54 protein-coding genes (2 of these 54 running past the window's edge) are annotated in these 56,016 nt (G+C 61.3%); 28 read left to right on the forward strand and 26 right to left on the reverse strand.

What is annotated here, in order from left to right; genetic code table 11:
- From eutC to exaC, 4 genes are all read right to left on the reverse strand, one after another.
- Positions 1–53, reverse strand: the 5' end (the start) of a protein-coding gene (gene eutC / locus NPS56_RS09775) for an ethanolamine ammonia-lyase subunit EutC (protein ID WP_274074600.1). The gene continues 772 nt to the left of window position 1, outside the view; 53 of the gene's 825 nt are visible here — the first part of the coding sequence; the start codon lies at positions 51–53; its stop codon lies beyond the left edge, outside the window.
- 5 nt (positions 54–58) lie between these two features.
- Entirely contained in the window at positions 59–1,453 is a 1,395-nt protein-coding gene (locus NPS56_RS09780) for an ethanolamine ammonia-lyase subunit EutB (RefSeq protein WP_274074438.1), read from the reverse strand.
- A 185-nt stretch (positions 1,454–1,638) separates the two neighbouring features.
- Positions 1,639–3,009, reverse strand: a complete 1,371-nt coding sequence (gene eat / locus NPS56_RS09785) for an ethanolamine permease (RefSeq protein ID WP_274074439.1) — start codon at positions 3,007–3,009, stop codon at positions 1,639–1,641.
- A 211-nt stretch (positions 3,010–3,220) separates the two neighbouring features.
- Positions 3,221–4,741, reverse strand: a complete 1,521-nt coding sequence (gene exaC, locus NPS56_RS09790) for an acetaldehyde dehydrogenase ExaC (RefSeq protein ID WP_274074440.1) — start codon at positions 4,739–4,741, stop codon at positions 3,221–3,223.
- Between the two features lie 301 nt (positions 4,742–5,042).
- On the opposite strand from exaC, the gene NPS56_RS09795 reads away from it, so the two are divergent.
- Positions 5,043–6,965, forward strand: coding sequence for a sigma-54-dependent Fis family transcriptional regulator (locus tag NPS56_RS09795; protein ID WP_274074441.1), 1,923 nt, complete (start codon positions 5,043–5,045; stop codon positions 6,963–6,965).
- A 36-nt stretch (positions 6,966–7,001) separates the two neighbouring features.
- Here NPS56_RS09795 and NPS56_RS09800 read toward each other — a convergent pair whose 3' ends face one another.
- The gene (locus NPS56_RS09800; protein WP_274074442.1) at positions 7,002–8,126 is read right to left on the reverse strand and encodes a J domain-containing protein; all 1,125 of its coding nucleotides are present in this window, start codon (positions 8,124–8,126) and stop codon (positions 7,002–7,004) included.
- Positions 8,127–8,320: 194 nt separating this feature from the next.
- Between NPS56_RS09800 and mpl the strand changes: the two genes are divergently transcribed.
- From mpl to NPS56_RS09815, 3 genes are read left to right on the forward strand one after another with little or no spacing between them, the layout of a single operon-like run.
- Complete coding sequence (mpl, locus tag NPS56_RS09805) at positions 8,321–9,670, forward strand: UDP-N-acetylmuramate:L-alanyl-gamma-D-glutamyl-meso-diaminopimelate ligase (protein ID WP_274074443.1); 1,350 nt, start codon at positions 8,321–8,323, stop codon at positions 9,668–9,670.
- Positions 9,667–10,299: a flavin prenyltransferase UbiX gene (gene ubiX / locus NPS56_RS09810; RefSeq protein ID WP_274074444.1), complete on the forward strand. Its 633-nt coding sequence runs from the start codon at positions 9,667–9,669 to the stop codon at positions 10,297–10,299. Before mpl ends, ubiX begins: the two co-directional genes overlap by 4 nt.
- Complete coding sequence (locus NPS56_RS09815) at positions 10,292–10,576, forward strand: YceK/YidQ family lipoprotein (RefSeq protein ID WP_274074445.1); 285 nt, start codon at positions 10,292–10,294, stop codon at positions 10,574–10,576. The genes ubiX and NPS56_RS09815 overlap by 8 nt, the downstream gene beginning before the upstream one ends.
- Positions 10,577–10,661: 85 nt before the next feature.
- On the opposite strand, the gene NPS56_RS09820 is transcribed toward NPS56_RS09815, so the two are convergent.
- The 3 genes from NPS56_RS09820 to NPS56_RS09830 all read right to left on the reverse strand — a co-directional run bounded on the left by NPS56_RS09820 (position 10,662) and on the right by NPS56_RS09830 (position 13,618).
- Positions 10,662–11,303 carry an oxidoreductase gene (locus tag NPS56_RS09820; protein ID WP_274074446.1) on the reverse strand — a complete coding sequence of 214 codons (642 nt, stop codon included), beginning with the start codon at positions 11,301–11,303 and terminating at the stop codon, positions 10,662–10,664.
- Positions 11,304–11,330: 27 nt separating this feature from the next.
- A complete protein-coding gene (locus tag NPS56_RS09825) occupies positions 11,331–13,049 on the reverse strand; it encodes a C13 family peptidase (protein ID WP_274074447.1) in 1,719 nt (572 codons plus the stop codon).
- Positions 13,050–13,162: 113 nt separating this feature from the next.
- Positions 13,163–13,618 (reverse strand): MaoC family dehydratase, encoded by a 456-nt coding sequence (locus tag NPS56_RS09830; protein WP_274074448.1) that lies wholly within the window; start codon positions 13,616–13,618, stop codon positions 13,163–13,165.
- A gap of 194 nt (positions 13,619–13,812) precedes the next feature.
- Here NPS56_RS09830 and NPS56_RS09835 point away from each other — a divergent pair, with 194 nt between their 5' ends.
- From NPS56_RS09835 to NPS56_RS09845, 3 genes are read left to right on the forward strand one after another with little or no spacing between them, the layout of a single operon-like run.
- Positions 13,813–14,175, forward strand: coding sequence for a CidA/LrgA family protein (locus NPS56_RS09835; RefSeq protein WP_274074449.1), 363 nt, complete (start codon positions 13,813–13,815; stop codon positions 14,173–14,175).
- The gene (locus tag NPS56_RS09840) at positions 14,172–14,888 is read left to right on the forward strand and encodes an LrgB family protein (protein ID WP_008065952.1); all 717 of its coding nucleotides are present in this window, start codon (positions 14,172–14,174) and stop codon (positions 14,886–14,888) included. The genes NPS56_RS09835 and NPS56_RS09840 overlap by 4 nt, the downstream gene beginning before the upstream one ends.
- Before the next feature lie 11 nt (positions 14,889–14,899).
- Positions 14,900–15,490, forward strand: a complete 591-nt coding sequence (locus NPS56_RS09845; RefSeq protein WP_274074450.1) for an LON peptidase substrate-binding domain-containing protein — start codon at positions 14,900–14,902, stop codon at positions 15,488–15,490.
- A gap of 9 nt (positions 15,491–15,499) precedes the next feature.
- Here the strand turns inward: NPS56_RS09845 and NPS56_RS09850 are convergent, their stop codons facing one another.
- Both NPS56_RS09850 and NPS56_RS09855 read right to left on the reverse strand, forming a co-directional pair.
- Positions 15,500–16,816, reverse strand: coding sequence for a bifunctional DedA family/phosphatase PAP2 family protein (locus NPS56_RS09850; protein WP_274074451.1), 1,317 nt, complete (start codon positions 16,814–16,816; stop codon positions 15,500–15,502).
- 175 nt (positions 16,817–16,991) lie between these two features.
- Complete coding sequence (locus tag NPS56_RS09855; protein WP_274074452.1) at positions 16,992–17,690, reverse strand: DNA-3-methyladenine glycosylase; 699 nt, start codon at positions 17,688–17,690, stop codon at positions 16,992–16,994.
- Positions 17,691–17,879: 189 nt separating this feature from the next.
- On the opposite strand from NPS56_RS09855, the gene NPS56_RS09860 reads away from it, so the two are divergent.
- The 13 genes from NPS56_RS09860 to NPS56_RS09920 all read left to right on the forward strand — a co-directional run bounded on the left by NPS56_RS09860 (position 17,880) and on the right by NPS56_RS09920 (position 30,468).
- The gene (locus NPS56_RS09860) at positions 17,880–19,151 is read left to right on the forward strand and encodes a glutamate-5-semialdehyde dehydrogenase (protein ID WP_274074453.1); all 1,272 of its coding nucleotides are present in this window, start codon (positions 17,880–17,882) and stop codon (positions 19,149–19,151) included.
- A 1-nt stretch (position 19,152) separates the two neighbouring features.
- On the forward strand, positions 19,153–19,842 hold the full coding sequence (nadD, locus tag NPS56_RS09865) for a nicotinate-nucleotide adenylyltransferase (RefSeq protein ID WP_274074454.1): 690 nt from the start codon (positions 19,153–19,155) through the stop codon (positions 19,840–19,842).
- A 73-nt stretch (positions 19,843–19,915) separates the two neighbouring features.
- Positions 19,916–20,410, forward strand: coding sequence for a ribosome silencing factor (gene rsfS, locus NPS56_RS09870; protein WP_008065972.1), 495 nt, complete (start codon positions 19,916–19,918; stop codon positions 20,408–20,410).
- A 9-nt stretch (positions 20,411–20,419) separates the two neighbouring features.
- Complete coding sequence (gene rlmH, locus NPS56_RS09875) at positions 20,420–20,887, forward strand: 23S rRNA (pseudouridine(1915)-N(3))-methyltransferase RlmH (RefSeq protein WP_007937439.1); 468 nt, start codon at positions 20,420–20,422, stop codon at positions 20,885–20,887.
- 10 nt (positions 20,888–20,897) lie between these two features.
- Positions 20,898–22,793, forward strand: a complete 1,896-nt coding sequence (gene mrdA / locus NPS56_RS09880; protein ID WP_274074455.1) for a penicillin-binding protein 2 — start codon at positions 20,898–20,900, stop codon at positions 22,791–22,793.
- Between the two features lie 31 nt (positions 22,794–22,824).
- Positions 22,825–23,928 carry a rod shape-determining protein RodA gene (gene rodA, locus NPS56_RS09885; RefSeq protein WP_274074601.1) on the forward strand — a complete coding sequence of 368 codons (1,104 nt, stop codon included), beginning with the start codon at positions 22,825–22,827 and terminating at the stop codon, positions 23,926–23,928.
- Positions 23,929–23,945: 17 nt separating this feature from the next.
- Positions 23,946–24,956 (forward strand): lytic murein transglycosylase B, encoded by a 1,011-nt coding sequence (mltB, locus tag NPS56_RS09890; RefSeq protein ID WP_274074456.1) that lies wholly within the window; start codon positions 23,946–23,948, stop codon positions 24,954–24,956.
- A complete protein-coding gene (locus tag NPS56_RS09895; RefSeq protein WP_274074457.1) occupies positions 24,956–25,963 on the forward strand; it encodes a septal ring lytic transglycosylase RlpA family protein in 1,008 nt (335 codons plus the stop codon). Before mltB ends, NPS56_RS09895 begins: the two co-directional genes overlap by 1 nt.
- A 196-nt stretch (positions 25,964–26,159) precedes the next feature.
- The gene (locus tag NPS56_RS09900) at positions 26,160–27,317 is read left to right on the forward strand and encodes a D-alanyl-D-alanine carboxypeptidase family protein (protein WP_274074458.1); all 1,158 of its coding nucleotides are present in this window, start codon (positions 26,160–26,162) and stop codon (positions 27,315–27,317) included.
- 85 nt (positions 27,318–27,402) lie between these two features.
- Positions 27,403–27,678 carry a DUF493 domain-containing protein gene (locus tag NPS56_RS09905; RefSeq protein WP_003215438.1) on the forward strand — a complete coding sequence of 92 codons (276 nt, stop codon included), beginning with the start codon at positions 27,403–27,405 and terminating at the stop codon, positions 27,676–27,678.
- The gene (gene lipB / locus NPS56_RS09910) at positions 27,678–28,325 is read left to right on the forward strand and encodes a lipoyl(octanoyl) transferase LipB (protein ID WP_274074459.1); all 648 of its coding nucleotides are present in this window, start codon (positions 27,678–27,680) and stop codon (positions 28,323–28,325) included. Before NPS56_RS09905 ends, lipB begins: the two co-directional genes overlap by 1 nt.
- A gap of 1 nt (position 28,326) precedes the next feature.
- Positions 28,327–29,349, forward strand: a complete 1,023-nt coding sequence (gene lipA / locus NPS56_RS09915) for a lipoyl synthase (protein ID WP_406591207.1) — start codon at positions 28,327–28,329, stop codon at positions 29,347–29,349.
- 171 nt (positions 29,350–29,520) lie between these two features.
- Positions 29,521–30,468, forward strand: coding sequence for a S66 peptidase family protein (locus NPS56_RS09920; protein WP_274074460.1), 948 nt, complete (start codon positions 29,521–29,523; stop codon positions 30,466–30,468).
- A gap of 147 nt (positions 30,469–30,615) precedes the next feature.
- Here NPS56_RS09920 and NPS56_RS09925 read toward each other — a convergent pair whose 3' ends face one another.
- The 5 genes from NPS56_RS09925 to leuS all read right to left on the reverse strand — a co-directional run bounded on the left by NPS56_RS09925 (position 30,616) and on the right by leuS (position 36,654).
- Positions 30,616–31,938 carry a lytic murein transglycosylase gene (locus NPS56_RS09925; protein WP_274074461.1) on the reverse strand — a complete coding sequence of 441 codons (1,323 nt, stop codon included), beginning with the start codon at positions 31,936–31,938 and terminating at the stop codon, positions 30,616–30,618.
- Between the two features lie 62 nt (positions 31,939–32,000).
- The gene (gene arfA / locus NPS56_RS09930; protein ID WP_056855798.1) at positions 32,001–32,165 is read right to left on the reverse strand and encodes an alternative ribosome rescue factor ArfA; all 165 of its coding nucleotides are present in this window, start codon (positions 32,163–32,165) and stop codon (positions 32,001–32,003) included.
- A gap of 111 nt (positions 32,166–32,276) precedes the next feature.
- Positions 32,277–33,314 (reverse strand): DNA polymerase III subunit delta, encoded by a 1,038-nt coding sequence (gene holA, locus NPS56_RS09935; protein WP_274074462.1) that lies wholly within the window; start codon positions 33,312–33,314, stop codon positions 32,277–32,279.
- 39 nt (positions 33,315–33,353) lie between these two features.
- Entirely contained in the window at positions 33,354–33,959 is a 606-nt protein-coding gene (gene lptE / locus NPS56_RS09940; RefSeq protein ID WP_274074463.1) for an LPS assembly lipoprotein LptE, read from the reverse strand.
- Between the two features lie 88 nt (positions 33,960–34,047).
- A complete protein-coding gene (leuS, locus tag NPS56_RS09945; RefSeq protein ID WP_274074464.1) occupies positions 34,048–36,654 on the reverse strand; it encodes a leucine--tRNA ligase in 2,607 nt (868 codons plus the stop codon).
- A 280-nt stretch (positions 36,655–36,934) separates the two neighbouring features.
- On the opposite strand from leuS, the gene NPS56_RS09950 reads away from it, so the two are divergent.
- Positions 36,935–37,255 carry a hypothetical protein gene (locus tag NPS56_RS09950; protein WP_274074465.1) on the forward strand — a complete coding sequence of 107 codons (321 nt, stop codon included), beginning with the start codon at positions 36,935–36,937 and terminating at the stop codon, positions 37,253–37,255.
- 105 nt (positions 37,256–37,360) lie between these two features.
- Positions 37,361–38,122 carry a YdcF family protein gene (locus tag NPS56_RS09955; protein WP_274074466.1) on the forward strand — a complete coding sequence of 254 codons (762 nt, stop codon included), beginning with the start codon at positions 37,361–37,363 and terminating at the stop codon, positions 38,120–38,122.
- A 99-nt stretch (positions 38,123–38,221) separates the two neighbouring features.
- On the opposite strand, the gene lnt is transcribed toward NPS56_RS09955, so the two are convergent.
- The 5 genes from lnt to miaB all read right to left on the reverse strand — a co-directional run bounded on the left by lnt (position 38,222) and on the right by miaB (position 43,643).
- Entirely contained in the window at positions 38,222–39,745 is a 1,524-nt protein-coding gene (gene lnt, locus NPS56_RS09960; protein WP_274074467.1) for an apolipoprotein N-acyltransferase, read from the reverse strand.
- A gap of 15 nt (positions 39,746–39,760) precedes the next feature.
- The gene (locus NPS56_RS09965) at positions 39,761–40,600 is read right to left on the reverse strand and encodes an HlyC/CorC family transporter (protein WP_046815833.1); all 840 of its coding nucleotides are present in this window, start codon (positions 40,598–40,600) and stop codon (positions 39,761–39,763) included.
- A gap of 5 nt (positions 40,601–40,605) precedes the next feature.
- The gene (gene ybeY / locus NPS56_RS09970; RefSeq protein WP_274074468.1) at positions 40,606–41,100 is read right to left on the reverse strand and encodes an rRNA maturation RNase YbeY; all 495 of its coding nucleotides are present in this window, start codon (positions 41,098–41,100) and stop codon (positions 40,606–40,608) included.
- Positions 41,093–42,100 carry a PhoH family protein gene (locus tag NPS56_RS09975; RefSeq protein WP_274074469.1) on the reverse strand — a complete coding sequence of 336 codons (1,008 nt, stop codon included), beginning with the start codon at positions 42,098–42,100 and terminating at the stop codon, positions 41,093–41,095. The genes ybeY and NPS56_RS09975 overlap by 8 nt, the downstream gene beginning before the upstream one ends.
- Positions 42,101–42,314: 214 nt before the next feature.
- The gene (gene miaB, locus NPS56_RS09980; RefSeq protein ID WP_274074603.1) at positions 42,315–43,643 is read right to left on the reverse strand and encodes a tRNA (N6-isopentenyl adenosine(37)-C2)-methylthiotransferase MiaB; all 1,329 of its coding nucleotides are present in this window, start codon (positions 43,641–43,643) and stop codon (positions 42,315–42,317) included.
- 132 nt (positions 43,644–43,775) lie between these two features.
- On the opposite strand from miaB, the gene NPS56_RS09985 reads away from it, so the two are divergent.
- Positions 43,776–44,105: a DUF1820 family protein gene (locus NPS56_RS09985; RefSeq protein WP_008066015.1), complete on the forward strand. Its 330-nt coding sequence runs from the start codon at positions 43,776–43,778 to the stop codon at positions 44,103–44,105.
- 120 nt (positions 44,106–44,225) lie between these two features.
- Here the strand turns inward: NPS56_RS09985 and NPS56_RS09990 are convergent, their stop codons facing one another.
- The 4 genes from NPS56_RS09990 to NPS56_RS10005 all read right to left on the reverse strand — a co-directional run bounded on the left by NPS56_RS09990 (position 44,226) and on the right by NPS56_RS10005 (position 47,745).
- Positions 44,226–44,780, reverse strand: a complete 555-nt coding sequence (locus NPS56_RS09990) for a tetratricopeptide repeat protein (RefSeq protein WP_274074470.1) — start codon at positions 44,778–44,780, stop codon at positions 44,226–44,228.
- Between the two features lie 225 nt (positions 44,781–45,005).
- Complete coding sequence (gene hemL / locus NPS56_RS09995) at positions 45,006–46,289, reverse strand: glutamate-1-semialdehyde 2,1-aminomutase (protein ID WP_008066019.1); 1,284 nt, start codon at positions 46,287–46,289, stop codon at positions 45,006–45,008.
- Positions 46,290–46,305: 16 nt separating this feature from the next.
- Positions 46,306–46,929: a thiamine phosphate synthase gene (thiE, locus tag NPS56_RS10000; RefSeq protein ID WP_274074471.1), complete on the reverse strand. Its 624-nt coding sequence runs from the start codon at positions 46,927–46,929 to the stop codon at positions 46,306–46,308.
- Positions 46,930–46,947: 18 nt separating this feature from the next.
- On the reverse strand, positions 46,948–47,745 hold the full coding sequence (locus NPS56_RS10005) for a hydroxymethylpyrimidine/phosphomethylpyrimidine kinase (RefSeq protein WP_046815827.1): 798 nt from the start codon (positions 47,743–47,745) through the stop codon (positions 46,948–46,950).
- A 304-nt stretch (positions 47,746–48,049) separates the two neighbouring features.
- Between NPS56_RS10005 and NPS56_RS10010 the strand changes: the two genes are divergently transcribed.
- The 4 genes from NPS56_RS10010 (at position 48,050) to NPS56_RS10025 (ending at position 54,512) form a co-directional block, all read left to right on the forward strand.
- Positions 48,050–50,434, forward strand: a complete 2,385-nt coding sequence (locus tag NPS56_RS10010) for a hybrid sensor histidine kinase/response regulator (RefSeq protein WP_274074472.1) — start codon at positions 48,050–48,052, stop codon at positions 50,432–50,434.
- A gap of 74 nt (positions 50,435–50,508) precedes the next feature.
- The gene (locus tag NPS56_RS10015) at positions 50,509–52,158 is read left to right on the forward strand and encodes an acyl-CoA dehydrogenase family protein (protein WP_274074473.1); all 1,650 of its coding nucleotides are present in this window, start codon (positions 50,509–50,511) and stop codon (positions 52,156–52,158) included.
- A 149-nt stretch (positions 52,159–52,307) separates the two neighbouring features.
- Positions 52,308–53,807: an AMP nucleosidase gene (gene amn, locus NPS56_RS10020; protein WP_274074474.1), complete on the forward strand. Its 1,500-nt coding sequence runs from the start codon at positions 52,308–52,310 to the stop codon at positions 53,805–53,807.
- A 69-nt stretch (positions 53,808–53,876) separates the two neighbouring features.
- Complete coding sequence (locus tag NPS56_RS10025; protein ID WP_274074475.1) at positions 53,877–54,512, forward strand: pseudouridine synthase; 636 nt, start codon at positions 53,877–53,879, stop codon at positions 54,510–54,512.
- On the opposite strand, the gene NPS56_RS10030 is transcribed toward NPS56_RS10025, so the two are convergent.
- Entirely contained in the window at positions 54,507–54,716 is a 210-nt protein-coding gene (locus tag NPS56_RS10030) for a DUF2788 domain-containing protein (protein ID WP_046815823.1), read from the reverse strand. The genes NPS56_RS10025 and NPS56_RS10030 overlap by 6 nt on opposite strands.
- A gap of 197 nt (positions 54,717–54,913) precedes the next feature.
- Positions 54,914–55,393: an Lrp/AsnC family transcriptional regulator gene (locus NPS56_RS10035; protein WP_007894448.1), complete on the reverse strand. Its 480-nt coding sequence runs from the start codon at positions 55,391–55,393 to the stop codon at positions 54,914–54,916.
- Positions 55,394–55,828: 435 nt separating this feature from the next.
- Here NPS56_RS10035 and NPS56_RS10040 point away from each other — a divergent pair, with 435 nt between their 5' ends.
- Positions 55,829–56,016, forward strand: partial view of a DUF6515 family protein gene (locus NPS56_RS10040; protein WP_274074476.1) — the 5' end (the start) only. It continues 748 nt past the right edge of the window; only the first 188 of its 936 coding nucleotides appear in the window; its start codon is at positions 55,829–55,831; its stop codon lies beyond the right edge, outside the window.

Here is a 56,016-nt window from a genome sequence, read left to right on the forward strand (position 1 = left end):
AGGCGTCGCAGCTCCAGCCACGGGTTGTGCGGATCGAAGGGTGGTTTTTCCATATCACTCATCCCAATTGCGCCAGGGCCTGGCGGAAGGCCGGCGGCAGACTGTTACCGAAGAGGACCTTGCCGTCCGCCTGGGTGAAGATGCCCATTTTCGCCAGCCATTGCTCGAACTCCGGGGCAGGCTTGAGCCCCAGCGTCTGACGGGCGTAAAGCGCATCGTGGAACGACGTGGTCTGGTAATTGAGCATGATGTCGTCTGAGCCAGGGATACCCATGATGAAATTGATCCCGGCCACTCCGAGCAGGGTCAACAGGGTGTCCATGTCATCCTGGTCCGCCTCGGCGTGGTTGGTGTAGCAGATGTCGCAGCCCATCGGCACCCCCAGCAGTTTGCCGCAGAAGTGGTCTTCGAGGCCGGCGCGGATGATCTGTTTGCCGTTGTAGAGATATTCGGGGCCGATGAATCCGACAACGGTGTTCACCAGGAACGGATTGAAATGGCGGGCCACCGCGTAGGCCCTGGTTTCGCAGGTCTGCTGGTCGATGCCGTGATGGGCATTGGCCGACAGGGCGCTGCCCTGGCCGGTTTCGAAATACATCAGGTTCTTGCCGAGCGTGCCGCGATTTAGGCTCAACCCGGCGTCGTAACCTTCCTTGAGCACATTCAGATTGATGCCGAAGCTGGCGTTGGCCGCCTCGGTGCCGGCAATCGACTGGAACACCAGGTCCAGGGGGACGCCGCGATTGACCGCTTCGATTGAAGTGGTGACGTGGGTCAGCACACAGGCCTGGGTCGGGATTTCGTAGCGCTGGATGATCGCATCGAGCATTTCCAGCATGGCGCAGATCGAGGCGATGCTGTCGGTGGCCGGGTTGATGCCGATCATGGCATCGCCGTTACCGTGCAGCAGGCCATCGAGAATGCTCGCAGCGATGCCGGCCGGTTCATCAGTGGGGTGATTGGGTTGCAGGCGGGTGGACAGGCGGCCGCGCAGACCGAGGGTGCCGCGGAACTGCGTGACCACGCGGATTTTCTGCGCGACCAGGATCAGGTCCTGTACGCGCATGATCTTCGAGACAGCCGCGACCATTTCCGGGGTCAGGCCGGGGGCGAGGGCGCGCAGGACCTGTTCGTCGGCGGCGTCGCTGAGCAGCCAGTCGCGAAAACCGCCGACGGTGAGATGGCTGACCACCGCAAAAGCCTGTTTATGGTGGGTGTCGATGATCAGCCGGGTGACTTCATCGGCTTCGTAGGGAATCAGCACTTCCTGCACGAAGTGGCTCAGCGGGATGTCGGCCAGCGCCATCTGCGCAGCCACGCGCTCGCCGTCGTTGAGGGCGGCGATGCCGGCCAGATAGTCCCCGGAGCGCGCCGGGGTGGCCTTGGCCATCACTTCCTTGAGGTTTTCGAAGCGGTAGGTCTGGGCGCCGACGGAATGGGCAAATACGGCCATGGGCGGTGTCCTCCAAATAACTCAAATTCATTTCCGACCCTTTGTAGGAGCTGTCGGGTGCAACGAGGCTGCGATCTTTTGATCTTGCTTTTAAAGATCGCAGCCTCGTTGCACTCGACAGCTCCTACAGGGGGGTGTGCACGTCCATAGGGCGTTGCCGGGCAACGGGCCCGGCGCCGGTGCAACTAGATACCTTCGAGCATAGCGTCCGCCGGTGCTTCGGAACGTTGCCGCGCGGTCAGTTGGAAATACAGGTAGCCGGCGGCCATGAAGCCGAGGAAGACCACGCCGATCAAGGTGTTGAACCACGCCATCGCCACCAGGCACACCAGCGCCAGGAACAGCGCGATCCCCGGTACGATCGGATAGCCCGGCGCGCGGAAGGTGCGCTCCAGGTTCGGCTCGGTTTTACGCAGCTTGAACAGGCTCAGCATACTGATGATGTACATCACGATGGCACCGAATACCGACATGGTGATCATGGCCGCCGTCAGCGACATGCCTTGCAGGTTGACCAGGCCATCGCTGTAGATGGCCGCAATGCCGATCACCCCACCGGCCAGGATCGCCCGATGCGGGGTCTGGAAGCGCGAGAGCTTGGCCAGGCTGCGCGGCAGGTAACCGGCGCGGGCCAGGGCGAAGAACTGGCGCGAGTAGCCGAGAATGATCCCGTGGAAACTCGCCACCAGGCCAAACAGGCCGATCCACACCAGCATGTGCATCCAGGTTGAATTGTTGCCAACCACCGCTTTCATGGCCTGGGGCAGCGGGTCGTTGATGTTGGCCAGCTGGCGCCAGTCGCCGACGCCACCGGCCATCACCATTGTGCCGATGGCCAGGAACACCAGGGTCAGGATGCCGCTGACGTAGGCCCTGGGAATCGTGCGTTTCGGGTCCTTGGCTTCCTCGGCGGCCATGGCTGCGCCTTCGATGGCGAGAAAGAACCAGATGGCGAAGGGAATGGCCGCGAAAATGCCGGGAATGGAAGCAATGGTGAATTCGCTGGAGCCAGACCAGCCATTGAGTACGAAGTTACTGAAACTGAAGCCTGGCGCGACCACGCCCATGAAGACCAGCAGTTCGGCGACTGCCAGCACGGTCACCACCAGTTCGAAGGTGGCGGCGATGCTGACACCGAGGATATTGAGGGTCATGAACACGAAGTAGGCGCCCACCGCGGCGATTTTCGGGTCCAGTTCCGGGTATTGCACGTTGAGATAGGCGCCGATGGCCATGGCGATGGCCGGCGGCGCGAATACGAATTCGATCAGGGTGGCGATGCCGGCGATCAATCCGCCTTTTTCACCGAAGGCCCGTCGACTATAGGCAAACGGCCCGCCGGCATGGGGAATGGCCGTGGTCAATTCGGTAAAACTGAAGATGAAGCAGGTATACATCGTTGCCACCATCAATGCGGTGACGAGGAACCCCAGGGTCCCGGCGGTGCCCCAGCCATAACTCCAGCCGAAGTATTCGCCGGAGATCACCAGGCCAACGGCAATGCCCCATAGATGCAGGGTGCCGAGTGTGGGTTTGAGCTGTGTGGAAGAAGTCATAAGTCCTCGCTGTTTTTTTTTGATCTTGTTGGACTTGCGTGTGTTGCGTTTGGGTGTGATACGGGCAGGCAAAGCCCGTGCCAGAGCGGCCAGGCCTTGAGTGTTATGTCAATGAGGGCGCCTTCGCCGGCAAGCCGGCTCCTACAGGTGCGGTGTGATCCCTGTAGGAGCTGGCTTGCCAGCGAAAGCCGTTACACGGTGTCGCGCCAGGTTAGAAGAAGCCCAGCGGATTGATGTCGTAGCTCACCAGCAGGTTTTTGGTCTGCTGATAGTGGTCGAGCATCATCTTGTGGGTTTCACGGCCGACGCCGGACTTCTTGTACCCGCCGAACGCGGCGTGCGCCGGGTACAGGTGGTAGCAGTTGGTCCAGACACGACCGGCCTTGATGGCGCGGCCCATGCGGTAGGCACGGTTGATGTCGCGGGTCCAGAGGCCGGCACCGAGGCCGAACTCGGTGTCGTTGGCGATGGCCAGGGCTTCGGCTTCGTCCTTGAAGGTGGTGATGCTCACCACCGGGCCGAAGATTTCTTCCTGGAACACGCGCATCTTGTTGGTGCCCTTGAGCAGGGTCGGCTGGATGTAATAACCGGAGGCCAGGTTGCCCTCGAGTTTTTCCACCTTGCCGCCGGTCAGCAGCTCGGCGCCTTCGCCCTTGGCGATTTCCAGGTACGAAAGAATCTTGTCGAACTGCTGCTCGGACGCCTGGGCGCCGACCATGGTGTCGGTGTCCAGCGGGTCGCCACGTTTGATTTGCAGGACTTTCTTCATCACGACGGCCATGAACTCGTCATAGATCGATTCCTGCACCAGTGCGCGGGACGGGCAGGTGCAGACTTCACCCTGGTTGAAGAACGCCAGCACCAGGCCTTCGGCGGCTTTTTCGATGAAGGACGGTTCGGCCTTCATGATGTCTTCGAAGAAGATGTTCGGCGACTTGCCACCCAGCTCCACGGTGGACGGAATGATGTTTTCGGCGGCGCATTTCATGATGTGCGAGCCGACCGGGGTCGATCCGGTGAAAGCGATCTTGGCGATGCGCTTGCTGGTGGCGAGGGCTTCGCCGGCTTCTTTGCCGTAACCCTGGACAATGTTCAGCACGCCCGGTGGCAGCAGGTCGCCGATCAGCTCGACCAGTACGGTGATGCCCAGAGGGGTTTGCTCGGCAGGCTTGAGCACCACGCAGTTACCGGCGGCCAGGGCCGGGGCGAGTTTCCAGGCGGCCATCAGGATCGGGAAGTTCCACGGAATGATCTGCCCGACTACGCCCAGGGGTTCATGGATGTGATAGGCCACGGTGTTGCCGTCGATTTCGGCAGCGCTGCCTTCCTGGGCGCGGATGCAGCCGGCGAAGTAGCGGAAATGGTCGGCAGCCAGCGGGATGTCGGCATTGAGGGTTTCGCGCACGGCCTTGCCGTTGTCCCAGGATTCGGTGATCGCCAGCAGTTCCAGGTTCTGTTCGATGCGGTCGGCGATTTTCAGCAGCACCAGCGAGCGTGCCTGGGCGGACGTGGCGCCCCAGGCATCGGCGGCCGCGTGGGCAGCGTCCAGGGCCTTGTCGATGTCTTCGGCCGTGGAGCGTGGGAATTCGGCAATGGGTTGGCCATTCACTGGCGAGGTATTGGTGAAGTACTGACCTTTGACAGGCGCGACGAACTCGCCGCCGATGTAGTTACCGTATTTGGCTTTGAACGAAACGATAGCGCCTTCAGTACCGGGGTGAGCGTAACGCATGATGTTTTCTCCTTGGTTCTTGTGCTTATAAGGAAGACGCGCGTGTGCGCTTGCTTTAAGCGTAGAGCAAGGGTCGGGCCACTGCCTTGCAGGTCATGTAAATCAAGGCCTTGCGCGGTTTTTGTCGGACGGGCGGAGAGTGCTTGTGACGCTTTCGGTACAGTGCTCGTGACACTTTGTACCGTTTCTGGCACAGGCTGTGACTGGCCGGTCTCGCCAGCATTGCAATGCTGGCCCGGCTGGAGGATGCTCGGCATCACCGCATGCACGGGTCGCCGAGCCCCGGGGAGCATAATAAGAAATGCACGACAACCATTTGAGTCGCCATGCCCAGCAGGTATTGACCGTCGCCCAGGGCAAGGCCCACCTGCAGGGGCCGGGCAGCGACCCGTCCATCGCCCGTTCCTGGCTGCGGTGCCTGGAGGACTATCATCTCGACCCCGCCCTGACCATGGCGCCGACGGTGCTGGAACATGGCCGCGTCCTGGAAAGCCGCGAGCGCTTGCAGCAGGTGCTGCACATCGCCGGTAATGAAATGACCAGCCTTCATCAGCAACTCTCCGGTGCCGGCCACGCTGTGCTGTTGACCGATGCTCGCGGGGTGATCCTCAATTGCGTGACGGCACCGGCCGAACGCAAGATTTTCGAGCGTGCCGGTCTCTGGCTGGGCGCCGACTGGAGCGAGGCCTGTGAAGGCACCAACGGCATCGGCACCTGCCTGGTGGAGCGCCAGTCGCTGACCATTCACCAAGATGAGCATTTCCGCGGGCGACACACCGGCCTGACCTGTTCGGCAAGCCCGGTATTCGATCCGCACGGCGAGCTGTTGGCGGTTCTCGACGTGTCCTCTGCCCGGCACGAGGTCTCGCGGCAAAGTCAGTTTCACACCATGGCCCTGGTCAATCTTTCGGCGAAGATGATCGAGAGCTGCTATTTCCTGCGTTGTTTCGACAATCAATGGCTGCTGCGTTTTCATCTGCAGGCCGAGTCCGTCGGTTTGTTCAGCGAAGGGCTGCTGGCGTTCGACGGTGAAGGGCGGATCTGCGCGGTCAATCAGAGCGCACTGAACCTGCTGGGGCATATCCGTGGCGGCTTGCTGGGCAAGCCGGTGGAGGCGTTTTTCGACTGCTCGCTGGACGAACTGCTCGGCCGCGCGAGCGTCAACGCCAGCGCCAGCTGGCCACTGCGCACCCGTGACGGACGCAACCTGTTCGCCGTGTTGCGCGGGCAGTCGCGTAAAGCGCCGGTAACGCCGGTGCCGCTGGTGCCAGGCCCGGTGGTGGAAGAGCGCTCGCGCCTGTCGGGCATTTGCCTCGGCGATCCAACGTTGCAGGCGGATTTCCGCAAGGCCCTGCGCGTATACGAGCGGGACGTCCCTTTGCTGATCAACGGCGAAACCGGTTCGGGCAAAGAAGCCTTCGCCAAGGCCGTCCACCAGGCCAGCCAGCGAGCGGAAAAAGCCTTCGTCGCCCTCAACTGTGCGGCCATCCCCGAAAGCCTGATCGAGAGTGAGCTGTTCGGCTATCGCGGCGGCAGCTTCACCGGTGCGCGCAAGGAGGGCATGCGCGGCAAGCTGCAGCAGGCCGATGGCGGGACCTTGTTCCTCGACGAAATCGGCGACATGCCGCTGGCCATGCAGACCCGTTTGTTGCGCGTGCTGGAAGATCGGCAAGTGGTGCCAATCGGTGGCGAGCCGGAATCAGTCAACGTGCGGATCATCAGTGCCACGCACCGCAATCTGCTGGAGCGGGTGCAGGACGGCGGTTTTCGCGAGGATCTTTATTATCGGCTCAATGGGCTCGAAGTCGCGTTGCCGGCGTTGCGCGAGCGCAGTGACAAAGCGCAGTTGCTCGACTTCCTGCTGGCCGAAGAGGCGCGCGGGGAAACCGTGCTGATCGACGGGCCGGCGCGCGAGGCGTTGTTGGGATTCGCCTGGCCGGGCAACGTGCGGCAGATGCGCAATGTGTTGCGTACGTTGGCGGCGTTGTGTGACGGCGGACGGATCGGGCTGGAGGATCTGCCGGCGATGATTCGTCAGGCGCAGCCGGTGGTCGTGCCAAAAATTGAAGAGCCTTGCGAACATCCGCTGGAAGATGCCGAGCGGCTGGCGCTGTTGAATGCGCTGGAGCATACGCGCTGGCATATGACGAATACGGCTGAGCTGTTGGGGCTCAGCCGCAATACGCTCTACAGGAAGCTACGCAAGCACGGGATCTCCCGTTAGGGAGTGGGTGTTTGAGTGAACCTGAACAACTGTGGCTCAACGAAAAAATGTATCCGGGAAGTCATCGAATAGAGTTTCATCAAACTCCATGGTCTTCTGATATTGCCGTAGTTGCTTTAGCCATGATTTCAGGACTTTAGGATCCTTGAGCTGTTCATGCAGAACACTTAGCTCTTCGAGGTCAGTGTTCAACATGTCGAGTTGGTGTTGATAGATGTCAGGCAGGTTCTGAACGGATAGCTCATCGAATGGCTCGAGATTGAATTGTTGCCTGAAAGACAGTTCAAGGTTGAGCACTTCCAGTTCCAACTCATCCAGTTGCTCGGTCAGGACCTGGTTGTAGTGCTTGAGTCGATCAGCAGACAGAGTTTCAAGAGTGCTCGCATTGATGTGCTCCATTTCCAACTGCAGTTGCAGCAGTTCGAGCAAGTTCCGTTCGCTATATGCCTGGTTGACGCGCTGCATCAGAGATGTCTTTCGTTTGCGCTCGTCCGGATCGGTTTCCCGGTCGGGGTGCAGGGCACTGGCCAGTTTGCGGTAAACCTCGCGAATAGATTGACTGACTTGGGCAGCCTCTTCTTTCAGGCGCTGCTGGCGTGCGTTTTTTTTACCCGGTTTTTGCTGCTGTGCGGTGTGTTCAGCTTGCTGCTGTTCAAGAATTTTTTGCGCAATGTCTTCAGGGGACTGCAAGTCGACATCATCGTCCAACTCAACACCGAATATGTCTTTCAGGCCGAGTTTGAATAATTCGTCTCCTTCACGCTCATCTGCGTCAAAGTCACCGCCGCTATGCTTGTTGTACAGCGCTTTCAAAGCGGCTTCCTGCTCCTCATTACAGCCGCGATCGATCAATGAGTAAGCTTGGTCAAGGATTTCCTGAACCAAGGTCCGGCGATCGACTTTCGAGAGCTTGATCCGTTCGCTGAGATGATCCAGGGCATGCACAAGCTCAACATTGCATTGATGAAATTGCTCGAGCCGGGGGGCGAACTCGAGATGCCAACGTTCGATATACAGGGGAGTAGCGGATTGCCATTCCTGAAGCACCAGGCGTTGTTTTTCGATCTTCTTGATGAGCCCGTTGAATTTCCGCTGTCCAGCGGAAAGTTTTTTCGTGCCTGAGGCAGGTGCGATGTTGATCTGGGAAGTGTTGTTCTTCACGGACTGCTCCAAGTGAACGTTCAAGGGATGAGCGGCATTATCAAGGTAAATCCAGCCTGGAACAGCGCATTCTGATGCCAAGTGTTTTCGGATGATGCAATAGTGTAGAGGGAAGCAGCATGGGTCAGCTCAAACACAAGGTGCGATTTTCCCCTCCCTAAGCTAACCTGCGGCCATGTTTTACGAGGTCGACTATGCACATTCATATTCTGGGTATCTGCGGCACTTTCATGGGTTCGATGGCGGTCCTGGCCAAAGAGCTCGGCCATCACGTGACCGGCTCCGATGCCAACGTCTACCCGCCGATGAGCACTCAGCTCGAGGCTCAGGGCATTGAGTTGACCCAGGGCTACGACCCGGCGCAACTGGACCCGGCCCCCGATCTGGTGGTCATCGGCAACGCCATGTCGCGCGGCAACCCGGCGGTCGAATACGTGCTGAACAAAGGCCTGCCTTACGTTTCCGGCCCGCAATGGCTGGCCGACCATGTGCTGCAAGGCCGCTGGGTACTGGCGGTCGCCGGTACGCACGGCAAGACCACCACCAGCAGCATGCTCGCCTGGGTGCTGGAGCACGCGGGCATGAGCCCGGGCTTCCTGATCGGCGGTGTACCGCAGAACTTCTCGGTATCGGCGCGCCTGGGTGACACACCGTTTTTCGTGATCGAAGCCGACGAGTACGACAGCGCGTTCTTCGACAAACGCTCCAAGTTCGTTCACTACCGTCCGCGCACGGCGATCCTGAACAACCTGGAGTTCGACCACGCCGATATCTTCCCGGATCTGCCGGCCATCGAGCGACAGTTCCACCATCTGGTGCGAACCATCCCGAGCGAAGGCCTGGTGATTCATCCGACTACCGAACCGGCCTTGCTGCGCGTGATCGAGATGGGTTGCTGGACCCCGGTGCAAACCACCGGTGCCGGCGGGCAGTGGCAGGTCAAGCTGCTCAGTGAGGATGGCTCGAAGTTCGAAGTGATGTTCGAAGGCGTCGCTCAAGGCGTGGTCGATTGGGACATGACCGGCCAGCATAACGTGGCCAATGCATTGGCCACCTTGGCTGCCGCGCGCCATGTTGGCGTGGTTCCGGCCATGGGCATCGCCGCATTGAGCGCCTTCAAAAGCGTGAAGCGACGCATGGAAAAAGTCGCAGAGGTGCGCGGCATCACCATCTACGATGACTTCGCTCACCACCCGACGGCCATCGCCACCACACTCGACGGCCTGCGCAAGCGCATTGGCGATGCGCCGTTGATTGCGATCATCGAACCGCGCTCCAACTCCATGAAGCTGGGCGCGCACCGTGACGGCTTGCCGGAGAGCGTGGTCGATGCCGACCAGGTGATCTGGTATGCACCGGCCAATCTCGGCTGGGATCTGGCCGGCACCGCGGCGCTGTGCACGGTACCGTCGATTGTCAGCGACTCGCTGGAAGGCATCATCGAGCGGGTCAAGAGCCAGGCCCAGCCGGGCACCCACGTGGTGATCATGAGCAACGGCGGCTTCGGCGGCCTGCACGGCAAGCTGGCCGAGGCGCTCAAATGAGTAACGGTCCGGACCGCATCACGCTGGCGATGACGGGCGCTTCCGGCGCCCAGTATGGCTTGCGCCTGCTCGATTGCCTGGTGCGCGAAGAGCGCGAAGTGCACTTCCTGATTTCCAAGGCCGCGCAACTGGTGATGGCCACCGAAACAGACGTCACGCTACCGGCCAAGCCACAGATGATGCAGGCCTTCCTCACCGAATACACCGGTGCTGCCGCTGGGCAGATTCGGGTCTACGGCAAGGAAGACTGGATGTCGCCGGTGGCCTCGGGCTCCGGTGCGCCGGCGGCGATGGTGGTGGTGCCGTGCTCCACCGGGACCCTGTCGGCCATCGCGACGGGAGCGTGCAACAACCTGATCGAACGCGCCGCCGATGTCACGCTCAAGGAGCGCCGGCAGCTGATCCTGGTGCCCCGTGAAGCGCCATATTCGAGCATTCACCTGGAGCACATGCTCAAGTTGTCGAACATGGGCGTGACGATTTTGCCGGCCTCGCCGGGTTTCTACCATCAGCCACAAACCATCGACGACCTGATCGATTTCGTCGTGGCGCGGATCCTCAATCTGCTGAACATTCCCCAGGACATGCTGCCGCGTTGGGGCGAATACCATCTGACCAGCGATGAGTAAGTGGTTGCTGATAGTGCTGGCGTTACAGCTGGCGGGATGTGCGACGGCGCGTACGCTGGATGCGGCCAAGCCAGGCGCGCCAGTGGTGTACTCCGGGACGCGGCTGGATTTGTATGCGCTCAATGGCGGTTGTTGCGCGATGGACCGCTTCGGCGCCGAGGCACCGAGCTATCCGGGTGTTGATCTGCCGGCCAGTGCGCTGTTGGATACGCTGCTGTTACCGTTGTCGTTGCTGACGGTGATCGGCGTGAGTTTCCAGGCAACCGGCGGATTGTAAAAACAAAAGATCGCAGCCTTCGGCAGCTCCTACATTGGGAAGGTGTACACCCTGTAGGAGCTGCCGAAGGCTGCGATCTTTTGATCTATTTGCCCAGCTTCCTCAACTCATCCGACTCGACAATCCGCACCCCATCCTGCTCCTCCAGGGCGAGGCGCCACATCGCGCGGGCCAGCTGACAGGCTTCTATGCCTCGGTACTTGCCGGGAATCAGTTTCGACAAGGGCCCGGCGAACTGCTCGCCCAGGCGTGGCTGGGTGCGTTCGCCCAACAGCAACGAAGGACGGCAGATGGTCAACTGCGGCCAGTCCTGCGCGCGCAAGGCATACTCCATTTCGCCTTTGACCCGGTTGTAGAAAATCGAGGACCTGCGATCGGCGCCCAGGGCGCTGATCACGATCAGGTGTCGTGCACCCATCTCCCGGGCACGCTTGGCGAACGCCACCACCATGTCCAGGTCCACCGCGCGAAACGCCTGCTCAGAGCCGGCCTGTTTGATGGTGGTGCCCAGGCAGCAGTAGGCGATGTCGACGCGGCCGTTCAATTGCGGCAGGAACTCAGTGGGGTCGCCTACCGGGTTCTCCAGGTGCGGATGTTCGGCCAGTGGTCGGCGCGAGGGGGCCAATACTCGCGATATCGTTGGCTCGTTGAGCAAGCGATCGAGTAAGTGTTCACCGGTCAAACCAGTGGCTCCGGCAAGCAACACGTGCTGAGGCGTCAAGTACATAATGTTTCTCCCTTGATACAGTTCAGCTTAGTTGTTCTTTGCATCCTTGCTGTCAATGGAGACACTTTGCAGCGCTTTTCGTGCCTGCTGCTTACGTAACAGTTGCCAATGCGAGAGCACGGTTTTCGGTGCCCAGATCTGCGGTTCGGAGGCTTCGAAATTGTCCGCCAGCTCGCGCTCGGCGACAGTGGCCTTGGCCAGTTTGAAGGCTTGCTCCAGGTCATCGGTCTGGTTCAGCGCCTGGGCGAACAAGGCGTCGCCGAAGTAGGTGAAGTTAGCTTCTTCGGAACAGCCGAAGGACACGCGGTCAGCTCGCGAGGCGGTCATGATCAGGGTGCGTTCGTCCTTCAGGGCGGGGATGAAACCGCCGGAGTAGCAGGACGAGATCACGATGATCTTGTCGCGGTTTTTCAGCGGGGCAAGGACGGCGGCAAGCTCGTCGGCGGGCAGGTCCGCCAGTTCCATGCGCGGCTGGTCGAGCACCAGTTCGTGCTCGCTGGTGCCATGGCTGGTCAGGTAGATGAACACCAGGTCTTCCGGGCCGCTGCGTTCGGCCAGCGTCTGGGCGGCGCGCCGCAGGTTCTCCCGGGTTGCCATCGGCCGGTCGCCGAGGTGGTCGCGATGGTTCACCAGGCGGATCTGGCCATAGGCGCCGAAGCGGCTGGTGAGCATGTTCGCGACATAGTCGGATTCGCGCAGGAACACGCTCTGCTTGCCGTCGCCGCCAAGGGTCAGGGTATAAAGCTCCACGGCCGGGGTCGAGGCTGGAACGTTGCTCAGCGCCTCTTCGAGCAAGCGCCCCTGGGCCAGCAAGCCAAGCTCGAGGGTGTCGGGCAGCAATTTGCCCTCGGCATCGCGCACGCGCTGGCCGTTGATCCAGGTGCCACTGAGCACGGAACCGTCGGTGAGGACCAGGGTGCCGCGCCCGGAGTAAGTGTCGTTGTCGAACTGGCCGGTGTAGAAGCTGCCGTCGGCCAGGTTCAAGCGGCCCTGGCCGGTGAAGCGCCAGTCGCTGAAGTGGCCGATGTAATGGCTGCCGTCGGCGCCGATCAATTCGCCCTTGCCGTTGAGCGAACCTTCCTTGAACTGACCCAGCCAGACGTCGCCGTCGGCGTTTTCATAACGACCCTTGCCGTGCAATTGGTTGTTCTTGAACCCGCCGACATAGATATCGCCTTCGGCACTGTTGAAGGTTCCGTTGCCTTCCAGCTGACCATCGACGAAGTGCCCGGTGAATTGATTGCCGCTGCCGTCGCTGCGTTGGCCATCGCCATTGGGCTTGCCGTGGGCGAACTGGCCCTGATAGGCGCTACCATCTTCGAGCTCCAGGCGGCCGAGCCCCGAATATTGGTCGGCCTTGAACCCGCCCCGGTAAAGCATGCCGTGTTCTTTGAGGGTGCCTTCGCCGTCGCGTCGGCCCAGCTTGAAGCCACCGTCGTAACTGCCACCGTTGGTGGTCAGGGACCCTTGGCCATCGAACAGGCCTTGCTTGAACTGCCCGCGATAGACCTCGCCATTGCTGCCATGCCATTCACCCTGGCCATGCCACTGGCCCTGGTCGAACTCGCCGGCGTACCAGCTGCCGTTCGGGTAGTCGATGCGGCCCTGGCCCTGCAGCAACCCGTTGACCAGCTCCCCGCGATAGCGTCCACCGTCCGGCAGGCGGGCGTCCGCGGGCAATAGCGATTCGCCGTCGCCGCAAGCGGTGAGCATCAGGGTCAAGGCGAGGAGTGCAAGTGGGCGCATAGCGGGTTCCGGGCAATTAGGCGACCGAGTATGCCGCAGCTATGTGTCCTTATACAGCCGGTAGAAAAACAGCCGGTGCGAAACAGCCTGTGCTGCTTCGCATCCCGGAGGGCTTACACGAAGCAGAGCGACAGGGATTCGGCGACGTACGCCGGTTTGTCCATGCCGTCGATTTCCAGTGTGGCGATGGCCTTGAGCAGCCATTGACCGGGTTTTTTCTCGGTGACCTCGGACAGTTCGACCTTGAGGCGCACCTTCGAATCGACCTTGACCGGCTGAATGAAGCGCACGCTGTCCAGACCGTAGTTGACCACCATTTTCAAGCCTTCTGGCATGACGAGGATGTCTTCCATCAGTTTCGGAATCAGCGACAGCGACAGAAAGCCGTGGGCAATGGTGCCGCCAAAGGGCGTTTGCGCGGCCTTGACCGGGTCGACGTGGATGAACTGATAGTCCCCGGTGGCTTCGGCGAACAGGTTGATGCGCTCCTGATCGATGGTGAGCCATTCGGAACGTCCGAGTTCCTTGCCGATATAATCTTTGAGCTCTGCAACGGGTACATAGGGCATTGAGACTCTCCTGGGTTCATCGATTTTATAGTTTTTAGGTGGGGGGATTTGACCTCCCGGATTTACCACTTTAGATCACCATGGCAAAAGGCCGCGGTCAACAGACCATGCTTATGGCGAATGCCGGTCCATAGCGCAAGCGTGCTTATAATGCGCGGGCCGATGCGGGTGACGGATTTTGCGGGAGATCTTTGATGTTGTTACGTGGCCTGACCTGGCTGGTGCTGTTCCAATTGCTCGGCACCGCGATCAACCATTTGTTCTTGCCCTTCCTGCCGGGGCCGATCATCGGCCTGCTGCTGTTGCTGATATTTCTGATCGGTCGTGGCCAGGTCGGTGAGCCGTTGAACCTTGCAGCCAGCAGCCTGCTGCGCTACCTGCCATTGCTGCTGGTGCCGCCGGCCGTGGGGGTGATGGTGTACGCCGCGGACATCGCCGCCGATTTCTGGGCCATTGTCGGCGCGCTGGTGTTGTCATTGTTGCTGTCGATGGCGTTCGCTGGTGTCCTCATGCAACGCATGGTCAAGCGCCATGTTCAACCTGAGGACGGCCAATGATCCTTGACTGGCACGGCGCCTGGACGTCGGTGATTCATCATCCCTTGTTCGGCATCGGCATCACGCTCGGCGCCTATCAACTGGTGCTGGCGGCGTTCGAGAAAACCCGCTGGATCTTTTTGCAGCCTGTGCTGGTCTCCATGTTGCTGGTGATCGGTGTGCTGGTCGGCTGCGGTCTGACCTACGCCGAGTACCGCAAGAGCACCGAGATCCTCAGTATTTTGCTCGGCCCTGCGACGGTCGCGCTGGCCGTGCCGCTTTACCTCAATCTGCGGCGGATCCGACAGTTGTTCTGGCCGATATTTACTACGCTGGTGATAGGCGGTGTGGTCGCCACGTGCATGGGCGTGCTGTTGGGCTGGTGGTTTGGGGCCGAACACATGATCCTGATGACCATGGCGCCGAAATCGGTGACGTCGCCCATCGCCATGCTGGTGGCCGAGCAGATTGGTGGCGTCGCCGCGCTGGCGGCGGTGTTCGTGCTGATCACCGGGGTAATCGGGGCGATCTTCGGCCCGAGCCTGTTGACCCGGCTCGGTGTCCACAGTCCCGAGGCTCGCGGCATGGCCCTGGGCATGACCGCCCATGCGGTCGGCACCGCGGTGGCGATGCAGGAAAGTGACGAATGTGGCGCCTTCGCGGCGCTGGCGATGAGTTTGATGGGCGTGGCCACGGCGGTATTCCTGCCGTTGGCGGTGTCGATGGTGGTGTAAGGAATATGTCTATGAGTCTGCCGCTTTTTCCGCTGAACACGGTGCTGTTTCCGGGTTGCATCCTCGACCTGCAGATTTTCGAGGCGCGTTACCTGGACATGATCGGTCGCTGCATGAAACAGGGCGGCGGCTTCGGCGTGGTGTGCATCCTTGAAGGGAGCGAAGTCGGTATCGCGCCGCAGGGCTTTGCCATGGTCGGTTGTGAAGCGCGCATCACCGATTTTCAGCAGCAGGACAACGGCCTGCTGGGGATACGGGTTGAGGGCGGGCGACGGTTCAACGTGTTGACCACCGAAGTCCAGCGCGACCAGCTGATCCTCGCCGAGGTCGAATGGCTGGAAGACGAGCCTGAGCAGCCGCTGCAGGACGAAGACGCCGATCTGGTGGCCTTGCTCAAGGCCCTGGCCGAACACCCGATGGTCGAAGCGCTGAACATGGGCACCGAGGCCACCGGACAACAGTCGCTGGCCAACCAGCTGGCTTACCTGTTGCCGTTTGCCGAAGTGGACAAGATCGACCTGCTGCAACTTGATGATCCGCAGCAACGGCTGGATGCGATTCAGGCGTTGCTGGATGAGTTGCAGGGGGAGTTGTTTGCCTGACCCTTTTGGCTAATACGCGTAACGCAACATCGTGTGCGGCAAATGCCTCAATACGAAAAATCCGAACAACGCCACCAGCGCAGGCAGCACCAGCCACCAGACTCTGGGCGGCATGGCGTTGAGCGAAGTCCGGCGCTGACACAGCCACAAACTCGCCGCACAAACACACGACGCCAGCATCGCGCCCGCCAGCACATCCGTCGGCCAGTGTGCACCGAGGTAAACGCGGGAGAGGGCGATCGCCAGCGCCGGCAAGCACGCCACCAGCAACCAGGTCAGGCGCATCCGTGGCGGTTGCCCGCGGCCGGCCAGGACGGCGAGGGTCAGGAACAGTGCAAACGCCCCGGATGCGTGGCCGCTGGGCATGCTGTAGCTGGTCAGCGGGTCGCTCAATACCTCCGGGCGCACGCGGCCGAAAAAGTGTTTGGTCAGGGTGTTGCCCAGCGCGGTGCAGAGCAGGGTGGTGGTGGCGAAGATCAGCTGGCGCCATTGCCGGGTTATAAGCAGCAGCACCACCAGCAAGGCGCTGAAAATCAGCATGTTGCGGAATTCGCCAATCAGGGTGAAGACCACGGCCACTTCATCGAGCGTCGGGCTGCGGTGCTCCTGCACCAGGGTCATGACCCCCTGATCGAGGGCGTCCAGGTGCGGATAACCGATAAACAGACCCGCCAGAATCAGCAGGCTCATGCCGGCAATGAACACCGTGGCCTTGCGATGGCGGCGCAGGCTGCTGGTTGCGCTCAGCCCGACCATGATTGCAATGCTGCCGGCCACGATGCCGGCCTCAAGCCAGAAGCCTTCGGGCAGCGGCAATCGAATCGCCGCGCCTGTGGCCCAGCCCGGTAGCAGGTATGCCACCGACCAGCCGGCGCCAGCCAGCAGGCTGACCGCGAAGAAGCGCGGGAAGGGCATGTCGAACATCCCGGCGACCATCGGCAGCATCGGGCGCAGGGGGCCGATGAAGCGTCCGACCAGCAGGCTGGCGATACCGTAGCGCTGGAAATACGCTTCTGCCCCGGCGATCCATTCCGGGTGATGACGCAAGCCCGGCAGGCGCCGGATGTTCTGATGGAAGTGTCGGCCGAGGAAATACGAAACCACGTCGCCGAGCACGCCGGCGAGAAAACCCAGGAGCAAGGTCTCACTCAATGACAGTGCGCCGCTGCCGGCCAGTACCGCAACGGCGAACAGCAATACGGTGCCAGGCACGATCAGGCCGGCAATCGCCAGGCATTCCACAAAGGCCACGATGAATACCGCTGCCGCCAGCCATTGCGGGTTGACCGTCAACCAGCCGGTCACGCTATCGAGCCATGGGCCCATAAAAACAACTCCATCGAATTCAAATGGCCCTTGGCGGGCGAATATCATCTTAAAACGCTACGTGTCCCCTGTAGGAGCGAGCTTGCTCGCGAAAGCGGTGGATCAGCCAGCGTTGATGTCGACTGACCCGGTGCATTCGCGAGCAAGCTCGCTCCCACAATGGATCATTCCATAGTCAGGTCAGCACCAGATAATCGCGACCTTCGACCTGGCCCCGTCGCAGCGGGTTCCGCGTGCAATAGGCGGCATAGGCCGCGTCGACGAAGCGGTACATCAGGTGCTCGTCGCGTCCATGGGGAATGCCCAGGCGGGTGGCCTGGATGATGTGGGCTGGGGTCTGTCCGACATCCTCCACCAGTAAAATTTCATGATCGAAGCGCTTGGCGTCCCATACCGGCACCTTCAAGCCCAGCGACTTGCAGAGCAGTGTCTGCCCCGCGCAGAGCTTTTGCGAGGGGCGAGGGCGGCCTTGGGCGTCGGGGTTGTTCAACAACATCTGCGCAAGGCTCGCCGACCCGCTCAACTCGTCGACCCAGGGGTAGGCGGATTTGATCAGCACGGCATTGCCCGGCCCTTGGGCGCTGAAGTTGAGTGAATCGCCGCCGCGAGCGTAGTACATATAGATATGCCCGCCATCCAGAAACAAAGCCTTACGCTTTTCTGTGTAGCCGAGGGAGGCGTGGCTGCCTTTTTCTGCGCAGTAATAGGCTTCTGTCTCGATGATCCGCGCGCTGAGCCACAGATCGCCGACCCGATGGCGGATGACTTTTCCGAGTAGATCGCGGGCGAGAACTTGCGCGTCGCGGTCGAAAAACGCGTCCGGAAGGCCCTTGGGCAGGCCCTCGGCGGAGGCGCGAACAGTCAGGTTAGTCATGATGAACGGCGTTTATCAGGGCTGAGTGAGTCGTGATGATAACAATTTGCAGCTTAATCCCGGCTGAACGTCGGCAAATTGCCCTCGATTTCGACCATCCGCCCGTCACCGCTGTTAGTCGGCGGACGCGACAGCTATAATCTGCCGCTTTACTCTTTACCAAGACCTTAGCAAAGACCACTCCAGACCATGACTGAGTCCGTTCTTGACTACATGACCCGCCTGGGTCGCGCTGCCCGCGAGGCTTCCCGCGTGATCGGCCGTGCCAGCACCGCGCAGAAAAACCGCGCGCTGCAGGCGGCTGCCAATGCGCTGGATGCAGCCCGCGGCGAATTGACCGCGGCCAATGAGCTGGACCTGGCGGCTGGTCGCGCCAATGGTCTGGAGCCGGCCCTGCTCGAGCGTCTGGCGCTGACCCCGGCGCGTATCGACGGCATGATCGTTGGCCTGCGCCAGGTCGCGGCGTTGCCCGACCCGGTCGGCGCGATCCGCGACATGAGCTATCGCCCGTCGGGTATCCAGGTGGGCAAGATGCGCGTCCCGCTTGGCGTGATCGGGATCATCTACGAGTCACGGCCGAATGTGACCATCGATGCGGCCAGCCTGTGCCTGAAGTCTGGCAACGCGACCATCCTGCGCGGCGGCTCCGAAGCCATTCATTCCAATCGTGCCATCGCCGCCTGCATCCAGCGCGGCCTGGCCGAGGCCGATCTGCCGGCCGCCGTGGTGCAAGTGGTGGAAACCACTGATCGCGCTGCCGTTGGTGCGCTGATCAGCATGCCTGAATACGTCGACGTCATTGTGCCCCGTGGTGGCCGTGGCCTGATCGAGCGCGTCAGTCGGGATGCCCGGGTGCCGGTGATCAAGCACCTGGACGGTATCTGCCACGTTTTCGTGAGCGAGCACGCCGACCTGGCGAAAGCCCAGCGCATCGCGTTCAACGCCAAGACTTACCGCTACGGCATCTGCGGGGCGATGGAGACGCTGCTGGTCGATCAAATCGTTGCCAAAGATTTCCTGCCGGCGATGGCGGCCCAGTTCCGCGAAAAAGGCGTCGAACTGCGCGGCTGCGATCGCACCCGGGCAATCATCGATGCCGTGCCGGCCACGCAAGAGGACTGGAGCACCGAGTACCTGGCACCCATCTTGTCGATCCGCGTGGTCGACGGGCTTGACCAGGCGATCGAGCACATCAACCATTTTGGCTCCCATCACACCGATTCGATTGTCAGCGAACACCAGGGCGACACCCGGCGTTTCGTGACTGAAGTCGATTCTTCGTCGGTGATGATCAACACCCCGACCTGCTTCGCCGATGGCTTCGAATACGGATTGGGTGCCGAGATCGGCATTTCTACTGATAAGCTGCACGCCCGCGGCCCGGTCGGTCTCGAAGGTCTGACCTGCGAGAAGTACATCGTGGTCGGTGATGGCCAGTTGCGCGGACAGGAGCCGGCCTGACTTGGGCGACCTCGACCCGTCAGTCCCGGTCACCGCCAGCGCGCCTGCACCTCGACGCATCGGCGTACTGGGCGGGACCTTCGATCCGGTGCACATCGGCCATTTGCGGGGTGCGCTGGAAGTCGCCGAATCGCTGGCGCTCGATGAACTGCGCCTGACACCCAGTGCCAGGCCGCCCCATCGGGGTACGCCGCAGGTGTCGGCGAAAGACCGTCTGGCGATGGTCGAATGCGCGGTGGCCGGTGTGGCACCGTTGGTGGTGGACGACCGCGAATTGCAGCGGGACAAACCGTCCTACACCATTGATACCCTGGAGTTGATGCGTGCCGAAATGCCCGCCGAGACCCAGGTTTTTCTGCTTTTGGGCTGGGACGCATTTTGCGGCCTGCCCACTTGGCACCGCTGGGAAGAGTTGCTCCAGCATTGCCATATCCTGGTGTTGCAACGCCCGGATGCCGACAGCGAACCGCCGGATGCCTTGCGCAACCTGCTGGCAGCGCGCTCGGTGAGCGACCCGCTGGCCCTCAAGGGGCCGAGCGGACAGATTGCATTCGTCTGGCAGACACCGCTCGCGGTTTCCGCCACCCAGATCCGTCAACTGCTGGCCAGCGGTAAGTCGGTACGTTTCCTGGTGCCCGACGCGGTCCTGGCCTACATCGATGCGCACGGACTTTACCGTGCGTCGAACTGAATAGGAGTGCTTCAAGGCACGTGGCAACAACGTGTACCGAAGCGCCCGAACATACGAGCAAAACGAGTTTTATATGACGAGCAACAACGAAAGCAAAGTTAAACGCAAAGGCACGTTCAAGAGCGCTCCGCTGCCTGAGAAGGTACTGGCTGCCGAACCGCCAAAAGGCGACGAGCTGGTCAAGATCGCCGTAGCCGCCCTGGAAGACGTCAAGGCCCAGGACGTGCTGGTGATCGATGTTCGCGACAAGCAGAGCATCACTGACTACATGATCATCGCCACTGGTACCTCCAACCGCCAGATCGGCGCGATGCTGGACAAGGTTCGCGAAGCCGTCAAAGCCCTGGGCATCAAGCCGCTGGGTGAAGAAGGCAAGGGCGACAGCGACTGGGTGCTGTTGGACATGGACGACGTGATCGTTCACATGATGACCTCCAATGCCCGCCAGTTCTACGACCTGGAGCGCCTGTGGAAAGGTGCCGAGCAGAGCCGTGCCGCTGATGGCAAACACCACAGCCCTGAAGTCGGTCATGAGCATTTCACCAAGCTCAACAAAGACCAGGAATAAGGAACGGCTGTGCGACTGCGACTGATCGCCGTCGGTTCCCGCATGCCCAAGTGGGTGGAAGAAGGCTGGCATGAATATGCCAAGCGTCTTCCGTCCGAATTGGCGCTGGAACTGGTGGAAATACCGCTCAATACCCGTGGCAAGAACGCCGACGTGGCGCGCTTCATCCGTCAGGAAGGCGAAGCCATGCTGGCCAAGGTCGGGCCAAACGAGCGCGTTGTCACCCTCGAAGTCCACGGCAAGCCCTGGAGCACCGAGCAGCTGGCGGTCGAGCTCGATCGCTGGCGGCTGGACTCGCGCACGGTCAACTTCATGGTTGGCGGCCCCGAAGGGCTGGCACCGGAAGTCTGCGCCCGTGCCGATCAGCGCTGGTCGCTATCACCGCTGACGTTGCCGCACCCGCTGGTGCGCATCCTCATCGGCGAGCAGCTGTATCGTGCCTGGACAGTGCTGTCCGGTCACCCTTACCACAAGTAGTTGCGCCCTCATGTCCCAACCGATCCGCATCAAGGACCACGAAAAAGACGCCCGTCTGGTGCGTGGCCGCGTCGTGTTCGGTGCCATTGCAGTGGTGCTGCTCATTGGGGTGCTGATCGCGCGCCTGTATTTCCTGCAGGTCATCCAGTACGAATACCACTCGACCCTGTCGGAAAACAACCGCGTCCATGTGCAGCCGATTCCGCCGACCCGCGGCTTGATTTTCGACCGCAACGGCGTGGTGATTGCTGACAACCGACCCAGCTTCAGCCTGAGCATGACCCGCGAGCGCTCTGGCGATTGGCAGCAAGTGCTCGATGTGATCGTCGAAGTGCTGGAGCTGACGCCCGAGGACCGGGTGATTTTCGAGAAGCGCATGCGCCAGGGGCGACGGCCGTTCGAGCCGGTGCCGATCCTGTTTGAACTGACCGAAGAGCAGATCGCCCGCATTGCCGTTAATCAATTCCGCCTGCCCGGGGTGGAAGTGGTCGCGCAACTGGTCCGTCACTATCCGCAGGGTGCGCACTTTGCCCACTCGGTGGGTTACATGGGGCGGATCAACGAGAAAGAGTTGAAGTCGCTCGATCCGGTCAATTACAGCGGCACCCATCACATCGGCAAAACCGGCATCGAACGTTTCTACGAGCCGGAACTGCACGGCCAGGTGGGTTACGAGGAAGTCGAGACCAACGCCCGCGGACGCGTATTGCGGGTGCTCAAGCGTACCGAACCGATTTCCGGCAAGGACATCGTCCTGAGCATGGATATCAAGTTGCAGGAAGCCGCTGAAGCCGCGCTTGGCGGGCGTCGTGGCGCGGTGGTGGCGCTGGACCCGAAAACCGGCGAGGTGCTGGCGATGGTCAGCCAGCCGAGCTTCGACCCGAACCTGTTCGTCACCGGCATCAGTTTCAAGGCCTATTCCGAGCTGCGCGACTCCATCGACCGGCCGCTGTTCAACCGTGTCCTGCGTGGCCTTTATCCGCCGGGTTCGACCATCAAGCCGGCGGTAGCGATCGCGGGGCTGGACGCGGGCGTGGTGACCGCGTCATCCCGGGTGTTCGACCCGGGTTACTACATGCTGCCCAACTACGATCACAAATACCGCAACTGGAACCGTACCGGCGACGGCTTTGTCGACCTGGATACGGCGATCATGCGGTCCAACGATACCTACTTCTATGACCTGGCCCACAAGCTGGGGATCGATCGGTTGTCGGCGTACATGACCAAGTTCGGCATTGGCCAGAAGGTCTCCCTGGACATGTTCGAAGAATCGCCGGGGCTGATGCCGACCCGCGAATGGAAGCGAGCGACCCGCCGACAGGCGTGGTTCCCGGGGGAAACGCTGATCCTGGGGATCGGCCAGGGCTACATGCAGTCGACGCCATTGCAGCTGGCCCAGGCCACGGCACTGGTGGCCAACAAAGGCGTGTGGAACCGTCCACACCTGGCCAAGACCATCGAAGGCGAGAAGCCGGTGGACGAGAACCCGATGCCGGACATCATCCTGCGCGATCCGTCGGACTGGACGCGGGTCAACCATGGCATGCAGCAGGTCATGCACGGCGCCCGAGGCACCGCGCGCAAGGCCTCGATCGGTGCGCAGTACCGGATTGCCGGCAAGAGTGGTACCGCCCAGGTGGTGGCGATCAAGCAAGGCGAGAAGTACGACCGTTCCAAGGTCCAGGAGCGTCATCGCGACCACGCCCTGTTCGTTGGCTTCGCCCCGGCCGACGATCCGAAGATCGTGGTGTCGGTGATGGTCGAGAACGGTGAATCCGGCTCCGGCGTGGCCGCGCCGGTGGTGCGTCAAGTCATGGACGCCTGGCTGCTGGGCCAGGACGGCCGCCTGAAGCCCGAATACGCCGCCCCAATCAGTGCAGAGGCAACCGCCCGTGATGAATAATTTTGATCGCATGCTCTCCAGCGAGGATGTGATGCGTCGTCGTGCAACGCTGCTGCAGCGCCTGCACATCGACGGCCCGCTACTGATCCTGCTGCTGACCCTGGCTGCCGGCAGCCTGTTCGTGCTGTATTCGGCCAGTGGCAAGAGCTGGGATTTGCTGGCCAAGCAGGCGACGTCGTTCGGCATCGGCCTGGTGTCGATGATCGTTATCGCTCAGTTCGAACCGCGTTTCATGGCGCGCTGGGTGCCGGTCGGTTATGTGATCGGCGTGCTTTTGCTGGTCGTGGTTGACGTCATGGGCCACAACGCCATGGGCGCCACGCGCTGGATCAATATTCCCGGCGTCATACGCTTCCAGCCTTCGGAATTCATGAAGATCCTGATGCCGGCGACCATTGCCTGGTACCTGTCCAAGCGCACCTTGCCGCCGCAGCTCAAGCATGTCGGCATCAGCCTGATGCTGATCGGCATCCCGTTCATTCTCATCGTGCGCCAACCGGATCTCGGCACCTCGCTGCTGATCCTGGCCGGCGGCGCCTTCGTGCTGTTCATGGGGGGGCTGCGCTGGCGCTGGATTGTCAGTGTGCTGGCGGCCGCCGTGCCCGTGGCGATCGCCATGTGGTTCTTCATCATGCACGACTACCAGAAACAGCGGATCCTGACCTTCCTCGACCCTGAAAGCGATCCGTTGGGTACCGGCTGGAACATCATTCAGTCCAAGGCCGCGATCGGTTCCGGCGGCGTGTTCGGCAAGGGCTGGTTGCTGGGCACCCAGTCACATCTGGATTTCCTCCCGGAAAGCCACACCGACTTCATCATCGCGGTACTGGGGGAGGAGTTCGGCCTGGTGGGCATTTGCGCGCTGCTGCTGATCTACCTGCTGTTGATCGGTCGCGGGCTGGTGATTACCGCCCAGGCGCAGACCTTGTTCGGCAAATTGCTGGCGGGTGCCTTGACCATGACATTTTTTGTGTATGTTTTCGTCAATATCGGTATGGTCAGCGGCCTGTTGCCGGTGGTGGGGGTGCCGTTGCCGTTCATTAGCTACGGAGGAACTTCGCTGGTGACGCTGCTGTCAGCGTTTGGGGTTTTGATGTCGATCCATACCCATCGCAAGTGGATCGCGCAGGTTTGAATAAGGTGAAGAGTTCAATGCAAGCAATGCGTGGCTGGGCGACTCGATACGCGCCATGGGTCGGCCTGGTAAGCATCCTTGGCACTGCGCAACAAGCGTTGGCCGGCGATTACGACGGCTCGCCACAAGTGGCCGAGTTCGTCGGTGAGATGACCCGCGACTATGGTTTCGCCGGTGAGCAACTGATGGGCGTGTTCCGCGAGGCGCAGCGCAAGCAGTCGATCCTGGATGCCATTTCGAAACCGGCCGAACGGGTCAAGCAGTGGAACGAATACCGGCCGATGTTCATTACCGATGCGCGGATTGCCCGTGGCGTCGACTTCTGGCGTCAGCATGAGGCCGTGCTGGCCCGTGCCGAGCAGGAATACGGCGTACCGGCGCAGGTGATCGTCTCGATTATCGGTGTTGAGACCTTTTTTGGCCGCAATACCGGCAATTTCCGGGTAATTGATGCCTTGTCGACCCTCGGTTTCGACTATCCTCCCCGTGCCGAATTTTTCCGCAAGGAATTGCGTGAGTTCCTGCTGCTGGCCCGGGAAGAGCAGGTCGACCCACTGACCCTCAAGGGCTCCTACGCCGGCGCCATGGGCTTGCCGCAGTTCATGCCGAGCAGCTTTCGCGCCTATGCGGTGGACTTCGACGGAGACGGACACATCAATATCTGGAACAACCCGGACGATGCCATTGGCAGCGTCGCCAGCTATTTCAAGCGCCACGGCTGGGTTGCCGGCGAGCCGGTGGTCAGCCGCGCCGACGTGCGCGGCGAACAGGTGGACGATGGTTTGACCGCCGGTATCGAGCCGACTAAAACCGTTGGAGAGTTGCGGGCCCTGGGCTGGTCAAGTCATGATGCGCTGCGCGATGATATGCCGGTTACCGCATTCCGCCTGGAAGGCGACAATGGCCCTGAATACTGGATGGGCCTGAAGAATTTCTACGCGATCACGCGATATAACCGCAGCGTGATGTACGCCATGGCCGTACATCAACTGTCTGAACAGCTGGTCCAAGCACGGGGCGTCAAGTAATGCGGGCATTGCCTATGAATAAACCCCTGAAGCTGATGGCATTTGCCGCGTTGGCAGTGCTGGTTGCCAGTTGTTCGACCAGCCGCGCGCCGGCGCAGAAGACTACCACCGCCGTGCGCTCGACGCCGGGGCTGGACATCAACCGTGCCCACAAGGATGGCGCGCCATGGTGGGACGTCGACGTTTCCCGCATCCCGGACGCCACGCCAACCCTGCACACCGGCCCATACAAGGCCAACCCGTACACGGTGCTGGGCAAGACTTACTTTCCGTTGCAGGAGTCCAAGACCTACGTGCAGTCGGGTACGGCGTCCTGGTACGGCACCAAATTCCACGGTCAGAACACCGCCAACGGCGAAGTCTATGACCTGTACGGCATGAGTGCCGCGCACAAGACATTGCCACTGCCAAGTTACGTCCGGGTGACCAACCTGGACAACAACAAGAGCGTGATCCTGCGTGTCAACGATCGCGGGCCGTTCTATTCGGACCGGATCATCGACTTGTCCTATGCCGCTGCGAAGAAGCTCGGTTACGCCGAAACCGGCACCGCGCGGGTCAAGGTCGAAGGCATCGACCCGCAGCAATGGTGGGCCGCCAAAGGCCGTCCGGCGCCATTGATGCTCAATGAGCCGAAAGTCGCGCAGAATAGCGCCCCGGTGATCACGGCCTCGGCCGGCACCGTCGAGCAATGGACGCCACCGCCGCAGCAACACGCCGCCGCCGTTGTCCCGGTACAAGTGGATGCAAAAAAAAACGCTTCTGCATCAGCGTCTGGCCAGTATCTGCAGGTGGGCGCGTTCGCCAACCCGGACGCTGCCGAACTGCTGAGGTCCAAGCTCAGCGGGATGGTGAGCGCTCCGGTGTTCATCAGCTCGATCGTGCGCAATCAACAGACACTGCATCGGGTGCGCCTGGGGCCGATCGGTTCGCCGGGTGAAATTCAGCAAGTGCAGAACAGTGTGCGCCTGGCTAATCTCGGTTCGCCGAGCGTAGTGACCGAGTAAGCCACTGAGTAATACGTAGAACTTGATTGACGGTTCATCTGCGGTTTTGGGGGGTGGACCAGGTTGTTGGCTCGTTGAAGAACAAAAGCCCGGCAAGGGTTACTGAGTGAGCAGCTGAACACGCGACGGCCCGTTAGAAGGCTGTCTGAATAGTTTTGCCCTCGGGCAAGTTTCCATTAGCGATTTCGAGAGACGGATGAACATCACCACCTTTGCCAAACGCCTGTGCCTTCTAGTCCCGCTGCTCCTCTCGCCTGCCGCATTCGCGGTCGAGATGATGCCGTCGCCACCGCAACTGGCCGCCAAGGCCTACGTGCTCATGGACGCCAGCAGCGGCAACGTGCTGGTCGAAAACAATGGTGACCAGCGTCTGCCGCCAGCCAGCCTGACCAAGCTGATGACCGCGTACATCGCGACCCTCGAAATCCGTCGCGGCCAGATCGGTGAAAACGATCCGGTGACCGTCAGCGAAAACGCCTGGCGTACCGGCGGCTCGCGGATGTTCATCAAGGTCGGCTCGCAGGTAACTGTCAGCGACCTGCTGCACGGCATCATCATCCAGTCGGGTAACGACGCCAGCGTTGCGCTGTCCGAGCACATCGCCGGCAGCGAAGACGCGTTCGCCGACATGATGAACAAGACCGTGGCTGACCTGGGCATGACCAACAGCCACTTCATGAACCCGACCGGCCTGCCGAACCCCGAGCACTACTCGTCGGCGCACGACATGGCCGTGCTGGCTCGCGCGATCATCCACGAAGACCCGGCTCACTATGCGATCTACTCGCAGAAAGAGTTCTTCTGGAACGGCATCAAGCAACCGAACCGCAACCTGCTGCTGTGGCGTGACAAGACCGTTGACGGTCTGAAAACCGGTCACACCGACGAAGCCGGCTACTGCATGGTGTCTTCGGCCGTACGTGATGGCATGCGCCTGATCGCCGTGGTGTTCGGCACCAACAGCGAAGTGGCCCGCGCCGCCGAAACCCAGAAGCTGCTGACCTACGGGTTCCGCTTCTTCGAAACCCAGACCTTCTATCAGAAGGGCACCGAACTGGCCCAGGCTCCGGTCTGGAAAGGCGCCACCAACCAGATCAAGGCAGGCCTGGCACAAGACCTGACCATGACCCTGCCAAAAGGCCAGCTGAAAAAGCTCGCCGCCAGCATGACCATGAACCCGCAGCTGGTTGCGCCAATCGCCAAGGGCGACGTGATCGGCAAAGTCGAAGTCAAACTGGAAGACAAGGTGGTGCACAGCGCCGACCTGATCGCTCTGGATGGCGTCGAAGAGGGTGGTATCTTCCGTCGCATGTGGGATAGCATCCGTCTATTCTTCTACGGCTTGTTCAACTGATAGTGTGCACCAGCATGGCCCCCGCGCTGATCCGGCGTGGGGCTATGCCCGTCGCCACGGCTTACGCTTACGAGGCCGTTACGCCATGACCGATACCGAAGTAAAGGCGCCCAAGATCGAATTCCCCAACGTTGATTACCCGGTTAAGGTGATCAGCGATACTGGTGTGGGCAACAAGGACAAGATCATCGAGATCGTCAAGAAACACGCGACGATCAACCATGACCGCGTGGATGAGCGCCAGAGCACCAACGGCAAATACACCACCATCCAGTTGCACATCGTCGCGACCGACCAGGACCAGCTGTACAACATCAACAGCGAACTGCGAGCCACCGGTTTCGTGCACATGGTGCTGTGATGTCCGCCGCGGTGGGTTTTCGCGAGCTTGGCCAGATGGCTTACGAGCCGGTCTGGCATGCCATGCAGCGCTTCACCAACGAACGCGGCAGCGATGCCGCCGACGAGATCTGGCTGGTCGAACACCCGCCGGTCTTCACCCAGGGCCAGGCCGGCAAGGCCGAGCACTTGCTGCTGCCGGGCGATATCCCGGTGGTGCAGGTTGATCGCGGTGGCCAGGTGACGTATCACGGGCCCGGGCAACTGGTGGCCTACCTGTTGCTGGACGTACGCAAGCTGGGTTTCGGCGTACGCGACCTGGTAAGTCGCATGGAGGCATGCCTGATCGAGCTGCTCGCCAGTTACGGCGTGACCGCCGCGGCCAAGCCGGATGCGCCGGGCGTGTACGTCGATGGCGCGAAAATCGCTTCCCTGGGTCTGCGGATCCGCCACGGTTGTTCCTTTCATGGCCTGGCCCTGAACGTGGACATGAACCTGGAACCGTTTCGACGGATTAATCCCTGCGGCTACGCCGGGCTGGCGATGACCCAGCTGAGCGATCACGCAGGATCGATTGAATTTGCCGAGGTAAGTGCCCGGCTGCGCGCGCAGCTCGTCAAACACCTCGACTATGCTGAGCAGACGACCCTCACGGGCGGAATCGACTGATATGACTACTGATGCAGTGCAAACCATGATCCCGACGCTCGATGTCACCGAGCGCCCGGCCCCGCGTGCCAAGGTTGAAGCCGGCGTCAAGCTGCGCGGCGCCGAGAAGGTTGCACGCATCCCGGTAAAGATCATTCCGACCACCGAACTGCCGAAGAAGCCTGACTGGATTCGCGTACGCATCCCGGTCTCTCCGGAAGTCGACCGCATCAAGGCCTTGCTGCGCAAACACAAGCTGCACAGCGTGTGCGAAGAAGCGTCCTGCCCGAACCTGGGCGAGTGCTTCTCCGGCGGCACCGCGACCTTCATGATCATGGGTGACATCTGCACCCGTCGTTGCCCGTTCTGCGACGTCGGCCACGGCCGTCCGAAGCCACTGGACGTCAACGAGCCGCAAAGCCTGGCCATCGCCATCGCCGACCTGAAACTCAAGTACGTGGTGATCACCTCGGTCGACCGCGACGACCTGCGTGACGGCGGTGCCCAGCACTTTGCCGACTGCATCCGCGAAATCCGCAAGCTGTCGCCGAACGTACAGCTCGAAACCCTGGTTCCGGATTACCGTGGCCGCATGGACATCGCCCTGCAAATCACCGCCGCCGAGCCGCCGGATGTGTTCAACCACAACCTGGAAACCGTGCCGCGCCTGTACAAGGCTGCGCGTCCGGGTTCGGACTACCAGTGGTCGCTGACCCTGCTGCAACGCTTCAAGCAGATGATGCCGCACATTCCGACCAAGTCCGGCCTGATGCTGGGCCTGGGCGAAACCGACGAAGAAGTCATCGAAGTCATGAAGCGCATGCGCGAGCACGACATCGACATGCTGACCCTCGGCCAGTACCTGCAACCGTCGCGCAGTCACTTGCCGGTGCAGCGTTTCGTGCACCCGGATACCTTTGCCTGGTTCGCAGAGGAAGGTTACAAAATGGGCTTCAAGAACGTTGCTTCCGGCCCGCTGGTACGCTCTTCGTACCACGCCGACGAGCAGGCGAAGCTGGTCAAGGCCGAGTTGATGTCGTCCTGATTCGGCCATGAACAAACAGCCCGCAACGTTCAATCGGCCTTGCGGGCTTTTTTTGCCTTTCTCACAGGCACATCAGTCTTTTCCTGCGACTGCGAGACGCTTGATCCGCTTCTGTTTGTCTGCGTTCCTGACTAATGTGTGCTTGATGCTTTCACGCAGGGAGATCCATGGATGAACGCAAGACCTGACCCGACGCTCATTCCTCACACGCCTGTACCGGCCTTGCCGATGCAAGGGCTGATCGCTGTTATCGCGCCTGCAGGTCCGGCGGCGCTGGACACCAAGAAGGCCATCGCCTGGATGCGTGCTCGCGGTTATGCGCTGCGGATTTTCCCCGGGGTGTTCGAGAAGGACGGCTACCTGGCCGGCAGCGACGAGGTGCGACTCAATGACCTGCATGCCGCGTTCATGGATCCCGAGGTCGATGCGATCATTTGCCTGCGCGGCGGATACGGTACCCCGCGGTTGCTCGATCGCATCGATTTCCAGCTGCTGCGCCAAAACGCCAAGCCATTCATCGGCTATAGCGACATCACCGCGCTGCATCTGGCGATCAGCCGCTACGCGGGTTTCGTGACCTTCCACGGCCCGTTGCTCAACGCCGATCTGCTGGGCGAGCGGCTGCCGCCGACCGAATCCTCGTTCTTCAACATGCTCAGAGGGCAGTGCAGGGCCGGTATGGTGCTTGCCCATCCGGTTGGCCGCCCCTTGACGACAATCGTGCCGGGCGTCGCTTATGGGCGCCTTCTAGGCGGTAACCTGTCGATGATTGCCGCGACCATGGGCACGCCTTTCGAGATCGATGCCGCCGGTGTGATCCTGTTTATCGAAGACATCAACGAGCCGCTGTATCGCATCGACCGACTGCTGACCCATCTGCGGCTGGCGGGTGTGTTGCACAAGCTGCGTGGGGTCCTGGTGGGCGATATAGCGGGGGTAGAGGCACAGGCCCTGGATCGATTGCTGAAGCAGACCCTGGAACCGTTGTGCATCCCGGTGCTGTCCGGGTGGCGCAGCGGGCACTGCAATCCGAACCTGACGCTGCCGATGGGGGCGCTGGTGAAACTGGATGCGGGTAACCAGCAACTGGCGCTGGAACAAAACGTCGTAAGACGCTAAACCTCGCCCCCCCCCCGTGTAGGAGCGAGCTTGCTCGCGATGGACGTCAACGATAACGCGTGTTTACTGGCTAAACGCGGCGCCCTTGAGTCCATCGTCGGAACGCCGCCCGGAGCAAGCTCGCTCCTACAACAGTGGGTAAAGCCTTCAGCGGCTACGCAATCCTTCCAGCAACTTGTGCGTCGGATAACCATCCGCCGGCCAGCCAAACGACTGCTGGGCGCTGCGGATCGCCTTGCGGGTATTGGCACCGATGATGCCGTCGGCAGTGCCCGCGTCGTAGTTCTGCGCACTCAGCAGGTTCTGCAGTTCGATCCGCTCGGTACGGCTCAGGGGCAGGTCATCCTTGGGCCAGGTGCCGCTGATCAACCCGGCGCCATTGAAGCGCTCAGCCAACAGGCTCACCGCCAGGGCGTAGGACGACGAGTTGTTGTACTTGAGAATCGCGCGGAAGTTGTCGAGCACCAGGAAGGCTGGGCCGCGATAGCCTGCCGGCAACAGTAGCGCCGCGGACAGTTGCTCGGAGCCAGCCGGGAACTGGCCGCCGTTGGGCAGCACCACGCCCAGTTGCCGCCATTCGGCGACGCTCTTGCGAATCGAGCCATCGGCGAGGATGTAGTTGAAACTGCCCGGCAGCTGCACTTCAAAGCCCCACGGCTGGCCTTTTTGCCAGCCGGAGCTTTGCAGGTAGTGGGCGGTCGACGCCAGGGCGTCGGTGGCGCTGCCCCAGATATCGCGTCGACCGTCGCCATCGAAGTCCACGGCGTGGGTGTTGTAGGTGGTCGGGATGAACTGGGTCTGGCCCATGGCGCCCGCCCAGGAGCCCAGCATTTTCTCGGGTTCGATATCGCCTTGCTGGAGGATCTGCAGGGCGGCGATCAATTGCGCGTGGGCGAAACCGGGGCGGCGGCCTTCGTAGGCGAGGGTGGCCAGTGAGTTGATCACCGACTTGCTGCCCTGGAACTGGCCGAAGTTGCTTTCCATGCCCCATACCGCGACCAGTGCCTGGCGGTCGACGCCGTAGCGCTGTTCGATACTTTGCAGGATGCCGGCGTACTGCTCGACCAATGCCTGGCCTTTGCGAACCCGCAGCGGCGACAGGGCGCCATCGAGGTATTCCCACACCGGTTTTGCGAATTCCGGTTGGCTGCGGTCGGCGCGGATCACGCTCGGGTCAACGCTGACATTGGCGAAGGCGCGGTCGAACAGGTCGGCACGGATGCCGGCGGCCAGGGCGTCCTTGCGAAAACCCGCCTGCCATTCGGCGAAGGTCTGGGTTGGCTGGATGTCGAGATTTTCACCGGTTGGAACCACGGGTGGAATGACCGCCGGGGCGGTGGCGACAGGCAGAGTCTGAATCGGCTGGGCGTCGGCGGCGGTGGGTTTTTCCGCGCAGGCGACTAGCAAGATGAGGCTGGAGGCAGCGATCAATTGGCGAAACTGCCAACGACGGGAAAGACAAAGGGGCATGCACGGGTCCAGGGAAAACGAATCAGGTATAGACCTTAACATGTTGAGCGGTTGCTTGCCTTTCAGGCCGCCAGAAAGTAAGAAGCCTCCCAGTTGTCAGACTGGAAGGCTTCGCGGCGGTAGCTGCCTTTACCCTTGCCGGCTCGTTCCTGTCGGCTGCGGAACAATGGCTGGGCGATGATGGATTTGGCCTTGTTGGGGCCGCGTTTGGACGGCTTTTTGCTCATGATGGGCGCTCGCAAGTGAGGGGTTTTTGCGGGGCAAATCATCGGCCGAAGTTGGGCGGCTGTCTATAGCGCAAATGCATGTGTGTTTTTTGAGGCTGCGATCTTTTGATTTTATTCAGCAGGCAACGCCAATCGCTGCCCAGCCATCAACAACGTCAGGCGACTCAAGCTCATCCACGGCGAACCCGCCGCCTGGCCCTTGATCTGCGCGTCAATGCGCTGGGCTTCGAGCAGCAATTGCGCCCAGCGTTGCGCCGAATAGCGTTGCAGGGCCTTGCTCATCAGTGGTTTGCGCTTGTCCCAGACCGGCGGTCTGGCCTGGCTGAAGGCCTTGTCCAGTGGCGTGCCCTGGCTGTACTGCAACGAAATGTTGGCCAGCAGCCGCAGTTCCCGGGCCAGGGCCCAGAGAATCACCGGGGGCTCGACGCCTTCACCGCGAAGCCCTTCGAGCATCCGCAGCGCGTGGGCGGCTTCGCCATTGAGAATGGCATCGGTCAGGCCGAAAACGTCAAAGCGTGCACTGTCGGCCACCGCGGCCTGTACGGTTTCGATGGTGATCTGGCCGCCTTCGGCCATCAGCTTGAGCTTTTCGATTTCCTGGGCGGCGGCCAACAAGTTGCCCTCGACCCGGGCGGCGATCAACTCGACGGCGTCCTGGCTGGCGGACAGCCCGGCCTGGGACAGGCGCTGACGGATCCAGCTGGGCAACTGGTTGGCATCCACCGGCCAGATCTGCACGAACTGGGTCTGTTGGCCTTCGACCAGCGCCTTGCCCCATTTGGTTTTCTGCGCGCTGCCATCAAGCTTCGGAAGGCTGATCAACAGCAGCGTGTCTTCCGCTGGTCGCGAGCAGTACTCAATGAGCGCGGCAGCACCTTTATCGCCGGGTTTTCCGGAAGGCAGGCGCAATTCCAGCAGGCGTTTTTCAGCGAACAGCGACATGCTGGCGCCGGCTTGCAGCAAGGTTCCCCAGTCGAAACTGGCGTCGGCGGCGAACACCTGGCGTTCGTCGAAGCCTTGTTGGCGCGCGGCCGTGCGGATGGCGTCGGCGGCTTCCTGGCACAGCAAGGGGTCATCGCCACTGACGACGTAGACCGGCGCGAGGGCGCCTTGCAGGTGTTTGGCGAGTTGGGCAGGGGCGAGCTTCATAAGAGGGGGCAAACGGGGCGCCGGGGCGCCCCGTAAGGCTTACTGCCGAGGCAGTTCGATGGGAGACTGGCGCGGTGTTTCCGCTTCAGCCTTCTGCGCTGCTTCCAGCGCCGCGGCTTCCGCCTTGGCCTTGGCTGCCGCCGTTTGCTGCAACTGGTCCAGCTGGGCCGGGGTGAATTGCTGCAGGCGCAACATCATGCGTTGAACCAGCTCGCGACGCATTTCCCTGCGCGCATCGCTGGCTTCCTGGTCGGAACCTACCAGGTTGTTGCCGTCATGGATGAACACCTTCTGCACTTCGAGTTTGTCGCTCAGCAGGGGCAGGTTGCCCTGGCCGCGAATGTCATAGCTGAGCACCGTGCTCAGTTGATATTCGCCCGTACGACCGGCGCCTGCGTAGCTGAGGATGCGCTGGGATTCCTGCTGGTCAGTCAGGATGAGTTTGTAGGGGGCGCCGGTGTAGACGTTGACGCCGCTGCTGACCAGCGACTGGCGCAGTTGTGTCACGGTTTCGCCGTAGGCGTCGCGGGCGCTCAGGTCGAGTTCCTTGATCGCCAGTTCGGTGGTGCCGGTGCCACGTAGCTGGAAGCCACAGGCGCTCAACAGGACTGCGAGGCCTATCACCAGCAAGTTGCGTTTGATCATTGTGTTGCTCCCCTTGAAACCATGTGGGCCAATCAAGCGGCCCGAAAGGTTTTATTCGGCGCCTGGCATGGCCAGGCGCCTGATCCAATTAGCTGGCGACGATGTTGACCAGTTTTCCGGGCACCACGATCACTTTGCGAATGGTCAGACCATCGACGAAACGCAGCACGTTCTCGTTGGCCCGGGCGGCGGCTTCGACGTCTTCGCGACTGGCGCTGGCGGGCATTTCTATCTGGCCGCGCAGCTTGCCGTTGACCTGGATGACCAGCGTCAGGCTGTCCTGCACCAGGGCGCTTTCGTCCAGCACCGGCCAGGCGGCGTCGATCACCGGGTCGGCGTGACCCAGGCGATGCCACAGCTCGTGGCTGATGTGCGGGGTGATCGGCGCCAGCAGCAGGGTCACGGTTTCCAGGCCTTCCTGAACCAGCGCACGGTCCTGTTCGGTGCCTTGTGCGGCTTTTTCCAGCACGTTCATCAGCGTCATCACCTGGGCGATGGCGGTATTGAATTTGTGGTTCTGGCCGACGTCGTGGCTGGCCTGCTTGATGGCCTGGTGGATCGAACGGCGAATGGCTTTCTGCTCGTCGTTCAGGCTGGCGACGTCCAGTTTGCCCGGCAGGCCCTGGGTGACGTGCGTTTGAGCCAGGCGCCAGACGCGCTTGAGGAAGCGGTGCGAACCTTCGACCCCGGAGTCGGACCATTCCGCGCTCATGTCAGGTGGCGAGGCGAACATCATGAACAGACGGCAGGTGTCGGCGCCGAACTGGTCGATCATCGACTGTGGGTCAACGCCGTTGTTCTTCGACTTGGCCATCTTCTCGGTGCCACCGATTTCCACCGGCAGACCGTCGGCGATCAGCTTGGCGCTGATGACCTTGGCCTTGCTGTCGCGTTCGAGCTCGACGTCCGCCGGGTTGAACCAGGTGTAGGCACCGTTGGCTTCGCGACGGTAGTAAGTCTCGGCGATTACCATGCCCTGGGTCAGCAGGTTCTTGAACGGCTCGTTGGAGCTCACCAGGCCTTCGTCGCGCATCAGCTTGTGGAAGAAGCGCGCGTAGAGCAGGTGCAGGATCGCGTGTTCGATACCGCCGATGTACTGGTCCACCGGCAACCAGTGGTCGGCCGCCGATTTCTCTACCAGGCCACCTTCATAGTGCGGCGAGGCGTAGCGGGCGTAGTACCACGAGGACTCGACGAAGGTGTCCATGGTGTCGGTTTCACGCTTGGCAGGCTGGCCGCATTTCGGGCAGCTGCACTCGTAGAACTCGGGCATGCGCGCCAGTGGCGAACCGGCGCCATCGGGTACGACGTCTTCCGGCAGCACGACAGGCAATTGATCTTCCGGCACCGGCACGTCACCGCAAGTATTGCAGTGGATGATCGGGATCGGGCAGCCCCAGTAGCGCTGACGGCTGATGCCCCAGTCGCGCAGGCGGAACTGGGTGCGCGAGGCGCCCAGTTCTTTCTTGATCAGCGCCACTTCGATGGCGTCGAAGGCACCCGCGAAGTCCAGGCCGTCGAACTCGCCGGAATTGATCAGCGTGCCGTACTCACCGTAGGCGTCTTGCCATGGCGTCGGGTTGGTGTCACCTGCGCTTGTGCGCACCACGGATTTGACCGGCAGGTTGTACTTGTGGGCGAACTCGAAATCGCGTTCGTCGTGGGCCGGAACAGCCATCACCGCGCCGTCGCCGTAGTGCATCAGCACGTAGTTGGCGACCCATACCGGCAGTTTTTCGCCGGTCAAAGGGTGCTCGACGAACAGGCCGGTCGGCAGGCCTTTTTTCTCCTGGGTGGCGACGTCGGCTTCGGCGACGCTACCGCCCTTGCATTCGGCGATGAACGCTTGCAACTCCGGGTTGTTTTTGGCGGCGAGGGCGGCCAGGTGGTGCTCGGCAGCCACGGCGACATAGGTCGCGCCCATCAGGGTATCCGGACGGGTGGTGAAGACTTTCAGTGCACCGGCTTCGCCGATGGAGTCGACGTTGTACGGGAACTGCACTTCCATGCCGCGGGATTTGCCGATCCAGTTGCGCTGCATGGTCTTGACCTGTTCAGGCCAGCCAGTCAGTTCGTCGAGGCTCTCCAGCAGCTCATCCGCGTAGGCGGTGATCTTGAAGTAGTACATCGGGATTTCGCGCTTTTCGATCAGCGCGCCGGAACGCCAGCCGCGACCGTCGATCACCTGCTCGTTGGCCAGGACGGTCTGGTCGACCGGGTCCCAGTTCACGGTGCCGCTTTTCTTGTAGATCACACCTTTTTCGAACAGGCGAGTGAACAGCCATTGTTCCCAGCGGTAGTAATCGGGCTTGCAGGTGGTCACTTCGCGCGACCAGTCCACCGCCAGGCCCAAGCTGCGCAGCTGGGTCTTCATGTAGGCGATGTTCTCGTAGGTCCACTTGGCGGGCGCTACGTTGTTCTTCATCGCGGCGTTTTCCGCCGGCATGCCGAAGGCGTCCCAACCCATGGGTTGCAGGACGTTCTTGCCGAGCATGCGCTGGTAGCGGGAGATCACGTCGCCGATGGTGTAGTTGCGCACGTGCCCCATGTGTAGCTTGCCGCTGGGGTAAGGGAACATCGACAGGCAGTAGTAGGTCTCCTTGCCTGGCTGTTCACTGACTTCAAAGGACTTTTGCTCGTCCCAGAACGACTGGGCGGCGGCTTCGATTTCACGGGGCTGATATTGTTCGTGCATGGCTACTTTTGAACTGAATAGGGGTGGCCTAATCCTCTTCAATGCGACCTTGGACGGTGAGTGCGCCAATTCGGCGTTTCGGTGTCCAGAGGAGCTGGAAGTGGAGTTACAGGAAGCGCCGTAGCATACATGACCGCACTCTATCGAGGGAAACCCTGATTACTGCCGCGCGTCTCGCAAAAACCGCTGCGAGGGCCGTTGGTCGCGGCGTCCAGCCGGTTTGTCGATGGAAGCTAAGCTCTAAATGGGGAGTAGGTCTTATCTTCCAATGAGGTGAGGGATGGTTGAGTCACGGCAAAAAGCTACAAAACCGGAGTTGTACGAAAGACTGATCGATCGTTTGGGCATGGCCCTTGATGCAGCCAAAACAGCGGGTCGGCTGCGCGATGAACGCCCTTTGGAACTGGAGTTGCGTGGCTTGAGCCCCGCAGAGTTTGCACTGGTCAAGGCGTACCTCGATCGCAGTGAGCGTGAAACGCAGGGATGCTTGTCTGAAGCAGTGAAGCAACTCGATGCACCACGTTCGGCCAAGATCATCTGGCTCAAGGACAAAATACCTGGCAGAGACGCGGTAAAGGTCCGGTCCCTGCAGTTCAAGTAAGGCATAGAGCCATGCTCCACGGTTTTTTGAAGCATAGTCCTTCCGTATTTATTGTCGCATTGCGTCAACCCACTTAGGCTTCGGGCATCTTTAAGGAGATGCCCGATGCCTTTTCGCTATTTCGTGAAACACCTTCTGATGCCGCCCGGCGTCCTTATCCTGTTGCTGGTGCTCGCCTGGTGGTGGCGCCGCTCAAGACCGCGCCTTGCCGGATGGTGTTTTGCGCTGGGCGTGGGCGGGTTCTGGTTGATGAGCCTGCCGGTGATGGTGCAATGGGGCGCCGGGCTCCTTGAGCGTGAAGCCCCTTTGCCTCGCGACGAGTGGGCAACCCTGGCCCAGCGCGCCGATGCGATCGTGGTGCTTGGGGCCGGGCGCGAACGGGGTGACCTGGCCTGGGGCAGTGATCAACCCACCGGAATGGCCCTGGAGCGAGAACGCTATGCCGCTCGCCTGGCAAAGGCCTCGGGCTTGCCGATCCTGACCAGTGGTGGCTTGCATTACGGCTCGCCGCCCACCGAAGCCAAAATGATGGCTGACTCAATGCGCGATGATTTTGGCGTGGCTGTGCGGTGGCAGGAAGGGCAAAGCCGAACCACCTGGGAAAACGCGACATTCAGCGCCGAAGTCCTGTTGCCTGAGGGCATCAAGCGCGTGGTGGTGGTCACCCAGGCCTGGCACATGCCGCGCGCGGTCTGGAGTTTCCAGAAGGCCGGGTTTGAAGTGGTGCCGGCACCAGTCGGATTCCTGGGCGTGAACAACGCCGAGCCGCTGGGCGGCTGGATGCCGGAATTCAAGGCCATCTGGCGCAGCGGGCAGTTGTTGAATGAGGCAGTGGGGCAGATCGCTTATAGGCTTTTCTACCGCTGAAAAGCAAAAGATCGCAGCCTTCGGCAGCTCCTACAATTGGAATGCAATCCCCTGTAGGAGCTGCCGCAGGCTGCGATCTTTTGCAGGCGACACAAATCTTCAGACGGTCTTGGCCATCCGGCTGGCAATCAACGCCCAGCCAAACAACAGCACACAAACAATGATCAATGGCCACGACCGCCATTGCAGGTACGGTGTGAGGTTGTGCATTGGCACCACTTCGCCGTACAGGATGCCGCGTTCGAACTGCGGGATCTGCGTGGTGATCTGGCCAAACGGGTTGATCAGGCCGGTCACGCCATTGTTGGTCGCGCGGATCATCCAGCGGCCCGCCTCGAGCGCGCGCATCTGCGCCATCTGCAAGTGCTGCAGCGGGCCGATGGAGGTGCCGAACCAGGTGTCGTTGCTGATGGTCAGCAGCAGGTCGCTTTGCGCGGCAAGGCCGGCGGCGAACTCCGGGTACACCACTTCGTAGCAGATGAACGGCGCAATCTGGTAACCCTTGGCTTGCAACATGGCCTGGTCGGAAGGACCGCGGGCAAAGTCCGACATGGGCAGGTCGAAGAACGCGATCAGGCCCCGCAGCACATCCTGCAACGGCACGTATTCGCCAAACGGCACCAGCTTTTGTTTGAGGTAGGTGCCGTCGCCTTCGCCCACCACGGTAATGCCGTTGTAGAAACGTTTCTGCTGGTGGACGACTTCGCGGATCGGTACGCCGGTGATCATGGCTGAATCGCGCTCGGCGGCGAATTTCCCCATCATGTCCAGGTAGCCCTGGGCAGATTCCTTGAGCACCGGGACCGCGGTTTCCGGCCAGATCAGCAAGTCGACCCGTTTCGAACTGAAGCTCATGTCGCGGTACAGCTCCAATTGCGCGTTGAGCTGCGCCGGATCCCACTTCATGCTCTGTTCGATGTTGCCCTGGAGCGCCGCGACACTCAGGGGGGCGCCCGACGGGCTGGTCCAGGCGTGGTGCTTGAGCGCCAGGCCGGCCACCCACGGGCCTGCCAGCAGCACAACGCCCACGGCGATGAAGCCTTTGCGTCCCGTGCGCACCAGGCGCACGGCGTTGTAGATCAATGCAGCCGTCAGGGCCAGGGTGAAGGATATCAGCCACATTCCGCCAACCGGCGCGAGGCCGGCCAGGGGGCCGTCAAGCTGGCTGTAGCCAGAGTAGAGCCATGGGAAACCGGTCAGGAACCAGCCACGAAACGCTTCCTGGCCGACCCACAGCGCCGCGAAGGCCAGGGTGTCTGCCAGTGGTGCTTCATTGCGCCGCAACCAGCGCGCCCAAATCCAGGCGGGCAGGGCGAAGAACCAGGCAATCGCCGCCGTGAAGATCAGCATCAGGAAGCCGGCCAGCAGCACCGACGCGCCACCGAAGTGATGAATGCTGTAGTAGATCCAACTGGTGCCGGCGCCAAACAGGCCGAAGCCGAAACACCAGCCACGCCCCAGGGCCTGGCGTGGATTCAGTTCACGCAAGCCGGCATAGAACAGCCCGACCGCCAGCAGTGCCAGTGGCCAGATATCGAACGGCGCCAGGGCCAGGGTGGTGATTGCACCGGCCGCCACGGCCAGCAGGTTACCGGGCCAGCCGGGGCGGGTTGTCCAGCGCATTTCAATCCTTAGGTTTTACCGGGCGATAGGTGTCAGTCGCAGCAAGTGAATCCGCCGACTGTCGGCGTTCAGGATGCGGAAGCGATAGGCGCCGATTTCAGTGATTTCGTTGCGTTTTGGCAAGTGCCCGAACGCGCTCATCACCAGGCCGCCCACGGTGTCGAATTCGTCGTCGGAAAATTCGCTGTCGAAGAACTCGTTGAAGTTCTCGATCGGCGTCAGGGCCTTGATCAGGAAGTCGCCGCTGGGCAGTGGCTTGATGTAGCTGTCTTCTTCGACGTCGTGCTCGTCTTCGATGTCGCCGACGATCTGTTCCAGCACGTCTTCGATGGTCACCAGGCCCGCCACGCCGCCGTATTCGTCAATGACGATGGCCATGTGGTTGTGGTTGGCGCGGAACTCACGCAGCAGTACGTTCAGGCGCTTGGATTCCGGCACGAACGTGGCCGGGCGCAGCAGGTCCTTGATGTTGAAACTGTCGCCGTTTTCCCTGAGGATCAGCGGCAGCAAGTCTTTGGCCAGCAACACGCCCATCACGTCATCGTGGCTTTCGCCGATGACCGGGTAGCGGGAGTGGGCCGAATCGACCACGGCAGGCAGGAACTCGCGAGGTGTCTGGGTCGCCTTGATGCTGACCATCTGCGAGCGCGGGACCATGATGTCCCGTACCTGCAGGTCGGCCACCTGGATGGCGCCTTCGACGATGGCCAGCGCTTCGCTGTCCAGCAGTTTGTTCTGGTGTGCATCGCGCAGCAGCTCCAGCAGCTCCTGGCGGTTCTTCGGCTCGTGGGCAAAAGCCTGGGTGAGCTTACCCAGCCAAGACTTCTGCCCGTTGCTCGATCGATCTTCGCTCATAGCGATTACTCTGAATCCTTTGTTGTTTCGGTAGGGGGTACTTCGATTTCGTCGTCCGCGTACGGATCGCGATAGCCCAGTTCTGCAAGCAACGTTCGTTCCAGTGCTTCCATCTCTTCGGCTTCGTCATCTTCAATATGGTCGTAACCAAGCAGATGCAAGCAGCCGTGGATCACCAGGTGCGCCCAGTGGGCCTTGAGTTCCTTGCCCTGCTCGGTGGCTTCGCGCTCGACCACCGCCACGCAGATCACCAGGTCACCCAGCAGCGGGATGTCGAGAAACTCGTCCGGTACATCGGCAGGGAACGACAGGACGTTGGTGGCGTAATCCTTGTGCCGCCAGGTGTTGTTCAGTTCGCGGCCTTCAGCTTCGTCGACCAGGCGAATGGTCATTTCCGAGTCTGCGGTGCGCTGGCGCAGGGCCAGTTCGCACCATTGGCGGAACTCGGCTTCGCTGGGGGCGGGCGCTTGGGTCGCGATTTGCAGGTCAAGCTCAAGCATCGCGTCGGCTGTCCCTGGCGGCGGCATCATCGGCCGCTTTGGTTTCGAAGCGCTCGTAGGCTTCGACAATCCGCTGCACCAATGGATGGCGCACAACGTCCTTGGGCTGGAAGTGGGTGAAGCTGATGCCCGGCACATCCTTCAAGACTTCGATCACATGGTGCAGCCCGGACTTGGTGCCGCGAGGCAGGTCGACCTGGGTGATGTCACCGGTGATGACGGCCGTGGAGCCGAAGCCGATCCGGGTCAGGAACATTTTCATCTGCTCGACCGTGGTGTTCTGGCTTTCGTCGAGGATGATGAAGCTGTTGTTCAGCGTCCGGCCACGCATGTAGGCCAGTGGCGCGACTTCGATCACCTGGCGCTCGATCAGCTTGGCGACGTATTCGAAACCGAGCATTTCATACAGCGCGTCGTAGAGCGGGCGCAGGTATGGGTCGATTTTCTGCGACAGGTCGCCGGGCAGGAAGCCGAGTTTTTCACCCGCTTCGACCGCCGGGCGCACCAGCAGGATGCGGCGGATCTGCTCGCGTTCCAGCGCATCTACCGCACAGGCGACGGCCAGGTAGGTCTTGCCGGTACCGGCCGGGCCAATGCCGAAGTTGATGTCGTTACCGAGGATTTCCTTCACATAGCGCAATTGATTCAAGCCGCGAGGGCGAATCATGCCTTTCTTGGTGCGCAGGGCGACGGAGGCTTCGGCGGGCGAGTGGTTATCCAGCTCTTCGACGGCGGATTCCTGCAGGAACAGGTGCACCAAGTCCGGTGACAGCTCGGTACCCTTGGTTTCCCGGTACAGGCGGCGCAGGAGATTTTCCGCGGAGGTGGTGTGTTTTGGCTCGCCGATCAGCTCGAACTGGTTTCCGCGGTTGCGGATCTCGATGGTCAGGCGCTGTTCGATCAAGCGCAAATGCTCGTCGAATTGCCCGCACAGATTGGCGAAGCGGCGAGCCTCAAAGGGCTCGAGAATGAAACGATGTGGTTCGATGGGTGCGTTCAAGGTCGTATTTAGCCGCCCTGGGGCAATTGGAATGATTCAAGGATAGCGCCAGTGGCGCGGGTGCGAAAGCTCTTATACAGACCAATCTGATTCCCGCGTGTGGCGCTGTACCTGTGGGAGCGGGCTTGCTCGCGAATGCGGTCTGTCAGTGCCATTAATGTCGACTGACGCGCCGTCTTCGCGAGCAAGCCCGCTCCCACAGGGATCTTCGGTGTTATTGAATCAGCGAGCCCCGCAGCGAGTGTGGCTGTGCGGCGTCGATGTGCACGTCCGCGAACTGGCCGATGAGGGTCGGATTGTCGCAGCGGAAGTTGACGATACGGTTATTCTCGGTTCGGCCTTGCAGCTCGCCGGGGTCTTTCTTGGAATAATCGGTTACAAGAATCCGCTGAATCGAACCGACCATCTGTCGGCTGATCTCGAAACCTTGCTGGTTCAGGCGATGTTGCAGGGCGTTGAGGCGCTCTTTCTTCAGCTCTTCCGGCGTCTCATCGGCCAGGTCGGCGGCGGGTGTACCCGGGCGCTGGCTGTAGACGAAGGAGTAGGAGAAGTCGAAGCCGACGTCCTGGATCAGCTTCATGGTCTGTTCGAAGTCTTTTTCAGTCTCGCCGGGGAAGCCGACGATGAAGTCCGAACTGATGCAGATTCCCGGCACGGCGGCGCGTAGCTTGCGCAGTTTGGATTTGTATTCCAGCGCCGTGTGGTTGCGTTTCATCGCCGCGAGGATTCGGTCCGAGCCCGATTGCACCGGCAGGTGCAGGTGTTTCACCAGTTCCGGCACGTCGGCGTGGGCCTGGATCAGGCTGTCGGAGAATTCCAGCGGGTGCGAGGTGGTGTAGCGGATGCGGTCGATGCCATCGACCGCGGCGACCACGCGGATCAGTTCGGCCAGATCCGCCAGGCGACCGTCGTGGGTCTTGCCGCGATAGCCGTTGACGTTCTGCCCGAGCAGCGTCACTTCGCGTACGCCGTGTTCGGCCAGGTGAATGATTTCGGCAATCACGTCGTCGAACGGCCGGCTGACCTCTTCACCGCGGGTGTAGGGCACCACGCAGAACGTGCAGTATTTGCTGCAACCTTCCATCACCGACACGTAGGCGCTCGGGCCGTCGATGCGCGGCTCGGGCAAATGGTCGAATTTTTCGATTTCGGGGAACGAGACGTCGACTTGCGGCAGCTTGCTGATGCGTGCGGCGTCGATCATTTCCGGCAGGCGGTGCAGGGTCTGCGGGCCGAACACCACGTCGACGTACGGCGCGCGATCGCGAATGGCGGCGCCTTCCTGGCTGGCCACGCAGCCACCGACGGCGATCACCATGTCCGGGTTGGCCAGCTTCAGTTCGCGCCAGCGGCCCAGCTGGGAATAGACGCGGTCCTGGGCGCGCTCGCGGATCGAGCAGGTGTTGAGCAGAATCACGTCGGCGTCTTCAGCGCGCGCGGTGACTTCCAGGGCCTGGTGTTCGCCCAGCAGATCGACCATGCGCGAGCTGTCGTACTCGTTCATCTGGCAACCGTGGGTTTCGATGTAAAGCTTCTTGGCCATGGACAGGGTCATCACGTGATTCAAAGAACCGCGCATTATAGGGAACATGCACTCAGGTTCCTACCGCTGCGCGTCCGGCGGCTATGCTATAGTTCGCGCCCTCATTTTTATCCCCGATGTGTTTCGCCTGCCATGACCAAACGTGAAGCTCCAATCTACAAGGTGATTTTCCTCAATCAGGGCCAGGTGTTCGAAATGTACGCCAAGCAGATCTATCAGAGCGATCTGTGGGGCTTCCTGGAAGTGGAAGAGTTCGTCTTTGGCGAGCGCACACAGGTAGTCGTCGACCCGAGCGAAGAGAAGCTCAAGGCCCAGTTCGAAGGGGTCGTGCGCAGTTTCGTGCCGATGCATTCGATCGTGCGCATCGACGAGGTCGAGCGCCTGGGCACACCGAAAATCAGCGAAGCCCGCGGCACGGTCGGCAATGTGATGCCGTTTCCGGTGCCGATGCCTGAGAAGTAAGGCTCAAGACCGAGTCGCCTGCTTCGCGAGCAAGCCCGCTCCCACAATGGATCTCCAGTGAAGAGATTGAATGTGGGAGCGGGCTTGCTCGCGAAGGGGCCAGACAGATCAATACAGAAATCAGGGAAGCGGCGCGAACGGCGTACGCCCATCGGCGCTCTGCAATTCCATCAGGTATTTACGGAAAATTTGCCCCAGCACCTGGGTGGCGACTTCCAGTTCCTGGCGGGGCATTTGTTCGGCGACTTCGTCGGCGGTGTCGAGCGCTTCTTCCGCGCCGTTGACCGCGGCCATCTTCAGCACGATATACGCCTGAATGTTATTGGCCGGTACGCCTTCGCCATGAAAGAACATGGTGCCGAGTTTGAATTGGGCCTGGGCGTGGCCTTGCAGCGAGGCCTTTTCGAAGTAGCTCAAGGCTTTATTGAGATCGCGTGGCGCGTTTTTACCGTCGTAGTAGAACTCACCCAACTCGTATTGCGCTTGAGCATCCCCTTCATCCGACGCTTTCTGGCAGGCGGCAAGTGCCTGGGCCAGGTCTTGCGGCTGGGTATTGAGGGTGCAGCGACCCATCGCTGGGATTAACAACGAGTTACCGCCTGCTTGTGCGAGCGCGAGCAGGGGCTGAAGGAGCAACAGGCAGCCCAGTGAAAGGGCGCGGCCGGTGCGGTTCATGGGAATCGACTTACCTCTGAGGGGCGCGCGGACCCATCGAGGGGATCCAATAAGCGCGCATTATGAAATAAGCAGGGCCAACCTTACAAAGTCTTTACTCGTTTTTCTGCTGCGCGGGAAATATATCGCCCACTTTGTTCGGGATTATTAGCAGATGAGTAGGAAAAAGGGCAGGAGCGTAGGCAAAAGCTGACGCTGGTTATGGCCAGCGTCAGCGCTACGGCGTTACTTCAGTGCAGCAAATGCGCGCTCGGCGGCATCCAGGGTCAGTTTCAACTCGGCTTCGCCGTGGGCGATCGAGGTGAAGCCAGCTTCGAAAGCGCTTGGCGCCAGGTACACGCCACCTTCCAGCATCAGGTGGAAGAAGCGGCCGAACAAGGCTGCGTCGCTGGCCATCACGTCATCGAAGGTCACGATGTCGTCGGCGCCACTGAAGTACAGGCCGAACATGCCGCCGGCCTGGGTGGTCACAAAGGGAATGCCTGCCGCATCGGCACGCACTTGCAAGCCGTCGAGCAGGCGAGTGGTGTAGTCGGTCAGTTCGTCGTGGAAGCCCGGGCGGCTGATCAGGCGCAAGGTGGTCAGGCCCGCCGCCATCGCCAGCGGGTTACCCGACAATGTACCGGCTTGATAGACCGGACCCAGCGGGGCGATGCGCGACATGATTTCGCGCTTGCCGCCGAAGCAACCCACCGGCATGCCGCCGCCGATGATCTTGCCGAAGGTGGTCAGGTCTGGTGTCACGCCGTAGTGAGCCTGGGCGCCGCCGAGGGCAACACGGAAACCGGTCATCACTTCGTCGAAAATCAGCACCACGCCGTGCTTGTCGCACAGGGTCCGCAGGCCTTCGAGGAAGCCTGGGGCCGGTGGCACGCAGTTCATGTTGCCGGCGACCGGCTCGACGATGATGCACGCCACGTCCTGGCCGACTTCGGCGAGCATGGCTTCAACCGCATCGATGTCGTTGAACGGCAGGGTCAGGGTGTGTTTGGCGAACGCCGCCGGTACACCCGCCGAGCTCGGCACGCCTTGGGTCAGGGCGCCGGAGCCGGCCTTGACCAGCAGGCTGTCGGAGTGACCGTGGTAGCAGCCTTCGAACTTGATGATGCTGTCGCGACCGGTGAAACCACGGGCCAGGCGGATTGCGCTCATGGTCGCTTCGGTGCCGGAGCTGACCATGCGCACCATTTCCATCGAGGGCACTAGCGAGCAGACCAGATCAGCCATCTGGGTTTCCATCTCGGTCGGTGCGCCATAGGACAAGCCGTGTTCAAGCTGCTTGCGCACGGCGTCCAGGACATCCGGGTGGCTGTGGCCGAGGATCATCGGGCCCCAGGAGCCGACGTAATCCACATAACGCTTGTCGTCTTCATCGGTGACGTAGGCGCCTTCGGCGTGCTTGAAGAACAACGGCGTGCCGCCAACGCTCTTGAACGCGCGAACCGGCGAGTTCACGCCACCGGGAATGTGTTTCTGGGCATTGGCAAACAGCGTTTCGGAACGGGACATGATCGGGCTCTCAAAATCAGATTTTTAGTAGTTCGTTGAAGGCGCGGGCGCGGCGGGTCACTTCAGCCGTGCTCTGGGCGCCGAACAGGCCATGCACCACCGCCAGCAGATCGACGCCGTGGGCCACCAGCGGGGCGGCGTTGTCCAGGGTGATGCCGCCGATCGCGCAGATCGGCAGGTGCAACTGCTTGCGGGCCTGGTCGAGCAAGTCGAGGCTGCAGGTCGGTGCGCCGGGCTTGGTGGTGGAATTGAAGAAGCGGCCGAAGGCGACATAAGTGGCGCCCTCCCTGGCAGCTTGCTCGGCCAGTTCGAGTTGCGCGTGGCAAGTTGAGCCGATGATGGCTTTGGAGCCGAGCAGGGCGCGGGTCGGCGACAGCGGGCCATCGGTCTGGCCCAGATGCACTCCCACGTTCAGGCGTGCGGCGAGCTCGGCGTCGTCGTTGATGATCAATCGGGTCTTGTAGCGTTCGCACAGATCGCGCAGGGCCTCGGCCTCGCGCAGTCGACGGGCTTCATCGCTGCTCTTGTCGCGATACTGCAGCAGGGTGACGCCGCCTTCCAGCGCCGCCTCCACGTACGAAAGGAATTTACCGGCCAGCAACTGGCTGTCGGTAATGGCGTACAGGCCACGTAGTTTCATCGAGCAGGCCTCATGGCGTTACGAACAGAAGTCCAGAGGCAGGCGGCGTGGCACGAATTGGCCTTTGCCCAACTGCTCCGCATCGCGCAGGGTGCGCCATGTGTAGTTAAGTGCAGTCTGTACGGCGCTGGCGAGGTTTTCACCTTGGGCCAGACGGCCGGCAAGGGCACTGGCCAGGGTGCAACCCGAACCGTGATAACTGCCGGGCAGGCGTTGGCAGGTGTAGGTTTCGCGCAAGCCATCGCGGCTGTACAGGCGGTTGTGGATTTCGGTTTCGTCGCCATGGCCGCCGGTGATCAGCAGGTGTTTGACGAACGGCAGGAGTTTTTCAGCGCACTGGTCCGCGGTGCCTTCCGGCAGTTCGGCGAGGATCCGGGCTTCGGGAAGGTTGGGGGTGGCGATGATCGAGAGCGGCAGCAGGCGTTCGCGCATGGCGTAGCCGACTTCGTCCTTGCCCAGGCGACCGCCGCCGCCGGCACGCAGCACCGGGTCACAGACCACCGGCAAGTGCGGGTGCGCCGAGAGCAGTTCGACCACGGTGTCGACCATCTCCAGGGAACCGAGCATGCCGAGCTTGACGGCCGCGACTTCGGAATCGTTGAGCACGGCGTTGGCCTGGGCCAACACCCACTCACGGTCGAGCACGCGGAAATCAGTGACATTGACAGTGTCTTGCACGGTCAGGGCGGTGACGGCCGGAGCCGCATGGCAACCCTGAGCGAGCAAGGCTTCGATATCTGCCTGCAAGCCGGCGCCACCACTTGGGTCGTGGCCGGAGAGACAGAGGACAACGGGGCGAGAGCTGTAGATATTCATGGTGCGCGAGCTTACCACCAAACATCTTTTTTCGGTGCGTGCGCATAACCGCAGACAGCTGCGCGACCTTCAAAAGATCGCAGCCTTCGGCAGCTCCTACATGGGGCGCGGGCTCTATCTCAATAATCTTCGCTGGAACGCCCGTGCTAGAGCCTTTGTAGGAAAAATTTTGGTAGTGCTCATTAGCCATCAACGGCTATGCTAGAGTGGATCCAAACCAATAACAGGTATCACCGGTCTTACGTCTACTCAAAAGGAATGGGGGGCTTCCTGACAGGACCGGACAGGCCACGCTGGGGCATGAATGCGCTATTTGCTGATGTTTGTGTTGTGTTTGCCCCTCTTGGCGAACGCCGTTGAGTTCAATGAACTCACCCAAAGCCTTCCCCTCGGGCGAACCCTGCAAGTGTTTGAAGATGTCGGTGGTCAGTTGACCGTCGCGGATGTCCGTGCGCAGGCCGCGGCCGGCAACTTCAAGGCGCATGATAAAGCCACCCTCAACGCCGGTTACTCGCGTTCGGTGTTCTGGCTGAAAATCGATCTGCATTACCGCCCGACCAACCCGGCTGCGCAAAGGACCTGGCTGCTGGAATTGGCGTACCCACCGCTCGATCACCTCGACCTGTATCTGCCTGATGCAAGCGGAAACTATGAATTGGCCAGGCAAACCGGCGATGCCTTGCCGTTCGACAGTCGCGAAATCCGCCAGAACAACTACCTGTTCACTGTGGATTTTACCCCTGACCAGGCGCAAACCCTGTACCTGCGCCTGCAAAGCCAGGGGTCGATCCAGGCGCCGGTCACGCTGTGGTCCAGCACGGCGTATCTCGAAGACCAGCCGGTGCGCCTCTATGTGCTGGGGCTTATCTACGGTGTACTGCTGGGGATGCTGGTCTACAACCTGTTCATCTACCTCAGCGTGCGCGATACCAGCTACCTCTACTACATCTTCTACATCGCCTCGTTCGGCTTGTATCAGCTGTCGGTGAACGGCGCCGCCGTGCAGTACTTCTGGCCAGACAATCCCTGGTGGGCCAACGCCTCGACGCCGTTTTTCATCGGTTGCGCCGGGTTGTTCGGCAGCCAGTTCGCCCGCAGCTTCCTGCAGACCGCTACCCTCAGCCGCTGGATGGACCGCTTGCTGTTGGCGTTGGTGGCGTTCGGCGCGTTGGTAGTCGGGTTGTCCCTGATGACCAGCTACGCCCTGGCGTTGCGCCTGGCCACGACCCTGGCACTGACTTTCACGGTGGTGATCTTTGCCGCGGGGATTTTTGCCTGGCTGCGTGGCTTGCGGGTCGCGCGATATTTCATCATTGCCTGGTCGGCGTTTCTGCTCGGCGGCATCATCAATACCTTGATGGTGCTGGGTTACCTGCCGAACGTGTTCCTGACCATGTACTCCAGCCAGATTGGCTCGGCCATCGAAGTGGCGCTCCTGTCCATGGCCCTGGCCGACCGCATCAACGCCATGCGCGAGCAGCAGGCGCAAACCCTGCTCGAGGCGGGGCAAAAGCTTGAGGTGCTTAACCAGCAACTGGCGCACAGCAACAAGCTCAAGGACGAATTTCTCGCCACCCTGACCCACGAGTTGCGCACACCCATGAATGGCGTGATCGGGTCGCTGGAGCTGATGCAGACCGTCGAGATGGATCCTGAGCTGGAGCAATATCAGCAAACGGCCGCGGGGTCGGCGCGGGACATGATGCGTATGGTCAATGGCATTCTCACCCTCACCGAGTTGCAGGCGGGCAAGCTCCAGGCGACCCCGTCCACCTTCAGTTTGCGCGCCGTGGTCGAGGCCTTGCGCGCACAGTTCGACGGCAATGCCTCGAGCAAATCGCTGGACTTCAAGGTCGATGTGGCACCGGGTGTGCCGGATCGCCTGCACGGCGACAGCGCCAAGTTGGCGCAATGCCTGGAGTGCCTGCTGGATAACGCCATCAAGTTCACCCGGGTCGGCGGACTGGCGCTGCGGGTCACGGGGAAAACGCTCAACCCCGAGCGACTGGCGTTGTCCTTTGCGGTGATCGACACCGGTATCGGCTTCACCGACCTTGGGGAGGCGACGATGTATCAGCGCTTCTTCCAGCTCGACGGTTCGATGACGCGCGAGTACGGCGGGCTGGGTGTCGGCCTGGCCATCTGCCGACAATTAGTGGAGCTGCTTGGCGGGCGCCTGACACACCGCTCCGAGCCTGGGCGTGGCAGCCGGTTTCAGCTTGACGTCGAATTTGACCTGCCGGCACCGGAGCGGTCTGCCACGCCACTCGCGATGCGGCAGTTGGCACAAATGCGCCTGCCCCAGGATTGCAGCGTATTGCTGGTGGATGACAGCAACGTCAATCAGTTGGTGATGCGCGGTATGTTGCTCAAGCTCGGATTCCGTGTGCGCACGGCTGACAGCGGTCACGCCGCGCTCGATTTGCTGCAGCGTGAAACGTTCGATGCGGTGCTGGTCGATTGTCAGTTGCAGTCTTTGGACGGCGTTTCCGTGTGCTGCGAGATCCGGGCAATGCCCGGTTGCGCGCAACTGCCGGTGTTCATGATCGCCCTGGGTACCGACCGGGAGCGCTGCCCGAGCGGCGCGCAGATCGACCATTTGAGCAAACCGGTGAAGTTCGAGGACTTGCAAGCCGCGCTTTATCGTCGAGTGCTCTGTACTGAACAGGGCGAAAGTGCCGACAGTTAGGCAGATATGACACTTTGTTCGGCCAAGGGGCGGTGCTTAACTGAAGTCCCTTGGCTGACCAAAGGAGCCCCGTCATGAACCTGCATCAGTTCGCCGAAACCCACGAAGTCACCAACCAGCCGCCCTCGCTGGACGGCGCCAACCTGTACCGCATCGATTTGCCGCTACAGGAATGGTCGCGGCGCTTCGGGGCCGGTTGGGCCGAATCGCGGATTGACGCATACGGAGCGCTGGCCGGCGGACCATTGATGGAAGCTGGCTTTCTGGCCAACCAGAACAAACCGGTGTTCAGCAGCCATGACCGCTACGGTCATCGCATCGACCTGGTGGAGTTTCATCCGGCCTATCACGAGTTGATGCGCACGGCGGTCGGCCATGGCCTGACTTCGTTGCCCTGGGCTCATCCGCAGGACGGTGCCCATGTCGCCCGCGCCTCCATGACGTACTTGCACAGTCAGGCCGAAGCCGGCAGTGGCTGCCCGCTGACCATGACGTTTGCCAGTGTTCCGGCGATGCGCCTGCAACCGGACCTGGCAGATCAATGGCTGCCAAAGATTCTGTCCACCGAGTATGACCCGCGCAATGTCGGCATGGCCCACAAGGCCGGCGTCACCATCGGCATGGCGATGACCGAGAAGCAAGGCGGCACCGATGTCCGCGCCAACACCACCAAGGCTTATCCCGTGGGCGCCAGCGGTCCGGGCCAGGCGTACGAACTGGTGGGGCACAAGTGGTTCTGTTCGGCGCCCATGTGCGATGCCTTCCTGACGCTGGCGCAGACGGACAAGGGGCTGACCTGTTTCCTGCTGCCGCGACATCGTCCGGACGATACGCGCAATCAGTTCTACATCCAGCGCCTGAAAAACAAACTCGGCAACTGCTCCAACGCTTCCAGCGAAGTGGAGTTTCGCGGTGCCCTGGCGTGGATGGTCGGTGAAGAGGGGCGCGGCGTGCCGACGATCATCGAGATGGTCGCCATGACCCGTTTCGATTGCATGGTCGGCTCAAGTTCGTTGATGCGCCAGGCACTGACCCAGGCCAGCCATCATTGCGCCCACCGCAGCGTTGGCGGCAAGTTGCTCAGCGAACAGCCCTTGATGCAGAACGTGCTGGCCGACCTGGCGCTGGAAAGCGAGGCCGCCCTGGCCTTGAGCCTGCGCATGGGCCAGGCGCTGGATCATCTGGAAAACGCACGGGAAGCGAAGTTCGCCCGGCTGGTGACGGCGGTGGGCAAGTACTGGATCTGCAAACGCGCGCCGGCCATGATCAACGAAGCCGCCGAGTGCATGGGCGGCGCGGGATACGTCGAAGACAGCATCCTGCCACGCCTGTACCGCGAGGCGCCGGTGAACTCGACATGGGAAGGCTCCGGCAACGTGCAATGTCTCGATGTGCTGCGAGCCCTGTCCAAGGAGCCGGGTGTGCTCGATGCGCTGTTCAGCGAGTTGGGCGATGGTCATGGCGACAAACGCCTGGCCGCGCACATCAGCCAGCTGCAGAGCGCTTTCAAGGACACCAGCGACATTCAGTACCGTGCGCGGCAATTGACCGAGGATATTGCGCTTGGGTTACAGGCCAAGCTGTTGCTGGAGGCGGGGAACGCGGCGGTGAGTGATGGGTTTATCGCCAGTCGTCTGAAGGGTGGCGGCCGGGTTTACGGTGGGTTGCCGCGAGGAGTGGATGTGGAGGCGATAGTCGCCCGGTCCACCCCGCAAGGATTCTGAACTCAGGTTCACGAACACTACAAAACCATTGTGGGAGCGGGCTTGCTCGCGAAGGCGGACTGTCAGTCAACATCAATGTTGAATGGGACACCGCTTTCGCGAGCGAGCCCGCTCCCACAGGGTTCCCGTGAAGCGACGATACAGGCAAGATGAAGGCCTGCAAGTCAGAACACAGGATGCTGATCGTGACCGAAGCTTTTATTGTCGTTCAAACCGCCGAGCAAGCTGTAGACCGGCTTGCGCTCTTGCACAATCGTGCAACCACCGCGCTGAACCAGGCGCTCAAGCGTTATCTCAAGGATCGTGTCGAGCCGGACGCCGAACAACGGGCGATGTTTCGTTATCCCGAACTGCGTCTGACCTACCACTGCCAGGGCGAAGTCCCGCAGACCACGCGCGCCTACGCCAAGGTCCAGTTGCCGGGCACCTACAGCGTCACCGTCACCCATCCCGCCGCGTTCCGTAAATACCTGCTGGAGCAGCTCGTGCCGTTGATGCACGACTTCACCGTGACCGTAGAGGTCGGTGTCAGCCAGCAGAACATTCCTTATCCGTACGTGGTCGAGCAGGGCGATGAGTTGGCCGGTTCCGGTGTCACCGCCGCCGTGCTGGCGCGGGTGTTCCCGAGTACCGACCTGTCGGCGGCGACCGACGGTATTGCCGACGGTTTGTACGATTGGGAAAACACCGACCCGCTGCCATTGGCGCTGTTCGATGCCGCCCGGGTGGATTTTTCCCTGCGCCGCCTGGTGCATTACACCGGCAGCGACTGGCGGCATGTACAGCCGTGGATCCTGCTGACCAACTATCACCGATACGTCGACCAGTTCATCGTCCATGGCCTGGAGCAATTGCGCAACGACCCGCGCTTCGTGCGCATGGTGCTGCCGGGTAACGTGATCATCGAAAAGAGCATGGATCACGGCGAAGCCTCGGCGATTGCCGCTGGCGTGGTCTGGCATCGCTACCAGATGCCGGCCTACCACCTGATCGCCACTGACGGTCACGGCGTGACCCTGGTCAATATCGGCGTCGGTCCGTCCAACGCCAAGAACATCACTGACCACCTGGCGGTGCTGCGTCCGCATTGCTGGCTGATGATCGGCCACTGTGGTGGCCTGCGCCAGTCGCAGACCATTGGCGACTACGTGCTGGCTCACGCCTATATGCGCCGTGACGGCATTCTCGACCGGGTGGTGCCGCCGAACATTCCGATTCCGGCCTTGGCCGAAGTGCAGCTTGCGCTTCAGCAGGCAGCGGCCAACATCACCGGCGAGAAGGGCGACGAACTGAAAAAGCGCCTGCGCACCGGCACCGTACTGACTTACGACGATCGTAACTGGGAGCTGCGCTGGGCCCAGGAGCGGCCGCTGATCAACCTGTCCCGCGCGGTGGCGGTGGACATGGAAAGCGGCACGATCGCGGCCCAGGGTTATCGCTTGCGGGTACCTTACGGCACGCTGCTGTGCGTGTCGGACAAACCCCTGCACAGCGAGATCAAGTTGCCAGGTTCGGCCAACGCCTTCTACGAACGCGCGGTCAGCCAGCACTTGAAAATCGGCATCGAAGCCGTGGATCTGCTGCGCACCGAGCTCAACTCGTTGCACTCGCGCAAGCTGCGCAGCTTCGACGAGCCGCCATTCCGCTGATTTGGCGATGGTCATTTAACGGTCGGGCTACTAGCATTGGCAGCCCTGACCGTTAGATGTTTGTCCGCCATGTCCCGTCCGCCACGTCCTGTTTCCCGCCGCCCTGGCGCAAAGCCATCCCCCACAGCCCCGCGCCGTGTCGCCAAGGCGCCGCCGGCCGCGCCCAAGTTGATCCTGTTCAACAAGCCCTTCGATGTGCTGACGCAATTCAGCGATGCAGAAGGGCGCGCGACCCTCAAGGACTACATCGACATTCCGGGGATCTACCCCGCCGGACGGCTGGACCGCGACAGCGAAGGCCTGCTGCTGCTGACCAACGACGGCCAATTGCAGGCGCGCATCGCCGACCCGAAACACAAACTGGCCAAGACCTACTGGGTGCAGGTCGAAGGCGAGCCGAGCGCCGAGCAGTTGCAGCGCTTGCGTGACGGTGTCGAATTGAACGATGGCATGACCCTGCCTGCCGAGGCGCGGCAACTGGATGAGCCGCAGTTGTGGCCGCGCAACCCGCCGGTACGCTTTCGTAAAAGTGTGCCGACCTATTGGCTGGAGCTGGTGATTCGCGAAGGCCGCAACCGGCAGGTGCGCCGCATGACCGCGGCGGTCGGGTTGCCGACGTTGCGGCTGGTGCGGGTCAGGATCGGTGACTGGTCGATCGAGGGGCTCGATCAGGGCCAGTGGAAAGAGGTGCCGGCGCGCTTATAAAGTGCCAGTTTCGATCAGGCCGATCACCACGCTCTTGATGACGAATGCCGCCACGCCAAGCCCCAGCACGAAAAACAGGATGAACGAGCCGAACCGCCCGGCCTTGGACTTCTTCGCCAGATCCCAGACGATGAAACCCATGAAAATGATCAGGATGCTGACCAGGCCGGTCATCATCCACTCTTCAAAAACTGCAGGATCCATTGAACATCTCCGCGCGGGCGAGGCTGAAAGGGCGCGCGGAGTATACGCCAATGGACATTGGCTGGGAGTTGACCTGCGGCAGTGTGTCGCAGCTATTCGTCGCCTGTGCTGGCCCCTTCGCTGGCAAGCCAGCTCCTACAATGAATCTCCAGCGCAAATGAAACCCTGTAGGAGCTGGCTTGCCAGCGAAGGCGTCCTCAACTGCGCAGATGGGTCAAAGGCAATTCGGTGCTATTCAACACCTGGTTCAACACAAAACTCGAACGCACACTGGTCACCCCCTCAATCCGTGTCAGGTGCCCCAGCAGCAATTTCTGATAATGGTCCATGTCCGGCACCACCACCTTGAGTTGGTAATCGGCATCCATCCCGGTCACCAGGCTGCATTCCAGTACCTGCGGCAAGGTGCGGATGGCGGCTTCGAAGTTTTCGAAGCGCTCCGGCGTGTGCCGGTCCATGCCGATCAGTACGTACGCCGTCAGGCTCAAGCCGAGCATTTTGCGGTCGAGCAGGGCCACCTGGCGGGTAATGTAGCCATCGTCCTCCAGTTGCTTGACCCGCCGAGAGCAGGGTGAAGGCGACAGGCCGATGCGTTCGGCCAGCTCCTGGTTGGAAATGCGCGCGTCACGCTGCAATTCAGCCAGAATGCTCAGGTCGTATCGGTCGAGTTTGCTCATCAAACGGTCCCTTGTCATAACTATTGCGACAGATTATCTATCCGGGGTTAAAAATTGCGCAAGTGATGTTTATTTCAGCAATCTTCGCAATCCTCTGCCGGTGCTCCAGGCCTATTCTTATCACCAGAATCACTGCTCGGACAAACAGTCCAATGCGGCCCGCCGAATCAGGCCCGCCGCGGTCGCCACCCCCACAGGGGATGTGCTGGCCCCCGAGCTGCACACTGTCCAGAAGACGGCGTGAGGTGAGCCGACGTCAAAAGCGTCGAGCACGGACGAAGTTCTCAAGGGGAGGCCGACGGGTCTCCCCTTTTTCTTGCGCGCCATTTGCCGCCCGCCCTCAATAAATAAGTTGCGCGACTGATAACCTGTTGCAGAACCGGCCTGTGCATTTCCAGTCTTACGTACAGGCCCTGACCCGCATTGAGGAAAAGCATGAGATCGCGCATCTGGCGTTTGGCCGGTGTTGGTTTGTTATGTGTCAGTGTCAGCGCGCAATCGTTGGCCGACCAGCCGCAAAACCGCGGCCCTGATGGCGGACAACACGGGGGCGGCGGACATCAGGACAACGGCCAGAATCAAAATCCGCACAACAATAGCCAAGGGCAAAACCATCCAGCGCC

It is taken from the genome of Pseudomonas putida (assembly GCF_028682635.1).
Taxonomy (GTDB): domain Bacteria; phylum Pseudomonadota; class Gammaproteobacteria; order Pseudomonadales; family Pseudomonadaceae; genus Aquipseudomonas; species Aquipseudomonas putida_AE.

Excerpts from the sequence above, each read along its gene's own strand:
- NPS56_RS10030 (WP_046815823.1), bottom strand. The coding sequence starts at position 54,716 with ATGGATCCTGCAGTTTTTGAAGAGTGGATGATGACCGGCCTGGTCAGC.
- mrdA (WP_274074455.1), top strand. The coding sequence starts at position 20,898 with ATGTCCCAACCGATCCGCATCAAGGACCACGAAAAAGACGCCCGTCTG.
- holA (WP_274074462.1), bottom strand. The coding sequence starts at position 33,314 with ATGAAGCTCGCCCCTGCCCAACTCGCCAAACACCTGCAAGGCGCCCTC.
- NPS56_RS09920 (WP_274074460.1), top strand. The coding sequence starts at position 29,521 with ATGAACGCAAGACCTGACCCGACGCTCATTCCTCACACGCCTGTACCG.
- mltB (WP_274074456.1), top strand. The coding sequence starts at position 23,946 with ATGCAAGCAATGCGTGGCTGGGCGACTCGATACGCGCCATGGGTCGGC.
- NPS56_RS10035 (WP_007894448.1), bottom strand. The coding sequence starts at position 55,393 with ATGAGCAAACTCGACCGATACGACCTGAGCATTCTGGCTGAATTGCAG.
- NPS56_RS09830 (WP_274074448.1), bottom strand. The coding sequence starts at position 13,618 with ATGCCCTATGTACCCGTTGCAGAGCTCAAAGATTATATCGGCAAGGAA.
- leuS (WP_274074464.1), bottom strand. The coding sequence starts at position 36,654 with ATGCACGAACAATATCAGCCCCGTGAAATCGAAGCCGCCGCCCAGTCG.
- NPS56_RS09900 (WP_274074458.1), top strand. The coding sequence starts at position 26,160 with ATGAACATCACCACCTTTGCCAAACGCCTGTGCCTTCTAGTCCCGCTG.
- NPS56_RS09895 (WP_274074457.1), top strand. The coding sequence starts at position 24,956 with ATGCGGGCATTGCCTATGAATAAACCCCTGAAGCTGATGGCATTTGCC.
- NPS56_RS10010 (WP_274074472.1), top strand. The coding sequence starts at position 48,050 with ATGCGCTATTTGCTGATGTTTGTGTTGTGTTTGCCCCTCTTGGCGAAC.
- NPS56_RS09905 (WP_003215438.1), top strand. The coding sequence starts at position 27,403 with ATGACCGATACCGAAGTAAAGGCGCCCAAGATCGAATTCCCCAACGTT.
- NPS56_RS09990 (WP_274074470.1), bottom strand. The coding sequence starts at position 44,780 with ATGAACCGCACCGGCCGCGCCCTTTCACTGGGCTGCCTGTTGCTCCTT.
- NPS56_RS10005 (WP_046815827.1), bottom strand. The coding sequence starts at position 47,745 with ATGAATATCTACAGCTCTCGCCCCGTTGTCCTCTGTCTCTCCGGCCAC.
- lipA (WP_406591207.1), top strand. The coding sequence starts at position 28,327 with ATGACTACTGATGCAGTGCAAACCATGATCCCGACGCTCGATGTCACC.
- NPS56_RS09955 (WP_274074466.1), top strand. The coding sequence starts at position 37,361 with ATGCCTTTTCGCTATTTCGTGAAACACCTTCTGATGCCGCCCGGCGTC.
- NPS56_RS09925 (WP_274074461.1), bottom strand. The coding sequence starts at position 31,938 with ATGCCCCTTTGTCTTTCCCGTCGTTGGCAGTTTCGCCAATTGATCGCT.
- thiE (WP_274074471.1), bottom strand. The coding sequence starts at position 46,929 with ATGAAACTACGTGGCCTGTACGCCATTACCGACAGCCAGTTGCTGGCC.
- NPS56_RS09965 (WP_046815833.1), bottom strand. The coding sequence starts at position 40,600 with ATGAGCGAAGATCGATCGAGCAACGGGCAGAAGTCTTGGCTGGGTAAG.
- lipB (WP_274074459.1), top strand. The coding sequence starts at position 27,678 with ATGTCCGCCGCGGTGGGTTTTCGCGAGCTTGGCCAGATGGCTTACGAG.
- ubiX (WP_274074444.1), top strand. The coding sequence starts at position 9,667 with ATGAGTAACGGTCCGGACCGCATCACGCTGGCGATGACGGGCGCTTCC.
- ybeY (WP_274074468.1), bottom strand. The coding sequence starts at position 41,100 with ATGCTTGAGCTTGACCTGCAAATCGCGACCCAAGCGCCCGCCCCCAGC.
- NPS56_RS09850 (WP_274074451.1), bottom strand. The coding sequence starts at position 16,816 with ATGGGCCCATGGCTCGATAGCGTGACCGGCTGGTTGACGGTCAACCCG.
- NPS56_RS10015 (WP_274074473.1), top strand. The coding sequence starts at position 50,509 with ATGAACCTGCATCAGTTCGCCGAAACCCACGAAGTCACCAACCAGCCG.
- exaC (WP_274074440.1), bottom strand. The coding sequence starts at position 4,741 with ATGCGTTACGCTCACCCCGGTACTGAAGGCGCTATCGTTTCGTTCAAA.
- amn (WP_274074474.1), top strand. The coding sequence starts at position 52,308 with ATGAAGGCCTGCAAGTCAGAACACAGGATGCTGATCGTGACCGAAGCT.
- NPS56_RS10025 (WP_274074475.1), top strand. The coding sequence starts at position 53,877 with ATGTCCCGTCCGCCACGTCCTGTTTCCCGCCGCCCTGGCGCAAAGCCA.
- NPS56_RS09820 (WP_274074446.1), bottom strand. The coding sequence starts at position 11,303 with ATGTACTTGACGCCTCAGCACGTGTTGCTTGCCGGAGCCACTGGTTTG.
- hemL (WP_008066019.1), bottom strand. The coding sequence starts at position 46,289 with ATGTCCCGTTCCGAAACGCTGTTTGCCAATGCCCAGAAACACATTCCC.
- NPS56_RS09825 (WP_274074447.1), bottom strand. The coding sequence starts at position 13,049 with ATGCGCCCACTTGCACTCCTCGCCTTGACCCTGATGCTCACCGCTTGC.
- NPS56_RS09840 (WP_008065952.1), top strand. The coding sequence starts at position 14,172 with ATGATCCTTGACTGGCACGGCGCCTGGACGTCGGTGATTCATCATCCC.
- lnt (WP_274074467.1), bottom strand. The coding sequence starts at position 39,745 with ATGCGCTGGACAACCCGCCCCGGCTGGCCCGGTAACCTGCTGGCCGTG.
- lptE (WP_274074463.1), bottom strand. The coding sequence starts at position 33,959 with ATGATCAAACGCAACTTGCTGGTGATAGGCCTCGCAGTCCTGTTGAGC.
- mpl (WP_274074443.1), top strand. The coding sequence starts at position 8,321 with ATGCACATTCATATTCTGGGTATCTGCGGCACTTTCATGGGTTCGATG.
- NPS56_RS09815 (WP_274074445.1), top strand. The coding sequence starts at position 10,292 with ATGAGTAAGTGGTTGCTGATAGTGCTGGCGTTACAGCTGGCGGGATGT.
- NPS56_RS09780 (WP_274074438.1), bottom strand. The coding sequence starts at position 1,453 with ATGGCCGTATTTGCCCATTCCGTCGGCGCCCAGACCTACCGCTTCGAA.
- NPS56_RS09855 (WP_274074452.1), bottom strand. The coding sequence starts at position 17,690 with ATGACTAACCTGACTGTTCGCGCCTCCGCCGAGGGCCTGCCCAAGGGC.
- eat (WP_274074439.1), bottom strand. The coding sequence starts at position 3,009 with ATGACTTCTTCCACACAGCTCAAACCCACACTCGGCACCCTGCATCTA.
- NPS56_RS09950 (WP_274074465.1), top strand. The coding sequence starts at position 36,935 with ATGGTTGAGTCACGGCAAAAAGCTACAAAACCGGAGTTGTACGAAAGA.
- rsfS (WP_008065972.1), top strand. The coding sequence starts at position 19,916 with ATGACGAGCAACAACGAAAGCAAAGTTAAACGCAAAGGCACGTTCAAG.
- miaB (WP_274074603.1), bottom strand. The coding sequence starts at position 43,643 with ATGGCCAAGAAGCTTTACATCGAAACCCACGGTTGCCAGATGAACGAG.
- NPS56_RS09835 (WP_274074449.1), top strand. The coding sequence starts at position 13,813 with ATGTTGTTACGTGGCCTGACCTGGCTGGTGCTGTTCCAATTGCTCGGC.
- NPS56_RS09860 (WP_274074453.1), top strand. The coding sequence starts at position 17,880 with ATGACTGAGTCCGTTCTTGACTACATGACCCGCCTGGGTCGCGCTGCC.
- NPS56_RS09985 (WP_008066015.1), top strand. The coding sequence starts at position 43,776 with ATGACCAAACGTGAAGCTCCAATCTACAAGGTGATTTTCCTCAATCAG.
- arfA (WP_056855798.1), bottom strand. The coding sequence starts at position 32,165 with ATGAGCAAAAAGCCGTCCAAACGCGGCCCCAACAAGGCCAAATCCATC.
- rodA (WP_274074601.1), top strand. The coding sequence starts at position 22,825 with ATGCGTCGTCGTGCAACGCTGCTGCAGCGCCTGCACATCGACGGCCCG.
- NPS56_RS09845 (WP_274074450.1), top strand. The coding sequence starts at position 14,900 with ATGAGTCTGCCGCTTTTTCCGCTGAACACGGTGCTGTTTCCGGGTTGC.
- NPS56_RS09795 (WP_274074441.1), top strand. The coding sequence starts at position 5,043 with ATGCACGACAACCATTTGAGTCGCCATGCCCAGCAGGTATTGACCGTC.